The organism is Staphylococcus sp. EG-SA-14 (assembly GCF_017151935.1).
GTDB classification, from domain to species: Bacteria; Bacillota; Bacilli; order Staphylococcales; family Staphylococcaceae; genus Staphylococcus; species Staphylococcus aureus.
Window position 1 is genome coordinate 1 of record NZ_JACVZM010000015.1, and the last position, 57,671, is coordinate 57,671.

General features: G+C 32.8%; 56 protein-coding genes, 1 pseudogene and 1 riboswitch (1 of these 58 running past the window's edge). Of the genes and pseudogenes, 2 read left to right on the plus strand and 55 right to left on the minus strand.

The genetic code is table 11. The features are described from left to right. Window positions 1–341: 341 nt before the first annotated feature. The 24 genes and pseudogenes from asnS to cmk all read right to left on the minus strand — a co-directional run bounded on the left by asnS (window position 342) and on the right by cmk (window position 25,158). On the minus strand, window positions 342–1,634 hold the full coding sequence (gene asnS, locus IDG63_RS09425; protein ID WP_000858791.1) for an asparagine--tRNA ligase: 1,293 nt from the start codon (window positions 1,632–1,634) through the stop codon (window positions 342–344). A 321-nt stretch (window positions 1,635–1,955) separates the two neighbouring features. Then, a complete protein-coding gene (locus IDG63_RS09430; protein WP_000525074.1) occupies window positions 1,956–4,649 on the minus strand; it encodes an ATP-dependent DNA helicase DinG in 2,694 nt (897 codons plus the stop codon). A gap of 23 nt (window positions 4,650–4,672) precedes the next feature. After that, a complete protein-coding gene (locus IDG63_RS09435) occupies window positions 4,673–5,644 on the minus strand; it encodes a biotin--[acetyl-CoA-carboxylase] ligase (protein ID WP_000049921.1) in 972 nt (323 codons plus the stop codon). Further along, window positions 5,631–6,833, minus strand: a complete 1,203-nt coding sequence (locus IDG63_RS09440; protein WP_000361532.1) for a CCA tRNA nucleotidyltransferase — start codon at window positions 6,831–6,833, stop codon at window positions 5,631–5,633. The genes IDG63_RS09435 and IDG63_RS09440 overlap by 14 nt, the downstream gene beginning before the upstream one ends. 4 nt (window positions 6,834–6,837) lie before the next feature. Beyond that, a complete protein-coding gene (gene bshA / locus IDG63_RS09445) occupies window positions 6,838–7,980 on the minus strand; it encodes an N-acetyl-alpha-D-glucosaminyl L-malate synthase BshA (RefSeq protein ID WP_000690027.1) in 1,143 nt (380 codons plus the stop codon). A gap of 240 nt (window positions 7,981–8,220) precedes the next feature. Beyond that, window positions 8,221–8,538 (minus strand): nucleotide pyrophosphohydrolase, encoded by a 318-nt coding sequence (locus IDG63_RS09450; protein WP_000839931.1) that lies wholly within the window; start codon window positions 8,536–8,538, stop codon window positions 8,221–8,223. 336 nt (window positions 8,539–8,874) lie between these two features. After that, complete coding sequence (locus IDG63_RS09455) at window positions 8,875–9,555, minus strand: zinc metallopeptidase (RefSeq protein WP_001827022.1); 681 nt, start codon at window positions 9,553–9,555, stop codon at window positions 8,875–8,877. A 71-nt stretch (window positions 9,556–9,626) separates the two neighbouring features. Beyond that, window positions 9,627–10,214 carry a DUF1405 domain-containing protein gene (locus IDG63_RS09460; RefSeq protein ID WP_000152734.1) on the minus strand — a complete coding sequence of 196 codons (588 nt, stop codon included), beginning with the start codon at window positions 10,212–10,214 and terminating at the stop codon, window positions 9,627–9,629. Further along, window positions 10,204–10,779 carry a YpiB family protein gene (locus tag IDG63_RS09465; RefSeq protein WP_000005213.1) on the minus strand — a complete coding sequence of 192 codons (576 nt, stop codon included), beginning with the start codon at window positions 10,777–10,779 and terminating at the stop codon, window positions 10,204–10,206. Before IDG63_RS09465 ends, IDG63_RS09460 begins: the two co-directional genes overlap by 11 nt. Before the next feature lie 13 nt (window positions 10,780–10,792). Continuing rightward, entirely contained in the window at window positions 10,793–12,037 is a 1,245-nt protein-coding gene (locus IDG63_RS09470) for a tetratricopeptide repeat protein (RefSeq protein WP_000389524.1), read from the minus strand. 6 nt (window positions 12,038–12,043) lie between these two features. Continuing rightward, the gene (aroA, locus tag IDG63_RS09475; protein ID WP_000245900.1) at window positions 12,044–13,342 is read right to left on the minus strand and encodes a 3-phosphoshikimate 1-carboxyvinyltransferase; all 1,299 of its coding nucleotides are present in this window, start codon (window positions 13,340–13,342) and stop codon (window positions 12,044–12,046) included. Window positions 13,343–13,351: 9 nt separating this feature from the next. Beyond that, complete coding sequence (aroB, locus tag IDG63_RS09480) at window positions 13,352–14,416, minus strand: 3-dehydroquinate synthase (protein ID WP_086095933.1); 1,065 nt, start codon at window positions 14,414–14,416, stop codon at window positions 13,352–13,354. Between the two features lie 25 nt (window positions 14,417–14,441). After that, entirely contained in the window at window positions 14,442–15,608 is a 1,167-nt protein-coding gene (aroC, locus tag IDG63_RS09485; protein ID WP_001269929.1) for a chorismate synthase, read from the minus strand. A 385-nt stretch (window positions 15,609–15,993) separates the two neighbouring features. Further along, window positions 15,994–16,194, minus strand: coding sequence for a hypothetical protein (locus tag IDG63_RS09490; RefSeq protein ID WP_000789522.1), 201 nt, complete (start codon window positions 16,192–16,194; stop codon window positions 15,994–15,996). Window positions 16,195–16,402: 208 nt separating this feature from the next. Continuing rightward, window positions 16,403–16,852 (minus strand): nucleoside-diphosphate kinase, encoded by a 450-nt coding sequence (gene ndk / locus IDG63_RS09495; protein WP_000442480.1) that lies wholly within the window; start codon window positions 16,850–16,852, stop codon window positions 16,403–16,405. A gap of 91 nt (window positions 16,853–16,943) precedes the next feature. Then, the gene (locus tag IDG63_RS09500) at window positions 16,944–17,903 is read right to left on the minus strand and encodes a polyprenyl synthetase family protein (protein ID WP_001096479.1); all 960 of its coding nucleotides are present in this window, start codon (window positions 17,901–17,903) and stop codon (window positions 16,944–16,946) included. 1 nt (window position 17,904) lies between these two features. Further along, the gene (locus IDG63_RS09505) at window positions 17,905–18,630 is read right to left on the minus strand and encodes a demethylmenaquinone methyltransferase (RefSeq protein ID WP_000774684.1); all 726 of its coding nucleotides are present in this window, start codon (window positions 18,628–18,630) and stop codon (window positions 17,905–17,907) included. A gap of 2 nt (window positions 18,631–18,632) precedes the next feature. Next, window positions 18,633–19,205 (minus strand): heptaprenyl diphosphate synthase component 1, encoded by a 573-nt coding sequence (locus IDG63_RS09510; protein WP_000450555.1) that lies wholly within the window; start codon window positions 19,203–19,205, stop codon window positions 18,633–18,635. 430 nt (window positions 19,206–19,635) lie between these two features. After that, the gene (locus IDG63_RS09515; protein ID WP_001043863.1) at window positions 19,636–19,908 is read right to left on the minus strand and encodes an HU family DNA-binding protein; all 273 of its coding nucleotides are present in this window, start codon (window positions 19,906–19,908) and stop codon (window positions 19,636–19,638) included. Window positions 19,909–20,078: 170 nt separating this feature from the next. Continuing rightward, on the minus strand, window positions 20,079–21,077 hold the full coding sequence (locus tag IDG63_RS09520; RefSeq protein ID WP_000161746.1) for an NAD(P)H-dependent glycerol-3-phosphate dehydrogenase: 999 nt from the start codon (window positions 21,075–21,077) through the stop codon (window positions 20,079–20,081). A 16-nt stretch (window positions 21,078–21,093) separates the two neighbouring features. After that, on the minus strand, window positions 21,094–22,404 hold the full coding sequence (gene der / locus IDG63_RS09525; RefSeq protein ID WP_000165533.1) for a ribosome biogenesis GTPase Der: 1,311 nt from the start codon (window positions 22,402–22,404) through the stop codon (window positions 21,094–21,096). Window positions 22,405–22,625: 221 nt separating this feature from the next. Further along, complete coding sequence (gene rpsA, locus IDG63_RS09530) at window positions 22,626–23,801, minus strand: 30S ribosomal protein S1 (protein ID WP_000133950.1); 1,176 nt, start codon at window positions 23,799–23,801, stop codon at window positions 22,626–22,628. Window positions 23,802–24,057: 256 nt separating this feature from the next. Next, window positions 24,058–24,141 (minus strand): annotated as a pseudogene (locus tag IDG63_RS15000) (hypothetical protein); the annotation flags it as partial. Between the two features lie 357 nt (window positions 24,142–24,498). Continuing rightward, complete coding sequence (gene cmk, locus IDG63_RS09535; RefSeq protein ID WP_000644391.1) at window positions 24,499–25,158, minus strand: (d)CMP kinase; 660 nt, start codon at window positions 25,156–25,158, stop codon at window positions 24,499–24,501. 76 nt (window positions 25,159–25,234) lie between these two features. Here cmk and IDG63_RS09540 point away from each other — a divergent pair, with 76 nt between their 5' ends. Beyond that, a complete protein-coding gene (locus tag IDG63_RS09540) occupies window positions 25,235–26,203 on the plus strand; it encodes an asparaginase (RefSeq protein ID WP_000681769.1) in 969 nt (322 codons plus the stop codon). Between the two features lie 114 nt (window positions 26,204–26,317). Here IDG63_RS09540 and ypdA read toward each other — a convergent pair whose 3' ends face one another. From ypdA to IDG63_RS09565, 5 genes are all read right to left on the minus strand, one after another. Further along, on the minus strand, window positions 26,318–27,304 hold the full coding sequence (ypdA, locus tag IDG63_RS09545; RefSeq protein WP_001174260.1) for a bacillithiol disulfide reductase YpdA: 987 nt from the start codon (window positions 27,302–27,304) through the stop codon (window positions 26,318–26,320). Between the two features lie 160 nt (window positions 27,305–27,464). Next, on the minus strand, window positions 27,465–27,581 hold the full coding sequence (locus IDG63_RS09550) for a hypothetical protein (RefSeq protein WP_031824588.1): 117 nt from the start codon (window positions 27,579–27,581) through the stop codon (window positions 27,465–27,467). Window positions 27,582–27,705: 124 nt separating this feature from the next. Next, a complete protein-coding gene (gene ebpS, locus IDG63_RS09555) occupies window positions 27,706–29,160 on the minus strand; it encodes an elastin-binding protein EbpS (protein WP_000069314.1) in 1,455 nt (484 codons plus the stop codon). Between the two features lie 152 nt (window positions 29,161–29,312). Next, window positions 29,313–30,692: a RecQ family ATP-dependent DNA helicase gene (locus IDG63_RS09560; protein ID WP_000902122.1), complete on the minus strand. Its 1,380-nt coding sequence runs from the start codon at window positions 30,690–30,692 to the stop codon at window positions 29,313–29,315. Beyond that, window positions 30,682–31,635 carry a YpbB family protein gene (locus tag IDG63_RS09565; RefSeq protein ID WP_001163805.1) on the minus strand — a complete coding sequence of 318 codons (954 nt, stop codon included), beginning with the start codon at window positions 31,633–31,635 and terminating at the stop codon, window positions 30,682–30,684. The genes IDG63_RS09560 and IDG63_RS09565 overlap by 11 nt, the downstream gene beginning before the upstream one ends. A 107-nt stretch (window positions 31,636–31,742) precedes the next feature. On the opposite strand from IDG63_RS09565, the gene IDG63_RS09570 reads away from it, so the two are divergent. After that, the gene (locus IDG63_RS09570) at window positions 31,743–31,991 is read left to right on the plus strand and encodes a ferredoxin (protein ID WP_001151997.1); all 249 of its coding nucleotides are present in this window, start codon (window positions 31,743–31,745) and stop codon (window positions 31,989–31,991) included. Between the two features lie 105 nt (window positions 31,992–32,096). Here the strand turns inward: IDG63_RS09570 and IDG63_RS09575 are convergent, their stop codons facing one another. The 26 genes from IDG63_RS09575 to IDG63_RS09700 form a co-directional block, all read right to left on the minus strand. Further along, complete coding sequence (locus tag IDG63_RS09575; RefSeq protein WP_001186912.1) at window positions 32,097–32,642, minus strand: ECF transporter S component; 546 nt, start codon at window positions 32,640–32,642, stop codon at window positions 32,097–32,099. A 61-nt stretch (window positions 32,643–32,703) separates the two neighbouring features. Then, a riboswitch (FMN riboswitch) is annotated at window positions 32,704–32,838 on the minus strand. 205 nt (window positions 32,839–33,043) lie between these two features. Beyond that, window positions 33,044–33,976, minus strand: coding sequence for a DUF1672 domain-containing protein (locus tag IDG63_RS09580; RefSeq protein ID WP_086095934.1), 933 nt, complete (start codon window positions 33,974–33,976; stop codon window positions 33,044–33,046). Between the two features lie 90 nt (window positions 33,977–34,066). Next, window positions 34,067–34,252 carry a hypothetical protein gene (locus tag IDG63_RS09585; RefSeq protein ID WP_000470336.1) on the minus strand — a complete coding sequence of 62 codons (186 nt, stop codon included), beginning with the start codon at window positions 34,250–34,252 and terminating at the stop codon, window positions 34,067–34,069. A gap of 751 nt (window positions 34,253–35,003) precedes the next feature. Next, complete coding sequence (locus tag IDG63_RS09590; RefSeq protein ID WP_000909213.1) at window positions 35,004–36,458, minus strand: N-acetylmuramoyl-L-alanine amidase; 1,455 nt, start codon at window positions 36,456–36,458, stop codon at window positions 35,004–35,006. Between the two features lie 10 nt (window positions 36,459–36,468). Beyond that, the gene (locus tag IDG63_RS09595; RefSeq protein WP_000339146.1) at window positions 36,469–36,771 is read right to left on the minus strand and encodes a phage holin; all 303 of its coding nucleotides are present in this window, start codon (window positions 36,769–36,771) and stop codon (window positions 36,469–36,471) included. A gap of 135 nt (window positions 36,772–36,906) precedes the next feature. Continuing rightward, a complete protein-coding gene (locus IDG63_RS09600; protein WP_000466784.1) occupies window positions 36,907–37,206 on the minus strand; it encodes a DUF2951 domain-containing protein in 300 nt (99 codons plus the stop codon). Window positions 37,207–37,251: 45 nt separating this feature from the next. Continuing rightward, window positions 37,252–37,416, minus strand: a complete 165-nt coding sequence (locus IDG63_RS09605; RefSeq protein WP_000916020.1) for an XkdX family protein — start codon at window positions 37,414–37,416, stop codon at window positions 37,252–37,254. Further along, on the minus strand, window positions 37,409–37,798 hold the full coding sequence (locus tag IDG63_RS09610) for a DUF2977 domain-containing protein (protein WP_001166599.1): 390 nt from the start codon (window positions 37,796–37,798) through the stop codon (window positions 37,409–37,411). The genes IDG63_RS09605 and IDG63_RS09610 overlap by 8 nt, the downstream gene beginning before the upstream one ends. After that, window positions 37,798–39,264, minus strand: coding sequence for a BppU family phage baseplate upper protein (locus IDG63_RS09615; RefSeq protein WP_000067127.1), 1,467 nt, complete (start codon window positions 39,262–39,264; stop codon window positions 37,798–37,800). The genes IDG63_RS09610 and IDG63_RS09615 overlap by 1 nt, the downstream gene beginning before the upstream one ends. Beyond that, entirely contained in the window at window positions 39,264–41,174 is a 1,911-nt protein-coding gene (locus IDG63_RS09620) for a phage baseplate protein (RefSeq protein ID WP_000429558.1), read from the minus strand. The genes IDG63_RS09615 and IDG63_RS09620 overlap by 1 nt, the downstream gene beginning before the upstream one ends. A gap of 15 nt (window positions 41,175–41,189) precedes the next feature. Further along, window positions 41,190–41,480, minus strand: coding sequence for a hypothetical protein (locus tag IDG63_RS09625; protein WP_000179858.1), 291 nt, complete (start codon window positions 41,478–41,480; stop codon window positions 41,190–41,192). Next, entirely contained in the window at window positions 41,480–43,063 is a 1,584-nt protein-coding gene (locus IDG63_RS09630) for a phage tail protein (protein ID WP_000384474.1), read from the minus strand. Before IDG63_RS09630 ends, IDG63_RS09625 begins: the two co-directional genes overlap by 1 nt. Window positions 43,064–43,071: 8 nt before the next feature. Then, on the minus strand, window positions 43,072–43,896 hold the full coding sequence (locus IDG63_RS09635) for a phage tail family protein (protein WP_001190533.1): 825 nt from the start codon (window positions 43,894–43,896) through the stop codon (window positions 43,072–43,074). Further along, window positions 43,896–50,096, minus strand: a complete 6,201-nt coding sequence (locus IDG63_RS09640) for a phage tail tape measure protein (RefSeq protein ID WP_001003424.1) — start codon at window positions 50,094–50,096, stop codon at window positions 43,896–43,898. Before IDG63_RS09640 ends, IDG63_RS09635 begins: the two co-directional genes overlap by 1 nt. 13 nt (window positions 50,097–50,109) lie before the next feature. Beyond that, window positions 50,110–50,268: a hypothetical protein gene (locus IDG63_RS09645; RefSeq protein WP_000438833.1), complete on the minus strand. Its 159-nt coding sequence runs from the start codon at window positions 50,266–50,268 to the stop codon at window positions 50,110–50,112. Window positions 50,269–50,309: 41 nt separating this feature from the next. Next, complete coding sequence (gene gpG / locus IDG63_RS09650) at window positions 50,310–50,660, minus strand: phage tail assembly chaperone G (RefSeq protein WP_000589167.1); 351 nt, start codon at window positions 50,658–50,660, stop codon at window positions 50,310–50,312. A gap of 57 nt (window positions 50,661–50,717) precedes the next feature. Further along, entirely contained in the window at window positions 50,718–51,173 is a 456-nt protein-coding gene (locus tag IDG63_RS09655; RefSeq protein WP_000169127.1) for an Ig-like domain-containing protein, read from the minus strand. A 91-nt stretch (window positions 51,174–51,264) separates the two neighbouring features. Continuing rightward, entirely contained in the window at window positions 51,265–51,906 is a 642-nt protein-coding gene (locus IDG63_RS09660) for a major tail protein (protein WP_000807541.1), read from the minus strand. Between the two features lie 34 nt (window positions 51,907–51,940). Next, a complete protein-coding gene (locus IDG63_RS09665) occupies window positions 51,941–52,336 on the minus strand; it encodes a DUF3168 domain-containing protein (RefSeq protein ID WP_001023802.1) in 396 nt (131 codons plus the stop codon). Further along, a complete protein-coding gene (locus IDG63_RS09670; RefSeq protein WP_000110020.1) occupies window positions 52,337–52,738 on the minus strand; it encodes a hypothetical protein in 402 nt (133 codons plus the stop codon). It lies immediately after the preceding gene. Continuing rightward, entirely contained in the window at window positions 52,735–53,067 is a 333-nt protein-coding gene (locus IDG63_RS09675) for a hypothetical protein (protein ID WP_000395495.1), read from the minus strand. The genes IDG63_RS09670 and IDG63_RS09675 overlap by 4 nt, the downstream gene beginning before the upstream one ends. An 11-nt stretch (window positions 53,068–53,078) precedes the next feature. Next, entirely contained in the window at window positions 53,079–53,357 is a 279-nt protein-coding gene (locus tag IDG63_RS09680; protein ID WP_000050973.1) for a head-tail connector protein, read from the minus strand. Between the two features lie 68 nt (window positions 53,358–53,425). Then, the gene (locus tag IDG63_RS09685; protein WP_001142738.1) at window positions 53,426–54,589 is read right to left on the minus strand and encodes a phage major capsid protein; all 1,164 of its coding nucleotides are present in this window, start codon (window positions 54,587–54,589) and stop codon (window positions 53,426–53,428) included. 11 nt (window positions 54,590–54,600) lie between these two features. Then, entirely contained in the window at window positions 54,601–55,374 is a 774-nt protein-coding gene (locus tag IDG63_RS09690; RefSeq protein WP_000061862.1) for a head maturation protease, ClpP-related, read from the minus strand. Then, window positions 55,358–56,596, minus strand: coding sequence for a phage portal protein (locus IDG63_RS09695; protein WP_001100671.1), 1,239 nt, complete (start codon window positions 56,594–56,596; stop codon window positions 55,358–55,360). The genes IDG63_RS09690 and IDG63_RS09695 overlap by 17 nt, the downstream gene beginning before the upstream one ends. A 4-nt stretch (window positions 56,597–56,600) precedes the next feature. Continuing rightward, window positions 56,601–57,671: the 3' portion of a terminase large subunit gene (locus IDG63_RS09700; protein WP_000153555.1), read on the minus strand. It continues 621 nt past the right edge of the window; 1,071 of the gene's 1,692 nt are visible here — the last part of the coding sequence; its start codon lies beyond the right edge, outside the window — the gene reads right to left on this strand; the stop codon is at window positions 56,601–56,603.

Below are 57,671 nucleotides of genomic sequence, written 5' to 3' on the forward strand. Positions count from 1 at the left end.
TTCAGTGTAAAATGTACTTGGGTCATGTAAAAGTCCTCCTGGGTATGTTTTTGTCGTTAAAAACATTGTACCGTAAAAGGACTGTTATATGGCCTTTTTACTTTTACACAATTATACGGACTTTATCGTATTTTTTAAAACTAGATTTTAACAATGAACTTTATGGATAATCAGATGAACTATTTATTTTCCAAATATAGTTACTAAACAAAAGTTTGTTCATGATTAATATAAGCCGTTATCAATCTTCATTTTCCAAGCATAAATCGCCCAGCTATTAATATAGGCTGGACGATTCTTTTTATTATCATAATATAAATTTTAAGTAACGATCCTAAAACTTATGGATATAAACGGTTTAATAATCTTGGGAATGGCGCAGTTTCACGAACGTGTTCAACACCAGAAATCCATGCTACTGTACGCTCTAAACCTAAACCAAATCCACAGTGTGGCACACTACCATAACGACGTAAGTCTAAGTAGTAACTATATGCTTCTTCGTCTAATCCATGTTCTTTAACGCGTTGTTCTAACAATTCTAAGTCATCCACACGTTCAGATCCACCAATAATTTCACCGTATCCTTCAGGTGCAATTAAGTCTGCACATAATACAGTTTCTTCATTTTCAGGATTTGGTTGCATATAGAAAGGCTTAATTTTAGTTGGATAATTAGTAATAAACACCGGTAAATCATAATGATTAGCAATGGCTGTTTCATGTGACGCACCAAAATCTTCGCCCCATTCAATATCATCAAAACCTTCTGCTTTTAAGAATTCAATTGCATCATCATATGAAATTCTAGGGAATGGTGTCGCAACTTTTTCAAGTTTTGATGTATCACGCTCTAAAATTTTCAACTCTAGTTTACAATTTTCTAAAACTGATTTTACAACATGTGTTACATATTGTTCTTGAATTTCTAAACTTTCAGCATGATTTGTGAAAGCCATTTCCCCTTCAATCATCCAGAACTCGATCAAGTGTCTACGTGTTTTTGATTTTTCAGCTCTGAAAGTTGGACCAAATGAAAATACTTTTCCGTGTGCCATTGCTGCAGCTTCTAAGTATAACTGACCACTTTGAGATAAAAACGCATCTTGATCAAAGTATTTAGTATGGAATAATTCACTTGTACCTTCTGGCGCACTTGCTGTCAAAATTGGTGGATCAACCTTTGTAAATCCATCTTTGTTGAAGAATTCATACGTTGCACGAATAACTTCATTTCTAATTTTCATTACAGCATGTTGTTTTTTAGAACGTAACCATAAATGACGGTGATCCATTAAGAATTCTGTACCATGATTTTTAGGTGTAATCGGATAGTCATGCGCTTCTGAAATAACTTCAATTGATTTCACTTGCATTTCGTATCCTAAGTCAGAACGATTATCTTCTGTAATTGTGCCTGTAACGTATAGAGATGATTCTTGAGTAATTTCTTTCGCAAGTTTGAATACCTCTTCATCAACTTCTGATTTAACTACTACGCCTTGCATAAAGCCTGTTCCATCACGTAATTGTAAAAAGGCGATTTTACCACTTGAACGTTTATTTGTTAGCCAAGCACCAATTGTAACGTCTTGGTTTAAATGATCTTTCGCTTGTTTAATCGTTGTTTTCATAACCATTCTCCTATTTATTTTTTCGTTATACAATACTCATTCATTTTAACAAAATCCGCTTTCAAGTTCTAGAACTAGACTAAAAGATAACGTGTAAATGGTAATGATTTAAGCACAGATTTGAACATTAATTTATATTAAGACAATATAATCATCAGTTTCAGACAAAATATATAATAAAGCCTCAATATTATTTGTATGAAGGTCGTTTTTTGTGCTAACATTCAAGTTTAATTATAAAACTCAAATTTTGACGACCAAACAAAAATTCTTGTAACAGAACATAGCACATGTCATGTCACAAGAATTTTACTTTGTATTTCACTTTTTCTTTTTTTGAATTTGTCTTAATAATTTTCCAAACTGTTGAATGTCGCCTTTTTTCTGACGATAATTTTCAAGTGTTTGTTCAAAAAAGTTTTTATAATTACTGTTTATGAGTCGATCATCAAATGAAACTATTATGCCGCGATCATTTTCATTTCTAATTAATCTTCCAAGTCCTTGTCTAAAACGTGTAACTGCATCAGGTAATACATATTCCTTGAAAGTTGAAGTGAATTCAGAATCCATAAGCCAATATTTTACATTATGCTTGTTCATAAACGGTAACTTCGCTATCATCACACATTTAATACCATTTGCTTGAAAATCAAAACCTTCAAAAAATGTTGACGTACCAAGCAGTATGGCCTTATCAAAATTATTAAACTGTTGTACTATTTTATAATTTTGGTTCTGCTGTTGTGTTAATACAACATAATCTTCAAATTCTGGCAATTCATTTAGCATATCTTGTACCATATGCATCATTTTATAACTCGTAAATAAGACTAAACATTTTGATGACGTTATAGTCGTATATTCAATAATATAGCTTACGATCGATGCTACATACTCATCTATATTTTTATATTGATAAGATGCTACATCACTCGGTATAAATACACTAGTATTTTTTGCACTTTGTAACGACGTGTTAACTTCAAATGTATTAAAGTGAACATCTTTGTTGAATAACTGTTTAAAAGCATCAAACGAATGATTAAATTTTAAAGTACCAGATATAAAAATGAGTGATTTAAATTTTTCCAATACTTGTTTCGTCAATACATCTTTTACAGCGTAATCTTTCACATATAAACGTATTGTTGATTTTTGAGATAAATTTTTAATTGAAATGAAACTAGTATGTCCAGCTTTTAAACTTTGTTCGATATTTTTAAATTTATCTTTTAAATACAACAACTGTTTCCGTAATGATTTAACTGTTTTATGACTAATGCCATTGAATATTTCTAGCGTTTTATTTAACTTATCGATAATCGCATGTAAATCCTTCAAAATGTCTTTTGTTTCAAAAGTAAATACATTATGGAAGCGATGAATATCATCATCATAAACATCAGAATCATTGATAATCGTAAATATCGTTGAGAACAATTGCTCATTTAACTCATGAATCTCATTCATACTAGCCTTCAAGCCAAAAATATCAATTGGTGCAATATCTAATTTTTCCAAAATTCGCTGCTTTTCCAGTTGATCGATTGCCTTTAACAATTTTTCATTTTCGTTTTTACCAATCAAACCAAGCTGATATTTAATATCAGCATAACTCAACTCATTTGTCACTTGATTTAAGGCATAGTCTGGTAAGCGATGTGCTTCATCCACTATACAATCATCAAACAATTGATATATTGAATTTTCAACATCAGAATGAATTAAATGTGCATGATTTGTAATACCAATTTGAATGTTCTGTGCATTTCGCTTAATAAAATTATAATAATGAACATCGTGACGTGCCGGTACATATGTTTCAATTTTCTGGTCAAAATACATCTTTTGACCACCTTTTAAATTTAATTCCTGTATATCTCCGGACGGCGTCTCTGTAATCCAAATCAACAATTGCATTTTCAAGATATTCACTTCGTAATTACTTGTGTCATCTTTTAAAATTTGACTAATAAGTCCCAATGAAATGTAATCACTTTTACTTTTAATCAATAGTGCATTAATTTTAAAATTCAACGCTTCATTCATTGCTGGAATATCTTTTTCTAACAATTGACTTTGCAGTAATTTAGTATTGGTAGAAATCATGACATGCTTCCCAGTTTCAATATTATACATCAAGGCCGCAAGTAAATATGCTAATGATTTACCACTGCCTAGTGATGCTTCAATCATTGCTTTTTCACTATGCATGAGCTGATCTAATATAGTTTCCGCTAAATATAATTGTTGCGGTCGATATGTTAAGCCAAGTTGATCTACAGCTTTGCTATATAAAGACTTCAAGCTGCCATTATAATTTGTTGTCGGCTTTTTAAAATCAACTTGCTTACGATAGATAATCTGTTCGAACTTTTCGTACGATTTATCCAATGGCTTTGCATCATATTGCCTAACCATCTCAAAGAAAATATCATACAAATCGTATTTCAACTGTTTACTTAAATAATATAATTGCTTTAAAGTATCTAACGGTAACTTTTCAAATTTTTCAAAAGCTAATATCATCAATTTAGCAGTAGTAGCGGCATCTTCGTCAGCTCGATGGGCATTTGCTAAGGTAATACCATGTGCCTCTGCTAATTCACTTAATTGATAGCTTTTATCTGTAGGAAAAGCTATTTTAAAGATTTCTAGTGTATCTATAACTTTTTTGGGACGATATTGAATATTACAATCTTTAAATGCCTTTTTAATAAAATTTAAATCAAAATCTACATTATGAGCGACAAAAATGCAATCTTTTATCTTATCGTAGATTTCTTGTGCAACTTGATTAAAATATGGCGCTTGTTGTAGCATATTTTCTTCAATGGATGTTAACGCTTGAATGAACGGCGGAATCTCTAAATTTGTTCTAATCATAGAATGATATGTATCAATAATTTGGTTATTGCGCACAAACGTTATACCAATTTGAATGATATCGTCAAAATCTAATTGGTTGCCTGTTGTTTCCAAATCCACAACGGCATAGGTTGCCATACCCATAGCTATCTCTCCTTGCTTTAGTGTTAAAAATCTATATCTGCACTAATTAAACGGTGTGATTCACCCGCTTCATCTCTAACAATTAGATAGCCATCGTAATCTAAATCAATTGCTTGTCCTTTAAACTGTTTATCATTTTCTGTAAATAGCAACGTTCTATTCCAAATATTAGAAGCTGCAATATATTCTTCACGAATTTCAGAAAAAGGTAACGTTAAAAATTGATTATATCTTTTTTCAATTTCTTGAAGTAATCTCTCTAAAAATTGATATCTATCTAATTTATTTTTATCATGTAATTGTATACTTGTTGCTCTATGTCTAATACTTTCATCAAAGTTTTCTAGTTGTTGCGTCAAATTAATACCTATACCACATATTATTGCTTCTATACCATCGTTATTAGCAACCATTTCAGTTAAGAAACCACACACTTTACCATTATCAATATATATATCATTCGGCCATTTCACTTTGACTTCATCTTGACTAAAATGTTGAATCGCATCTCTTATCCCTAATGCAATAAATAAATTAAATTTAGATATCATTGAGAATGCAACGTTAGGTCTTAACACGACAGACATCCAAAGTCCTTGCCCTTTTGAAGAACTCCAATGTCTATTAAATCGCCCACGACCTTTCGTTTGTTCATCACTCAAGATAAAAAATGAAGATTGATTTCCAACAAGTGACTTTTTCGCAGCAAGTTGTGTAGAATCTATTGAATCGTATACTTCACTAAAATCAAACAAAGCAGAACTTTTTGTATATTGGTCTATTATACCCTGATACCAAATATCTGGGAGTTGTTGTAATAAATGCCCTTTATGATTTACTGAATCAATTTTACATCCCTCTAACTTTAATTGGTCAATCACCTTTTTTACTGCAGTGCGTGAAATATTAAGTGATTCCGCAATGCTTTGTCCAGATATATAATTCGGTTTATTTTTATAGAGTAATTGAAGTACATCTTGACTATATTTTGACATGATTATCCACCCATTTCAAAATTTCAGTTTCTTCGTTGCTTACTTTACCTGTTACAATCGCTATCTCAATTTGTCTTAGTACATCTTTTAACCACGGACCACTTTTGGCATTTAAATGTGCCATAAGTACACCGCCATTAACCATCATGTCTTTTCTATTATGCATAGTTAAACGATGTAATGTTTCATTAATCGTTTGAAGGTTAACGATTAATGGTTCATGTCCTTGAATATCATTTGCCTTTAACACGTCTGCTGCAACCATTACATTTTTAATGAGATGCGTATCATAATCATAAACAAACATTTTTAATTGTTCTTTTGTAATAATACTTGGTAATGCATTCATAATTTGAATATATTGATTGATATCTTTTACTTGTCGGTTACTTAGCTTTAAAGGCTTCAATGAGTAATTAATATCAAATTTAACTGATACTATAGCAATCAACAATTCTAAATCAATTGCTTCAGTTACATTAATTTGATTCATATCAAGATGTTCGAAATACGGCATATAATTAAATGCTTTCAGCGATTTTAAATGATTAAAACTCTTTTCAACATTAATACCTCGCATTAATTTAGTTAGTTCAATCACTATACGCTCAATTGATAAAAATTTAATATCTGCCATTTGTATACGCATCGCTTCGAATGTTTCCGTTGCAATATCAAATGATAATTGTGACTGGAACCTTAAACATCGAATCATACGTAAAGCATCTTCTTGGAATCGTTCCTCAGCTATACCTACAGTTCTTATTATTCGATTATTAATATCTTGTTGACCATCAAAATAATCATACAATTTGTATGCTGTATCCATTGCTATCGCATTCATCGTGAAATCTCGTCGTTGCAAATCTTCGTATAAATCACGAACAAATGTAACACCACTTGGTCTACGGTGATCGACATAATCTTCTTCAGCCCGGAATGTTGTCACTTCATAATTTTCATCATTAAAAACTACATTTATCGTGCCATGTTCTTTACCTACAGGTATCGTATGACTAAAGATAGATTCTATTTCATCCGGCATTGCACTTGTTGTGATATCTATATCATGAATATTTCTTCCCATGACATAATCTCTTACAGAGCCACCTACATAATATGCTTCAAAACCATTGTCTTGAATTTGTTCTAATATAGGCCTTGCCTGTTCAAATAATGATTTATCCATATTATTACTCGCCTTTACTTTTGTTATGCTCATTTAGCATTTTTTGATAATAATACTCATATTGATCTGTAATAAGTTCTGATCCAAAACGTTCAGCAATATCTGCTAGCATGTTTTTCTGAAGTTTGTTGTATAACACCTTATCTTCAAGTAATCGGATAGCATAGTCACTCGCTGAATCACAATCACCCACATCTACGACAAATCCAGTTTCACCATGTTTAATAACCTCTTTAATTCCACCGGCATTTGAACCAATTGGAACGACGCCTGTTTTCATAGCCTCAAGTAAAGTTAGTCCAAAGCTTTCTTTTTCACTTAATAATAATACTAAGTCAGATAATTGGTAAAATTCACTTACGCAATCTTGTTTCCCTAAAAATAAAACATCCTCTTCTACGTTTAACTCTTTCGTCAATTGACGCATTGGCACTAATTCAGGACCATCTCCAAGTAAAATTAATTTACTAGGTATCTTTTCACGTACTTTTGCAAATGTTTCTATAATAGTATCTATGCGTTTTACTTGTCTAAAATTCGATACATGTATTAACACTTTTTCATCTGGTGCTATACCAAATTGTGATTTTAGTGCTGTGTTATGTTTAGTTGGAAACTCATTTTCACGTACAAAATTATAAATCGGTATAATTTCTTTGTTAGTTTCGATAATTTCATGTGTTTCTTGCGCTAAAGATTTACTCACACTTGTCACAATATCACTTTTTTCAATGCCAAATTTAATTGCACCTTGGAGTGAATGATCATAGCCCAAAACAGTAATATCAGTACCGTGTAGCGTTGTCATAATTTTTATATCTTTACCTGACATCTCACGAGCTAAAATCCCACAAATTGCATGAGGTACAGCATAGTGCATATGCAACAAATCAAGATCATATTCTTTAATAACTTCAGCGATTTTAGTACTTAACGTAATATCATACGGTGGATACTGAAATACTGCATATTGATTCACTTCAACTTGATGAAAAATCATATTCGGTAATGGTTTTCTTATTCTAAACGGGATATTTGAAGTGATAAAATGTACTTCGTGACCTCGCTCTGCTAATTTAATTCCTAATTCTGTGGCAATAATTCCAGAACCACCCATGGACGGGTAACATGTTATACCTATCTTCATTCGCTTGCCCATCCTTTCTTTCTATTTCTCTCTATTATTCTCGATGCGTAGATAATTGTTTAAATTTAAGTTTATAGTAATGTTGAGTTTATAATTTCATATATCTAAAAACAGGTGTTGTATATATAATCATTCATCTAGTTATACTTACTTTAAAAATAATATAATTTCATGCGATGCAATTCATTGGTCTATGTTTTTAATCTTAATCAAATCCAAATAAAGCATATATTTTTATATTCACTTTCTTTCGAATCGATTTTTATCTCTTGTATTAAACTTTTCCATTGTTTCATTAAAGCTCTCTGTCATATCTATTCCCATTGAATTCGCTAAACATAACAACACAAATAAATTATCACCTAATTCTGCTTTAATCGTATTTGCTTCCTCTGAATCTTTCTTCTTTTTTTCACCATAGGTATGATTTATTTCACGTGCAAGTTCGCCCACTTCTTCAGTCAATCTAGCTAAGTTAGCTAATGGTGAAAAATATCCTGTTTTAAATTGTCCAATATATTTATCAACTTCACGTTGCATTTCTACCATTGATTTCATTTCTACGTTCTCCTTATATTGCATTTCTAATATAGTATATATCAATTTGAAGTCTCATGCATGTTTAGTGCAATCTACTGACTCTAGCTAAACTAGATGACAAGTTGTTTATTTTAGAAGTTTAATAATTCAGTTTATATAAATGTAATGCATTCCTAACTAAATTAAATCAATTGAAATTGGGATTATAACTTTATGATACGTACCACTACAATAAAATAATATAGTGAATAATCTACCATTAGAAAAATAAGCACAAAAAAACTAGCAACCACACAAAAATGTGATTAGCTAGTTAATAAGTGTCTAATTTAAGTTAATTGTTAATCTATAAGATTAATCACTTGAACGCGCAATCAAAATAATACGTACAAGCTCTGCTACAGCGACTGCAGTTGCTGCAACATAAGTCATTGCTGCTGCAGATAATACTTTACGCGCATGCTTGTATTCTTTTTCATTTACAATGTTCAATGCCGTAATTTGTTTCATCGCTCTTGAACTCGCATCAAACTCAACTGGTAACGTAACAATTGAGAATAATACCGCTAATGACATTAAACCAGCACCAATCCATAAAGCAGTTGAACCAAATGCACTACCTATCGCTGTTAAGATAATACCTAACATGATGATCATATAACTTAATGAACTCCCTAGGTTTGCAACAGGTACTAATGCTGCTCTGAATCTTAAGAACCAATATCCTTGGTGATCTTGAATGGCATGACCAACTTCGTGGGCTGCAATTGCAGTTCCAGCAACTGATGGTCTGTCATAGTTTGCAGGAGATAGTGAAACAACTTTCTTTTTAGGATCGTAATGATCTGTTAAGAATCCTTCACCTTTAACAACTTCGACATCATAAATACCGTTTGCATGTAAAATTTCTAATGCAACTTCACGACCCGTTTTACCACTAGTTGATCTAACTTGTGAATATTTCTCATAGTTAGATTTAACTTTGTGTTGTGCCCATAAAGGAAGCACCATTAATATTACGAAATAAATTATCATAGTAAAAATTGAAGACAATAAACTCACTCTCCTTTATAAATATTTTACTGTCATTTGCCGTTTTTATCAAATCATTTACACTTTAATAATTTGTTTAATTCAATATAAAGCAAAAGTCCAAAAACACTTAGACAACATGATAATACACCAATTTGCCACACATGTGTAGTTATAAAATCATAATATGGAAATTGAAGGTGAAAATAGTCAATATAATCATTCAAAAACACCCAAATCATCGCTACACTGATTCCAATCATAGAACGTTTAAACCTAGGATAGAAGTAAATTGCCTGAACAGCCATTATACTGTGGGAAAACATTAATACCAAACCATTTACTGTAATATCACCTTGTTCAATAATAAATAATATATTCATTATAACTGCCCAAATCCCATATTTGAATAATGTTACAAATGCCAGTGCATCGATAATACTATTTTGTTTTTGAATTAATATCAATGAGATAGAAATAACTAAGTATAATATTGCAGTTGGGCTATCTGGAACAAAAATCTTAAAATGCCAGGGCGTATGACTTAATTGTTCACCATACCATATATAACCATAAATCATCCCTAATATATTACAAATGAGTAGCATCATTAACCAAGAACGTTGATAAAGTGTATATTGCCAAAATGCTTTAATTGTCATCTGCTAAGTCCTCAAATTGATTATGTTTATTTACTAGCTTGAGTGTATTTAAAATTTGCGTTAGTTGATAAAAACGTTGCTTTTCATTCATCTGTAAACTTAAATCAATATTGTGTAACAAGTAATCTATTAATAACGCATGTTTATGCCGATCTATAGCCATACTATTTAAGTCATGAAGATAAGTTTGATAACTGGGCGATTCCGTTAGTTGAGCAACTATTAAATCATCTAGCCTTTGCTCACGCTTTGACACGTTTGCGAAGTGAATTTGAATATCAAAAGCACAGTTATGATTAGCGATATAATCAAATATTTCATTTGTATTCATTAACTTTATATTACGCTTAGTAAATTGAATTGCAGAAGCGTGACTTCCCACTTCTGCAATTTCTAATGTTTCATGATGATTAATTTTTGTATCTACAAAATGAATGTTTGCCAATTTCGCCTCATTCACTTTTATATAGTTAAGCACCCAAACTGCAATACGCGACTTAAATCGATATTGAAAAAGTAAATATTCAATAAAACTTTCTTTAATTTGATTGAGTGTCTCTGACATCAAATACCCCATTTTAAGATTGCAATCTTGATAATTCGTCATGCCAATTTTCGTTACTTGGCTCTAGTTCCAACAATTGATTTAAAATAGTAATTGCTTGTTCCTTTTGACCAATTTCAATTAAATAGAAATAATAATCACTCATAAAATCAATATTTGTTTTCATCGTTGGATATGCTAATTCAAAGAAATGTTGAGCTTCTTTATCTCGCTCTTCTTGACCATAGGCGAACGCTAAATGCCACATGAATGTAGGGTCCAAATCTTCTTCATCTACATATGTTAATAATTCAATGATTGCTTCATAATCTTCTTCATTACGATATAAATCGCTTAAAATCAATAAAGGTTCTTGGTAAGCATTATCAACCTCTAATGCTTGTTTTAACAATAATACACCTTCATTAGCATCGCCGTGTTCTATTTCCAAACATCCAGTTGTATACATTAACTCTTTATAAAATTGACTTAGTCGTAATCCTTCTTTACCCGTCTCAATGGCATCTGGATAATTTTTTTCATTTTCATATAATGATTGTAAATACAAGTAGCCTTGAATATAATCAGGATCTTTAGAAAGTAATGTAGTCATTATTTTAATTGCTTCTTGAGTGATGTCATTTTTATCGTAAGAAATGGCTTTTTTGAGATAATCTTCTGAAGTCATTTCATCTTCATTAATTTCATCGTATAAGCGAATCGCATCACTATAGTTACCACTTTGTAAACTACAATCTGCCATACGAGAGAATAAGTTTACACCATTAACTTGATATTCACCAGTTTCTAAAACGGTTTCGTATTCAGAGGTAGCACGTAAATATTGACCATCATAATATAACATTTCAGCCAATGCAAAATGGATTATTGGATCATTTGGCTCTAGTTCAAGTGCTTCTTGTAATTTATCAATAGCAACTTCCATCATATTAATTTGTTGATATAAATCTGCTTCTAACATCAACTTTTCAGGTGATGGTTCAACATAACTTAAATATTCTAACGCTTCGTCAGTTTGATTTTCAGACATTAAACCTTCAATAAAATAAATCAGCAATTCACTTTCGTCTGGATATTTGTGATATAACACGCGGAATACTTCCAAACCTTGTGGCATTAATCCAAAATTGTAAAGTGTCTCTCCTAGAATAAATAATGCGTCATCGTTGTCAGTAGTTATTGCTTCATTAACACGAGAGTCTAAATTTTCTAGTTTTTGTAGATTGATATCGTCTATTAATTTATAGATATCTTCCATTTTATATTATCCCTCATTTTCTAAAAGCTTTAGTTTTGGTAAAAATCCTGGAAATGATACATTTACAGCATCAAATTGTTTGATTTTGACAGGCTCGCTTGAAAGTAGAGAAGCAACTGCAAGCATCATTCCTATTCGATGATCAGTTAAACTATCAACTGTTGCATTTGTTTTAAATTCTGACGGATGAATAATCAATCCATCATTAGTTGGTTGTAATTCAAACCCTAACAAGTTTAACATATCAGCCGTTGTATCAATTCTATTTGTTTCTTTTACTTTTAATTCCTCGGCATCTTTAATTGTACTCGTGCCAACTGCTTGTGTACAAAGTAATGCTATTACAGGCAGTTCATCAATTGCTTTTGGCACTAATTCTCCTTCGATTGTTATTGGTTGAAGCATTGGTGTGTATTGAATACGAATAGAAGCAGTAGGTTCAGCACCAGTTGTTTGATTGAAAAGTTGGATATTACCGCCCATTTTTTCAACAATATCAATAATACCTGAACGTGTTGGATTGATTCCAACATTATGAATTGTTACATCACTTCCTGGTGTGATAAGTGCTGCAACAATAAAGAACGCTGCAGATGAAATATCGCCAGGAACATGAAAATCTGCAGGTTTAATATGTTGAATGGCATCAGGGGTTGTAGTTATTGATAACCCTTCTGCTTCAATTGGAATATTAAAATGTTTGAACATCGTCTCAGTATGATTTCGACTTACATCTAATTCTTTAATGATGGTCGGTTCCTTAGAAAACAAACTTGCAAATAAAATGGCACTTTTCACTTGTGCACTTGCAACTTCCATTTGATAATTTATACCTTTTATGACAGATGGCTTAATAATTAATGGTGTATAATTATCTTCAATACCTTCAATATTCGCATCCATAAGTTTCAATGGTCTCAAGACACGATCCATTGGCCTTTTACCAATTGAAACATCGCCAGACAAAACACTTTCAATACCTAAACCACTTAACAAACCAGCTAATAATCGTGTTGTCGTACCAGAATTACCTGTATACAATACTTGATGTGGCGTGTTAAAAGATTGATATCCTGGGGAAGTCACAACTAATTTTTCATCATCTTCTTTGATTTCTACACCTAACAGTCGGAAAATGTCCATCGTACGACGACAATCTTCGCCAAGTAGTGGCTTATATATAGTAGATACACCTTCAGCTAGCGACGCCAACATGATTGCACGGTGTGTCATTGACTTATCGCCCGGCACTTCTATTTCGCCCTTTAACGGACCTGAAATATCAATGATTTGTTCATTTACCATTTCATTCACCTACTTAAAATATGTTTTTAGTTGTTCACACGCATGTTGCAGTGTTGTTTGATCAATGTGTTGCACTACAATATCGCCAAAATGTTTAATCAATACCATTTGAACTCCTTGTTTGTCGTTCTTTTTATCACTTAGCATGTATTGATATATCGTTTCGAAATCTATGTCGGTTATTGTTTCTAAAGGATAACCTAATTTCGTTAAATAATTAATATAATGTTGGATATCGTGATTAGAATTGAACAATATATTCGCAACAATAAATTGATATATTATGCCTATCATTACGGCATGACCATGAGGTATTTTATGATAGTATTCAACAGCATGCCCAAATGTATGACCTAAATTTAAAAATTTACGTACACCTTGTTCTTTTTCATCTGCAACAACAATATCCAGCTTCGTTTCAATACCTTTAGCAATATATTTATCCATACCATTTAATGACTGTAATATCTCTCTATCTTTAAAGTGCTGTTCGATATCTTGCGTCGTTGATTCACCATTCAATAACGCATGCTTATAAACTTCTGCATAGCCACTTAATATTTGCTCAAATGGTAACGTCTTTAAAAAATCTAAATCATAAATCACAGCAGTTGGACGATAAAATGCACCGATAAGGTTTTTACCTTGTTTTGAGTTAATACCCACTTTACCGCCAACACTAGAATCATGCGCCAAAATCGTTGTAGGAACTTGTATAAAATGGACACCTCTTAATAGTGTTGCTGCTACAAATCCTGCAAAATCTCCTGTCGCACCACCACCAACAGCTATAATCGCTGTATTACGCGTTACATGATGTGACAAAATATATTCTAATGTTTCTTGATATTGCTCAAATGTTTTCGTCTTTTCACCAGCTGGAATAATGACTTTATGCAAATTTTCATATGATAAAATATCATCAAATTTATCAGCAAAATATTGATTTACATGCTCGTCAATTAATATAAAACTTTGATCAAACTGATCAATATACGTGCTAATATGGTCAATTGCACCGTGTTCAACATATATTGGATAATTATTTGAAGGGTATGTTGTTTGTAATTTCATGATTACACCTCAATTGTTCTTGTTGTTAAAACTCAATATTTAATTGTCTGCGCTCAATAATTTGTTGTTTAAGTTGCTCAATATGATTTGATTGGAATTCTTCCAATAATGCTTTTGCTATTTCAAATGCTACGACATGTTCGCAGACGATACTTGCTGCAGGAACAGCACAACTATCAGAACGTTCAATTGTTGCTTTAAAGTCTTCTTTAGTATTAATGTCTACTGAATTTAATGGTTTATATAACGTTGGAATTGGTTTCATTACACCATTAACGATAATTGGCATTCCATTTGACATACCGCCTTCTAAACCACCTAAGTGATTAGATCCACGATAATAACCAATTTCACTATTATATAGAATTTCATCTTGAATCTCACTACCTGGCTTTTCAGCTGCTTTAAATCCTTCACCAAAGCTTACACCTTTAAAAGCATTTATGCTGACAACACCTTGTGCAATCTTACCATCTAACTTACGATCATAATGCACATAACTACCTACACCAACAGGCATATTTTCAACTACAACTTGAACGACACCGCCAATTGAATCTCCTTCATTTTTAGCTTCGTCAATTTTATCTCGCATTGCTTGTGCGATACTGTCATCAATTACACGAACATCATTACGATCAAGATTTGCTTTAAATGTTTCTGAATCATAAAAATCTTTATCTTTAATTCCACCTATTTCAACAACACGACTGTATATATCGATATCTAACTGTTGTAATAACACTTTACATAAGGCACCGACTGCAACTCGAGCTGCTGTTTCTCTAGCAGATGATCGCTCTAGCACATTTCGTAAATCACGATGATTATATTTCATACCTCCAACCAAATCTGCATGACCAGGTCTTGGTTTTGTAATAGTACGTTTCATATTTTCACGTTCTTCTTCACTTATTGGAGCTGCTCCCATAATTTTTCTCCAATGCGTAAAGTCATCATTGGTTACAACCATAGTAATTGGACTACCTAATGTATAACCATTTCTAACGCCTGATACTATTTCTACTGTATCTTTCTCAATTTGCATACGACGTCCACGTCCGTAACCGCCTTGACGCTTAAACATTTCTTTATTAATATCCTCAACCTTAATTTCTATATTTGCAGGTACACCTTCAACAATAACTGTTAATTGAGGTCCATGTGATTCTCCTGATGTTAGGTATCTCATACACACTCGCTCCTTTCATACTTCCACGATAACATTATAATATGTTGTTAATCTTATCATATTCATTGTGCATTCATAAATGTTTGTTTTCAAGATCAATTAAGAAAATGGATGACATCTCATTTTAAATGTCAGAATTATCTTAATATTAAACGAACTAAAATTAATTATAATATATTCGTCTGTAGAAAAGTATCATGAATTTCTAAACAGTTGCATCATATAATCATTAATTAAAAATGATTAGCCGTTTTAATATAATCGTATCGCAACTTTAGCAAATAATATACTGACTACATTTCTTAATACAAAAGAACGAACTGTTAATTATTAATAAAGTTAATCAGTCCGTTTAAAAAAATTATGATATTAAAATATACATATGTTAAGCGCTTTTGTTATACTTTGACTTCAAAAATATAATCAATTCTTTTACTAATACATAAAAAATATAAATGAGAGTCAGTATAAAAATAATTTTTGTTATAGGATTAAGTGGTTTATCTAAAAATATAGCACCATATAGTAATTCCATTAATTTTAAGAACATTAAAATCCCCAAAATAATCGAAATAATATTCTTCATTTTAACAACCCCTTCTCTCTGTTTAGTTTCATTTGATAAAGAATATTCCTCTCTTTTTAATACGTGTTACCAAAAAACTATAAAATTTTTCAAGTAATTTACTACAACATAAAAAACGGGCCTTGTTATGTATAATCATAATGACTAACCACATAACAAAACCCTTTCTACCTTTATAAATAAATCGTAAAGGTTTACAGTTTATATTTTATTCATATAACCATGCATCACGTGGTGAAGCATAGCTAGTAATTTCATTTTCATTAAACCATAGATTAATTTCACGTTCAGCAGACTCTAATGAATCTGAACCGTGAATGATATTTCTACCAACAGTTAAACCTAAATCACCTCTAATTGATCCTGGTGAAGCTTCTGAAGGATTGGTGCTGCCAATAATATGTCTAGATACATTAACTGCATCTTCACCTTCAACTACCATTGCGAACACTGGTGCTGATGTAATAAATGAAATTAAATCATTATAAAATGGTTTACCTTGGTGTTCACCATAATGTGTTTCAGCAAGTTCCATTGGTACTTGCATTAATTTACCACCGACAAGTTTTAGTCCTTTTCTTTCAATTCTTGAAATTACTTCACCAATTAGATTTCTTTGTACTGCATCTGGTTTAATCATTAAAAATGTACGTTCCACTTTATGTATCCCCCTGTGTTTAATAGGTTTATGTATATTACTATTATATATTAACAGGTTGGTAAAGCGCTTTCAATACTTTTCATAAATACTACGTGTTTCTTGAACCCATTTTTTTCGTCAAACTTAAAAGTAGTGATTTCGGATGTCCATCTGGTAACTCAGAAATCAAATCCAAAGCTTTACTTAAATACTTCGAACTTACTGCCTTAGCCTCATCGATGCTGTCAGATTTTCTAATAATTTGGATACATTCTTCAAATTCTTTACGTTCACTATCACGACGTAATTGTTCAATTTTCAATTTGAAGTCTGGGTTTTTACGCATTTCTAATAAAATCGGTAACGTAATATGACCATTAAGCAAATCACTTCCGACCGGCTTACCTAATTTCTTTTCGGTACTTGTGAAGTCTAATACATCATCAATGATTTGGAAACTCATACCTATATAATGACCAATCATTTTCAATTTTCGTACAGTCTCTTTATCAGATTGAGATGTAATTGCACCAACTTCAGTTGATAATTGAATTAACAGTGCTGTTTTGCGATTGATACGTCGTAAATAATTGATAATTGTCTGTTGACTGTTAAATTGGTCTTGAAATTGGAAAAGTTCCCCTCTACAAACATCAACGATAGATTCAGATATTAATTGATGTACACGATTATCTTTAACGGCCATTAAGTGTTCAAGTCCTAATGCCAATAAAAAATTCCCAGTTAAAATAGCCGTTGTCTGATCCCATTTCTTTGATATGGTTAACTTTCCTCGACGCTTGTCGCTTTTATCAATAACGTCATCATGAACAAGTGTTGCCATATGAATTAACTCTAATGCGACTGCAACTTGATACGTTTGTTCAGACGTTTGTTCATCTTTGCCAAATTGGCTACTCAGAATTACAAATGCTGGGCGTACTCTTTTACCACCAGAAGACAATAAGTGTAATGATGCCTGTTCTAATACAGAATCTTTACTTTTTATTGCCTTTTCAAGTCGTTGTTCCACTTTCTTAATTTCATTGTTCATGTTTAACTTTGCCACGTTAATCACCTTTGGTATTATCTTTTTCTTTATAGCCAAGGTGCATTGCAGCAACGCCCCCTGTAAAACTACGTACTCTTACATTTATGAAACCCGCTTCTTCAAACATGCGCTTCAACTCTTCTTTTCCAGGAAAATTAAACGTAGATTGCTGTAACCATTCATATTCTTCTTTTGATTTTGCAAATAATTTCCCAAAAATAGGCATAACAAATTTAAAGTATAATGCATACATTTGTTTAAAGACTGGCAAAGTTGGTTGGCTCGTTTCAAGACATACCACCATACCACCTGGTTTAAGTACTCTATTCATTTCTTTTAACGCGACTAAATAGTCTGGCACATTCCTCAATCCAAACCCAATTGTTACATAATCAAAAGAATTGTCTTCAAACGGCAATTCCATTGCATCACCATGAACAAGTTTAACATTTTCCATTGAAGCAGTTTTTTCTTTTCCTACTTCTAACATATTCTCACTAAAGTCAATACCAGTAACTTCACCTGTTGGTCCTACAGCTTTGCTTAATGCGATTGTCCAATCACCAGTACCACAACAAACATCTAATGCTTTCGTCCCTTTTCTAACGCCCATGTCTTTCATGACGCGTTTTCTCCATACTTTATGCTGCTCAAAACTAATAATATTATTTAATCTATCATATTTTTTTGAAATATTTTGAAAAACGCGATGTACTTGCTCTTTATTTGCTTTATTGTCAGCCATGCTTAATTACCTCTACTTTTTAAATAACTTTTTTGGATATCGTGTAAGTAATGCTTTACTTCACTTTGATTATATTTCTTGAAGTATGATGGATAGTAATCAGACATATCTTCAAATAAATAATTATATATTTCCGACTCATCAATATTGATACCGAAATGAGATAACGTAATATATGGGAAAAGTGTTTCAATTTTTACTATTGCTTGAGAAATTTCATAATCATTTAAAGCTTGATGATGTAATGAAGATTTCAATTCATTAATTTCAACAATTGCTTTACTAATTTCATTTTGAAATGATAAATCATTGATTTCTGCTAGTAGCGTATAAAAATGTGCACTAATTAAATCTCCAATCAAAATGGAATGTTTAGACAAATGATTATATGTAATGTCATCAAGGTGTCTCATTGATGTGTCAATTGTGAGGCATGCTACTTTGGCAACATCTGGAATATCATATGAATCAAGTAACTTACCTAACCGATGATTAATATTAATGGATTCATATTCTGATACACCCTTTAATCTTTCTTCTATTTGTCTTTCCAATTTGCTAACAGTTGTTTCCATGTCTACACCTCACGATATTATCACTATTCATATTAACATTATATGTAAGAAATTAAAATCTTTTGAAGCATTAAGATTACTTATCATTTTTAAATTTCAATTTAAACTAACAGTAATTTATGTAGCTTTTGTAATTCTCATAATAACCTTTACTTCATTTACATTATTCATCTTTTTAAATAACGTAAAATACTATAGTAGACATGGTTACCTTTTAAGTAAATTCAACGCTAACAATTAATCTCATTATTCATATGTATATTTTGTAGTTGCTATTTTTATCAAAACTATTATGTCATGTAATATTTTGAACGCTTAAACAATGAATGTTCCAAAGATTAAAAACTTAGAAGAACATTACAATTTATGTACAGGTTGTAAGTATTAAAAGCAAAATAAAAAGCCCTTATTCAGGGCTTTTTAAGTAAAATTATTTTACAGCATCTTTTAATGCTTTACCAGCTTTGAATGCTGGAACTTTACTTGCTGGGATATCAATTTCTTTACCAGTTTGAGGGTTACGACCTTTACGTGCAGCACGTTCACGTACCTCAAAGTTACCGAAACCAATTAATTGTACTTTTTCACCTTTAGCAAGTGAGTTTTGGATTGATTCGAATACAGCATCTACTGCTGAACCAGCTTCTTTTTTAGTTAAATCAGCTTGCTCTGCAACTGCATTGATTAAATCTGTTTTGTTCATTAGACATTCACCTCCTGAGGTTTGATAATGATATGTTTATATCATTATGGTAAAACTTTAACACAAGCATTACATAAATCGCAATCATTTATGTGGCAAAAACGTTGAATTTAAGCCATTTCTATTCATTTTACGTAATTATTAGCTGTATATGTGTAATAATACACATTTTATTCAGATTTTTTATCGCGCTCCATTAAATCTTTTACGCATTCTTTTACTGAGATATTTTCAAATAATACTCTATATAATGCATTTGTAATTGGCATATCCACATTTTTTTCTTTAGCTAAATGATAAACTGATTTAGTTGTATAAATACCTTCAACAACCATATTCATTTCAGATAATGCTTGATCCATTGATTCACCTTGTCCAAGTTTATATCCTAATGTGAAATTTCGAGAATGTGTTGATGTGCATGTAACGATTAAGTCACCGATACCACCTAAACCTAGAAATGTCATAGGATCGGCACCTAACTTTTCACCTAATCTACTAATTTCCGCTAAACCACGAGTCATTAATGCAGCTTTTGCATTATCACCGTAGCCAATTCCAGCTACGATACCACTTGCTACTGCGATGATATTTTTCAATGCACCACCAAGTTCAACACCAATCAAGTCATCATTCGTGTACACACGCAAATAATCATTCATAAATAAATCTTGCGTTAATTTACTTACACTTTTATCTTTTGATGAAGCAGCAACTGTAGTTGGTTGCTTGACTACAACTTCTTCCGCATGACTTGGCCCTGACAACACGCCAATACCTGCATTATATTCAGGTGAAATAGAATCTTCAATCATTTCTGACACACGTTTAAACGTCCCATTTTCAATACCTTTAGCAACATGTATAAAAGTCTTTTTAGAGGTCAGCTTATCATTAATTTGAGTAGCAACTTCTCGCATTGCTTTAGTAGGTAAAGCCATTAAGTAAATATCTGCAAATTGAATTGCTTTGGTCATATCTGAAGTAGCGATGATGTTAACATCTAATTTCGCGTATTTTAAATACTTTTTATTTGTATGACATGTATTTAATTCATCAACAGCATCTTGATTTTTACCCCACATCAAAACATCATGTCCATTTTCTGCAAGAACATTGGCAAGGGCTGTCCCAAAACTTCCCATACCAAAAACGGTAATTTTAGTCATTGTTATCCCCCAATCGTTAATTTCTCTTTCGAGCTATAATATGAATTGGTGTACCTTCAAAACCAAAAGCGGCACGGATTTGATTCTCTAAATAGCGTTTATAAGAAAAATGCATTAATTCTACATCATTAACAAATACAACAAATGTCGGTGGTTCTATAGCAACTTGTGTTGCATAAAAGACATTCAAACGTCTACCTTTGTCTGTTGGTGTAGGGTTCATGGAAATTGCATCAGTAACGACTTCATTTAAAGTTGAACTTTGAACACGTTTTTTATGGTTTTCACTTGCTTCATTAATGTAAGGGAATAATGTACGTAATCTTGTGCGTTCTTTAGCAGACACAAAAGCAATTTGTGCATAATCTAAAAATTGGAATTCTTTACGTACTTCATCTTCAAATTTCTTCATCGTTTTACTATCTTTTTCCACAGTATCCCATTTATTTACGACAATCACGACTGCTTTACCTTGTTCATGTGCATATCCTGCAACGCGTTTATCTTGTTCAATGATGCCTTGTTCTGCATCAATGACCACTAAAACAACATTTGAACGTTCAATCGCTTTTAAAGCTCTTAATACTGAATATTTCTCAGTTGATTCATATACTTTTCCTTTTTTACGCATACCAGCAGTATCGATTAAAACATAATCTTGTCCATCATAACTATACTCTGTATCAATAGCGTCTCTCGTAGTCCCTGCAACATTAGAAACGATAACGCGATCTTCACCTAAAATAGCATTTACTAAACTTGATTTACCTACGTTTGGTCGTCCAATAATGGATAGTCGAATTGTATCTTCATCATAAGGTTCTTCTTCCTCTTCACCAAAATGAGAAACAACTGCATCTAACAAGTCACCAAGACCTAAACCATGTGACCCTGATATCGGATACGGTTCACCAAATCCTAATGAATAGAAATCATACACGTCTGTACGCATTTCCATATTATCTACTTTGTTAACCGCTAATACGACCGGTTTTTTAGATTTGTATAAAATTTGAGCGACCATTTCATCGCTTTGTGTCAATCCTTCACGCACGTTAACCATAAAAATAATAACATCCGCTTCATCTATGGCGATTTCTGCCTGCGCTCTAATTTGTGTTTGGAATGGTGCATCACCAATTTCAATACCACCTGTATCAATAATATTGAAATCATGTGTTAACCATTCACCTGAAGAATAAATACGATCTCGTGTTACACCTGGCGTGTCTTCCACAATCGAAACACGTTCTCCAACTATTCTATTAAAAATTGTAGATTTACCTACATTAGGCCTACCTACAATAGCTACTATAGGTTTAGTCATAAGCTAACTTCCTCTCTTTCTTATATCTTTTTAATAATATCACATGAGACTGTGTATTCAAAATGAGTTTATTACTGTAATGATAAAAATCAGCACTTAAAACTTTATCTTTTTAAACACTTAGTTAAATTTGTCCACGTTATCATTACGAGTATATTTTGTTACATAAAAATACTCCACATGCAATCATAAACATGTGGAGTTGACTATTAAATATTAAATTATAGTTTAAGATTTTTAAGTTTATCACCAATCATATCGCCAATTGTTGGATTATCTTCTTCTTCGCTTTCTAAGTACGCCTTAGTCGTAGAAGGATCACTTTCAACAACATCTTCGTTTGGTAATGTTGCTTTAATAGATAGTGATACTCTTTCATTCTCTTCATCAATACCTAATATTTTAACATTTACTTGTTGACCAGGTTCTAACACTTCACCTGGCGTACCAATGTGTTTGTGTGCAATTTCAGAAATATGTACAAGTCCTTGTACACCTGGTGCAATTTCAACAAATGCACCAAAGTTGGCCAATCTTACTACGACACCTTCAATGACATCATTTTCGTGGAATTGACCTTTAATATTTTCGAAAGGTGTTGGTAACGTATCTTTGATTGATAATGAAATACGTTCTGTATCTCTATCAATAGATTTAATTTTAACTTTAACATCTTGACCAATTGAAACTACTTCTTCTGGTGTTTGAACATGTTCGTGAGAAAGTTCAGATACATGCACTAAACCATCAACACCACCAATGTCTATAAATGCACCAAATTGAGTTAAACGCGCTACTTTACCATCAATAACATCGCCTTCATTTAAAGATTGTAATAATTGATCTTTTTTAGCATCGTTTTCTTCTTGTTCAACTGCTTTACGGCTTAAAATGACTCTATTATTTTCAGGATCCAATTCTTCAACTTTAATACGAATTGTTTGTCCATCAAACACAGAGAAATCCTCAATGAAGTCTGTTGAAATTAGTGAAGCCGGAACAAAACCTCTTTGTCCTACATCAACAACCAAACCACCTTTAACTACTTCTGTTACTTTCGCTTCGATGATTTCATTACTATCTAATTTTTCTTGTAAATAACTATAAGACTTCTCAGTTTCAAGTTGTCTTCTAGATAAGATGTAAGCTCCAGTTTCATTTTCTTCATCAAACTCAACTTTAGTGACATATGCTTCAACTTCGTCGCCCTCTTTTACAACTTCACTTGGGCTATCAATATGATGCGTAGATAGTTGACTAATAGGAATAATCCCATTAAATTTACCACCGTTGATATGAACAACAACTTGCTTGTCTTCAACTTGTTGTACCTCGCCAGTGATTTTGTCACCTTCTTTAATATCGTTAATCATTGATTCATTGAATTCTTCAGTCATCTTGTTTGCCTCCTTATACACTACATATTTATAACATCTTATAAACTGACAGAATTGTCAAGAAATTCTACCTCGATTACATTTTGCGAAATAGTCATATACATAAATATGTCACTTTATCATATTCAAGTCGTCATATCGATAAATATTTATTACAACCATTTTTGTATCAAAGTAATACAGTTTGCTATGTTTATACATATTTTTTGTATAAAAATTAGCATAGCTTACTATTTTGTTTTATAAGTCTGTCATTTCATTGTTCTCTACAAGATATATTATAGTAAAATTTTATACTTTTATAAAACAAAAAGCCACGTAATTGAGAAACTTTTACATTTTGTTAGTAAGAAGTGTGTATATTAGGCATCATTCTTTAATCATTATATTTGTTAATCGTAATAATAAGTCATTGCTAAATAGCACTTTAATATTGATGTATTTTAAAGCATCTCTTTAATTTTAAAAAAGTAAATTTAAATAACATGCTATTTTAGCTTTTTTGTTAATACAATTCATAGGTTGTTTATAAATCAGTTGAATTACTAATATGCTTGGTTTAATTACGCACTTTTATTTCTAGTATTATCGTTATTCGTTTATAAATTAACAAAAGACCATTTCTATTCGATTAGAATAAAAACAGCCTTTTCCGTTCATCAAGTAATTATAAATTTTATTAATGTTAGCTTCTTAATTATTTAATTTGACTCACCATCGCTAAAATTTCGTCAGTAACTTCTTCAATCGACTTGCCTGTCGTATCTAATGTCACTGCATCATCTGCTTTTCTTAATGGTGATATTTCACGGTTCATGTCATATTGATCACGAGCTTCAATATCACGTTTTAAATCTTCAAAATTTGATTCGATACCTCTTAATTGATTATCTTTATATCTTCTTTCTGCTCGCTCTTCAACTGATGCAATCATATATACTTTTAAATCTGCATCTGGTAGCACTACAGTTCCGATATCGCGACCATCCATTACGATACCTTTTTCTGCAGCTAACTCTTTTTGTTTTTTAACGGCGAATGAACGTACTGGCTCTTTAGATGCAACGTATGAAACATGTTGCGTCACATCATTATTTCTTAAAAAGTCTGTTACATCTTCGTTATCTAAAATGACACATTGACCTTTATCTGCTTTATAAGTTAAATCTAATGTTGTTTGGTCAACTAGTTTTGCAAAGTCCTCAGTTTTGTTTAATTTTAAATATTTGTATGTTAATGCACGATACATTGCTCCTGTATCGACATAAATCATTGATAGTTCGCTGGCTACACGTTTCGCAATTGTACTTTTTCCGGCAGCAGCTGGACCATCTAATGCAATATTAATGGCTTTCATGCGTCATTTCCCTTCCTTGTCGTTTTATGAATAATATTTTATCATAATTAGGTAAATTAAATATAGGAGGAAATATATGAAACATCTACTTGTTATTCATACTGGTGGCACCATTAGTATGTCACAAGACCAATCTAATAAAGTAGTAACAAATGATACCAACCCTATTTCAATGCATCAAGATGTCATAAATCAATATGCACAAATAGATGAATTAAATCCTTTTAATGTACCATCACCTCATATGACAATCCAACATGTTAAACAATTAAAGGATATTATTTTAGAAGCAGTAACAAATAAATATTATGATGGTTTCGTTATCACGCATGGTACCGATACGTTAGAAGAAACTGCCTTTTTACTTGATTTAATATTAGGTATCGAGCAACCTGTTGTTATTACTGGCGCAATGCGCTCGTCTAATGAAATTGGTTCTGACGGATTATATAATTATATTTCCGCTATTCGCGTTGCCTCTGATGAAAAGGCCCGTCATAAAGGCGTGATGGTTGTATTTAATGATGAAATTCATACGGCGCGTAATGTTACCAAAACACATACGTCTAATACAAACACATTTCAAAGTCCAAATCATGGTCCGCTAGGTGTATTGACAAAGGATCGTGTGCAATTCCATCATATGCCATATCGCCAACAAGCATTGGAAAATGTCAATGACAAACTAAATGTACCATTAGTAAAAGCATATATGGGTATGCCAGGTGACATTTTTAGTTTTTATAGTCGAGAAGGTATCGATGGTATGGTTATTGAAGCGTTAGGACAAGGCAACATACCTCCAAGCGCATTAGAAGGCATTCAACAATTAGTATCTTTAAATATACCTATTGTGCTAGTTTCACGTTCCTTTAATGGTATTGTGAGTCCAACTTACGCATACGATGGTGGTGGTTACCAACTCGCACAACAAGGTTTTATTTTTTCTAACGGCTTGAATGGTCCAAAAGCAAGATTAAAATTATTAGTCGCGTTAAGCAACAATTTAGATAAAGCTGAAATCAAATCATATTTTGAATTATAATGATTACGTAACATAAAAAGGTCTATGTACAATAATTAGTCATCTACCTCATTTGACATATCATGAATGTCAGTCGTTGTAAAACTAAGATATTTAGTACATAGACCTTTATTTTTATGATTCTAAGGGCGTTTGTTTCTTAGCTAGCATGCTTTGAGCAATAATGCCCCCGTGGAATTTACCATTTTCAATAAAAATGGTATTCGCATCGTTCCCTGCAGCAATTACACCTGCAATATAGCAATTTTCGATATTTGTTTCGTATGTTTCTTTATTATACATAGGCGCTGTTCCAAATTCATTTGTATTAATTTGAATGCCTACAGATTTTAAAAATTCATAATCGGGATGATAACCAATCATCGCAAATACATAATCATTGTGTATCGTTTTACTTTCACCATTTACTTCATAAGTCACAGTATCTTCAGTTATTTGGGTAACATTAGCATTAAATTCCATGTCAATTTTTTCATGATTTACTAATGCTGTGAAATTTGGAAGTATCCACGGTTTAATTGAAGGCGAATAATCTCCACCACGATATAGAACCGTCACGTTAGCACCAGCTTTTTCCAACTCCAAAGCAGCATCGATAGCCGAATTCTTACCACCAATAATAACAACATCTTGATCAAAATACGGATGTGCCTCTTTAAAATAATGGAACACTTTAGGTAAATCCGCACCTTCAACTTCTAATGTATTATGCTGACCATAATAGCCTGTCGCGATTGTTAAAAATCGACATTCATAAACATCTTTCGTCGTAGTAATAGTAAATTTATTATTCATTTTTTTAACAGTTAATACTTCTTCAAATGCATTTACTTTTAATTGATGATGTTTTACAACTTCTCGGTAATAAACTAGCGCTTGATTACGTCTTGGTTTACTTTCTTCAACGATAAACGGTACATCCCCAATACTTAATTTATCACTTGATGAGAAAAATGTTTGGTGAGTAGGATAATTATATATTGATTCAACGACATTACCCTTTTCAATGATTAAGGTATCAATACCTTTTCTTTTTTGTTCAATAGCCGCACTTAATCCGCATGGCCCTCCACCAATTATGATACTTTCAACTTTTTGCATTGTTTCGGCCTCCTTTAATCCCAAACTATTATAACAGTTCAGTGATTGATGCGCTAAGTCTGTGCTTGAAGATTTATGATATATTTTCGACAATTTGTTTAATGTGCATAGAGAATTGTTAGCTACGGAGTTGAATAACACTACAATTTAATATGTTGATTTATTTTTTATTCTTCCTCGTTAAAATTGTTGATTGTGGTGTTTTATCTTTTTGATGACTATGTAAAAAATTTAATTGATATGCCAATATTCGAGACAAGACCTTGTTAAATAACAAACTTTGAAAAATGAAAAAACCGCTACATACTTATAAGCGCAATTTAAGTTCTCCAAAATATTTAGAGATACTTATAATATGCACGTTTGTATATAGCAGTTCAGTTACAATTTATATAGTTATATTATGGAATAACGATTTGTTGACCGTTTCTAATATTGTTACCACTTAAACCATTGGCACGTCTAATTTTTTCAACATTTTCCGGTGAACCTGAACCGTAGTATTGAATTGCGATACGGTATAAGTTTTCTTGACCATTCACTGTATGTCTTTGGCCACCACCTTGACGTTGTTGTTGCTGTTGTTGATTTTGATTAGCTTGTTGTTGATTTTGATTATTTTGTGCTTGGTTGTTCGCTTGATTAGCGTTGTTTTGATCATTATCAGATTCATCTTTAGTCGCTTTGTCTTGATCATCTTTTGATTTATCACTGTCTGTAGATTTTGATTTATCTTTAGAAGCGTCTTTAGATGTGTCTTTGTCTTTACTTTCATCAGCATTATTTTTATTTGTATTCGCGATTTTATTTTCTTTTGTACCATTATTATGATTGTTTAATGCCATGCCTCCAAATATCGCTAATGCACCGATAATTAGTACAGCTGCAATTAATGGTAACAATACTTTGGCCATGCCACCTTTTTTACGTTCTTTATCTCTGTCATGATTGTCATGTTCATCATGGTTTTGGCTTGCATTATTAGAGGCATGTGGTTTTGAAGCGGCAGAAGCACTTTTACTTGCTGCGCCTCCAGCCAAACCTGCTGTTCCAGCACCGATCGCTGCACCTTTTTTGCCATTATGATGATCTTTAGACTTATCTTGAGACGCTTTATCCTCAGTCGAGTTATTCGCCTTGCCAGAATTACTTTTGTTTTGAGCGTCATTTGAATGTTTCTTAGCTTTAGAAGCAGCCATTGCACCAGCTGCACCTGCAACACCTGCTGTTCCAGCACCAATAGCTGCTGCTTTTTTACCATTATGATGTTCTTTAGGTTCATCTTGATCTTGTTTTACAGAATCATTATCATGTTCATTTTTTGATGTTTCTGATTGGTTAGCACCTGTTGTAAAATATGGTTTAGGTTGCTGAGATTGTTCAGCTTCACTCTTATCAGAAACTGTTGAATGCTCAGTGTTATTTTCTGCATCTTTAATAGTCTCGTGTTTATCATTGTCTTCGATTGGTTCTGGATGTGATTTATCCATTGCAAAAGCATTCTTATTATAATATTCCTCTTCATGTTGAGGTGTACTGTCTTGATGGCTAGGTTCTTGACTTTCAGTACTGTGTGATGATTCGACTTGACGATCATCTATTGTGCCAGCCTCATTTTGAACATTGTCTTCAGATGTTTGTGATTCATTGTGAACTTGTTTATTATGATTCGTTGCTAAATCACGGCGTCTTTTTCTTCTTTGGGCATTTCTTGGCGGAAACTGTTGCTCCGTATTCTCTATTGTATCCTGATGTTCTAATTCTGATTGGTCTTTTTCAACCGTATGGTCTTGATGTGAATTTGTGTCTATCGATTGACGATTTTTTTCAAAGTCATCTTTAAAATTATTAGACATAGCCATCTTCCTTTCTATTCTATTACAATGATTTTACATAAAATATACCCACATGACATATGTTTATGTATATTTTTCAAAATTATTTCAATCATTTTTCAATTGTGTATACACTAATTATAGCTTGTCAATTTTCTTTTAGTAAAGTAATACTATCTGAGAAATAAATTTTGCAACTTTTCATCAAATCCAATACTTCTAATTACCTTCTTCTTATTTAAAATTGCGATATCAGTTATATTAGAATCATTGTCACAACATCGATCTTGTGCCGGTGGATATTCACCGAAAAATTCTAATAAATACTTCCGTCTACATTGATCCAATTTGCAATAGCCAATCATGCGAAAGAATCCTAATTGCTTTCGTTTAAATGATTGCTTAAATATCTGTTTCAAGGCGCCGATACTATAGAATGAATGAAACGTTGTCAAAACGTCTTGTTTATCGGGAGCTAAAAATTCTCCTATTTCGAAATTTTGTACATCTTCTTCTGTTATCATATCTGCAAATAATAACGTTTCTAAAATATATTTATCGTCCGGTTGGAATAAACTAATTGCCTGACTTAGTTCACCATCGCGACCCGCACGGCCAATTTCTTGAATGTAGTTAGAAGGACTTGTTGAAAGATGAAAGTGAATGATTGTGCGAATATCTTTTTTATTAATTCCCATACCAAAAGCACTCGTTGCGACTATAATCGGAATATCATTATTTAAAAATTGTTGTTGAACTGTGTGTCGCTCTTGATAATTCATATCACCATGATATATGCCTGTAAGAAAACCTGAATCATAAATAAGTTGCGCTAAATTCAGACACATCTTTTTCGATGAGACATAAACAATCGTTGGTCCCGACTGTTGTAGAAACGGCAGCAACCATTCAATTTTATCTTCATCATCATGAAAATTAAGATGCTTAAAGCTTATGTTTGGGCGATTCATTGTAGTTTTAATAACATTGAATTGAATCGCTAACATTTCCGTCAAATCATCTTGTAAATGCGGTGGTGCAGTTGCTGTCAATGCTAAGACAACCGCTTCTTTAAAATGCTTTGTTACTTTTCCTATTAGAGCATAATGTGGTCTGAAATCATATCCCCATTCAGATAGGCAATGTGCTTCATCAAGAACAATCATGCCAAAGTCTATCATAGATATTAATTTAAAATTTGACGGTTGCAAGAGAAATTCTGGACTTAGAAAGATGAAACGGCTATGTCGTAAACATTTAATATTATGCTTTTTCTCAATTTCATCCATACCAGAGTGAATACATGTTACACGTTTTTCTCCATTTATTTTCAACTGCATAACTTGGTCATCCATTAAAGATATTAACGGTGAGATAATTAATGTCGGCTTACCTGATAAATACGTAGGTATTTGATAACACAAACTCTTTCCACTTCCAGTCGGAAGAATACCTAGAGTGTGCTGTTGAGACATTATACTTTCTATAATTTCCTGTTGTCCCGGTTTAAAACTCTCGAAGCCAAATTTGTTTCGTAAAATATCATGCAACATTCAGATCACCTCTTTCAAATCCAACGATTAATACTTTTAATTGAAAATATGATAACGTGTCAAATTGTTCTTTGTAAAATTTTAATCGCTCACCACGATGTTGTTGATAAAAATTTAAAAATTGTAGTTGATCTTCTTGTTCAACATAATCATCGTAATTAGACATATAACCTTTGATTAAGATTTCAAGTACATGATCTTCGATAGTATTGATTTTAACTTGTTGTTGAGCCGCTATATCTTCCATCGTGAATTGTTCAAGCAACCTTGTATAAGTAATATAGGTTTGATTTAATAATGTAGGTTTCATTATTATCTTTGATAAAATAGTATATTCTCCACTTTCTAATTCAAACATCATTGTCACTAAATTATTCATTTCGTATTCAAACAATTGCTGTTGAGATAGTTTTTCTATTAAACTAACTTGCTGTCTCGTATACATTGGTTCATCATAGCCTTGCAAATAATAATGTAAGTAACATGGCCCTTTTAAAGTTATTGCTTTAAACAAGTTATGTAGTTCATTTTCAAAATCAATTTGTAATTGGTTTTCTTTAATGTAGTTATAGACAATCTTTACAGTTTCTTGTATCTTATTATTTTGAGAGATTGGTACGAAACGAAAATCTTGCTGCATAGTATTAGACATGGTTTGCACTAATAGTTGAATTGCTTGAAATGTTTGCCCCATGCTTTCAAATGTATATCTAGGATGCAACATGATTTCCATTTCAGCATTAAATTCATTGATTTTTTCTAAAAATAGCTCAAAAGACGGATATTTTAATAGTGGTAAACTGTGATATAATGACAACTGTTGTTGACTACAAGCGTCAAAAAAGGTTTGGTGAGATTTCTTACCAACTAAGATATTGTAAATACTTTTATTTGTTTTATAGTTAAATGTTTGTTGTAATGCTGTTTTTATAATGTGTTGCAAATTTAACCCTCACTCTGTAAAACGGATAATTTGAAAATAAAAATGATGCTGTCTAAAATTTTAGTCACATTACTATTTTAGCATTTTTATCAAAGGAGGCGAAGACATTGGCAAAATATACAATCGTTGATATGGATACTTGTATTGCATGTGGTGCATGCGGTGCAGCAGCGCCAGATATATATGATTACGACGACGAAGGTATTGCTTTCGTAATCCTTGACGATAACCAAGGTACTGCAGAAGTACCTGAGGAATTATATGAAGATATGGAAGATGCAATTGATGGATGCCCTACAGATTCTATTAAAATTGCAGACGAATCATTTGATGGGGACGCTTTAAAATTTGAATAATTGATTTTTTAGACAAATGTTCCATAGAAAAAGCAGGCAAGCTATCGTTTATTGATAGTCACCTGCTTTTTATTATTATGTGTATATTATTTTGCTTTAATTTGATTAAATTCTTTTCAAGAAATTTGCAAGCCTTCTATATAGTAAAATAAATACAATAGAAATGACGATACCTTTAATAATATTGAATGGTATAATTCCTGAAACAATGATTACTTTAAGATTATTTGCGATATCAGCTAAGTTAAATATCATACCGTACAAAGGTAATAGAACGAAATAGTTCAAGATACTCAACACGATAGTCATAACGATTGTTGCAATGATTAATCCAGTAATCAAAGATTTTGTTGAACGTTTATTTTTATAGATGGCGTAAGCAGTTAATAAGAAACTTGCGCCCGCTAAAAAGTTAGCAAATGGTCCAACTGGATCGCCCATACTAAATAAGTAGTTCAATAAATTTTTAACCAGTGCAACTACGATACCGGCAACTGGTCCAAACGTAAATGTAGCTAGTAGTGACGGTACATCACTAAAATCTAAAGTTAAGTATGGTGGCAAAAATGGTATAGGAAACTTGATAAAAGTTAATACAAACGCAATCGCGCTCAACATACTTATTGTGATAAGACGTTTATTTTGTTGCATATTCAATTTTCTCCTTCCATTCATCTCGTAAGAATAGGAGGATTATTGCACAACAAAAAACCTCCATCTTCTCCCATCCAGACTATACTGTCGGCTCTAGAATCTCACTAGATCAGCCACTAATATGATACATACTAGCAGGTCGCAGGCTTTATTTACTGCCGGTTGGGAATTACACCCGACCCCGAAGATGAATTTTACATTATTAAATTTAATTCTCATTAATTTTATACTATATATCACAAAACCTCAATAACTATGCTTAAAATAGATCATGGTTACGTAATTGGAAAGTGTTTCATTGGTGATTTGCGAGCATTGTTTGGATAGGTTTGATTGGTTTGTGGTTTTATCTGTTGTTGGGATGGCTTTTTTGAACCTATCTTTTTGTTGTTATTAGTTTAATCATTCGTGTTAGCTTTTTCATGATTAAATACACCTACTTCTATTACATCCTTCTTACTATAATTAGGTCTTGTTGTATTTATATATTTATTAGAAATTTGAAGAGAAACATTCAAATCATGAGGAATATTCTTTTTCTTTTTTAGTACTTCAGAAAAATCAATCATCTCGTCTATTGTATTATCTTTAGTAAAATTATCTTTAGTACTAAATAAAGTTGTAACAACATATGGACGTGATTTATCTTTAAGTTGTTTTTTTGAGTTTCTCATACCGTCCCTAAAAGACTTATCATCCTCTTTGATTAAGGGTTGAAAATACCTTTTATATTCATCTAAAGTATATGGAATTGCAGTCAAATAATAATACTCATTTCTAAAACCACTATTCTGCGTTTTCATAATTGCATTTTCAGTATAACCAGTATATTTATATTTACTTTTATATTCTTTTAAAACTTCTGTTAAATTATCCAACTCTTCCTTATGTGCTCGATATTCAAAACCACTCAACACTGTACCAACTAAAGTACTCATATCATCGCCTTTATCCTCACTTCTTAATGAGCTATCACTGTCAATAATTGATTTGTCAAATGGAATACTCGCATTAAATACGATATCGTGGTCATCACAATGCACGTATACTTCTACGCCGTCGCCACTACCTACAACATTCGTAGCTTTAACTTTTAGACCGAAGTTATCCATAAAAAATTGTTCGCCACGTTTAGCAATTTTATCTTTATGCTTCTTCGCAAATTCAACCGCATCTTTTTCTGCAGGTGGTTGGAAGCCTTGACCTACATATTTTGAAGCTTCCATTTCTTCTGGTACTGATTTTGTTTCTTTATTAGATTCGTTATTGGTAGTTGAACATCCTGATAGTATTATCGTTGCTATTAAGATTAGTTTAGTTCTTTTAAACATAGCTCATCACCCATTTATGTGTTTGTAAAACTTTTATGTTTGAAAAAACTACTTATTCTCAATGAAAACAAGTAGCATTTAATAAATTAATTAGTATACAGCTAGTTTTTCTAATTGTTCTTTAACTTGAATTAAGTTTGACCGTATTAGAGAGGCAGATTGATCCATCGTTTGAATTGCTTGTCCTTCATTTTCGTTCAAGCCATTACAAACAACTTCAAACTGTTGTGCCATTTGATCAAGACGCGCATGAGCTTGTGTGTTTAAAATAAACATATCGTCATAATGTGATGGTAAAGCGGTCATTCTCTAACGTACACGAGCGTCCAAAAACACTGTTGTATCAATGTTTTTGTCATTTTTAACCTTTTAGATTTTCCACAAGCGTTTGCCCTTTTTCAAATAATCTGCCCTTTTTTCGCCCCGAAAAAACGCAAAAAATAACCACAATCCTAAATTAATAGGATCTGTGGTTTTGTTGGTTGTAGGGGAATAAATATAACCGTATCGATTAAGATACGGTTGTAGCGAATGTAACATTTCTATGTTGTTAAGATATATGTATCGAGTGATGACAAGGAAGATGTCTCCTGTGGGACCAACAGTCAGATACATGGCCTCTGCCCGGCTATATAGTTCACTCCTACTATATAAAAGTAAGTATAACATAAAAAGCACCCCGTAAACTGTTATACGGGAATGCTAAAGTCATATATACTACGGGGAGTAGTATGAAAACTATGCTCTCTATCGCAAGGAAAAAACACCCAGTGACATGCTTGGGTGAACAAGGATAGATGTAAATAGTTGATGCATGTGTAACACATCATAACAAAAAACTAGCCCGAAGGCTAGCTATAACATAAAAAAATAGGCAAGTACCGAAGTACCTGCCAGTTACGCACATTTAAATCTTGAGAGTAATGTTAAAAAGTGTATAGGAATATTAACATCCATCCAAATAGTTATTTAATAACTGTAAGATTCCCTATAATTAATGTAGCAAAATTTTTATTCTAAGTAAATACTAAATCGTGCTAAACTTACCAAAACTACTTATTCTATTACCTGCCTTGTCTACCTCTCCGGTCGCAATATAGCGACGTTGTCCACTATTAGCAATATAAGTAATCCATCTATAACCATTAATACAATATGCACCGTCATACGTAATTGTTGTGTTGTTGGGTAATACCCCTGTAATTCTTGAATTAGTTGAATAACCGTCTCTTACATTATTACCTTTAACATTAGCTACTGTGTAATAACCAGTTTCTTTTTTATACGGTACATTATTTTTATCGGGTGTATAACCTGCTGGCACTGGTGGATTTTTTTGGTTTTTAGCTGATGTTTTAACATTACCAGCTACCAAACCACCTATAGGCTTACCATGAATCGCACCAGCTATTAATTTAGAATACAAGTCATAGTTTTTCTTAATCCAATCCATATCTTTTTTATTAGTAATAAAACCTAATTCAGATAAACGATAATTCATATTTATTTCTGCTGATACATTAACGTTTAGTAAATCATTACGAGGTGTTACACCTCTTATTTGTCCTAAGTTATTTTTAATAACATCTTGTATACTTTTATCAATAGTATCTGCATTAAATTGACTTGAGATAATAACATGTCCACCACTTGCACTTTCTCCCGCTGCGTCTAAATGAATCTCTAGAACAATGTCATACCCCTGTGATTTAACCCAATATAAGCCATAATCTTTTTTATTGCCTACATTAACACCGTATGCAGTATCTTGATACATGTCTTGTGATTGACTTGAGCCACCATATAATGCAACTTCATGACCGGCATGTCTTAAATACTTAGCGATATTTGGCGTTATATATTTACGGATAAAATCGCGTTCGTTTGTTCCGTTTCCTACTGCTCCAGGATCGTTATAACCATGACCGGCTACAAGCATAATTTTTTTAGGTTTAATTACTGCTTGCTTTTTGGCAGTTGCTTGCTTAATAACGCTTTTAGCTTTATCTCCAACACTTACTTTATCTGGGAAATTTAATCTAATAAAATACATTGGGTCATCGTAATAATGAACATGTCTTGTAACAGTTTCAGGACCCCAACCAGGTTGCGCAACGCCATTTGTCCAACCTTTACCATTCCAATTTTGCCCATATGATGTGAAAGTGTTTAAATTTGCGCTCTCAACAATTTCAACATGTCCAGCTCCGCCACCATACTTTGACGGGAAAACGACAATATCCAACTTTTGCGGTAAAAAGCTATCATAGTTTTTAATTATTTGCCCGTATTTTTCAATCCTTGCTTTATTATCAAATGGAATATTATAAGCGTATAAACCTTGTAACCTTTCGCCTGTTGCTATCATAAAAAACATATTTGCGTAATCGTAACACTGAAATCCATAAAACAAATCAGGATTGAACTGCTTCCCTAATGAATTATCAAACCATTTTTCTGCTTGGTTTTTTGTTATCAACATTGGTCATCACCTACCCTAAATCATTTGTGTCGTTCATATTCGTAGGTGTCATTACTTCTTTAATTGGCGCTTGCCCTGTTGCTTTTCTATATTTACTTTCAGCTTTATATTTCTTTAATTTTTGATTCGCCCATTTCCCTTCTTGAGATGTTGGATTATCTTTATATGTAGTATATAAAGCAACAACTGTTAAGATAATCGATGAAACACTTTCTTCATCTACTGGTATCGGACTTATACCTTTATTCGCTAAGAATTGATTTACTAATGCTAAGATCAATACGATGTATCTTGTTATTACTTTTGCATCCATTTGTTTGCTCCTTTTATCCAAAATAAAAAGCCAGTGCCGAAGCACTGACTCTTAAATATTACTTACACTTACCAAACCAGAAACACGACCAAAAGCTATATCCTAAAATTCCCTTAAGCATGGTGATCACCTCCTTTAAATGCCAAAAATAGTTTTTAACAAGGCTATAACAAATGTACTTAGAATCGTCCCTATTAATCCTAGAATCCACATCTTGATGTCTCTAATATTTTTAGCATTTTTCTCTTTATTTTTTTCATCTTCTTCTTTGTCACGCCTTAGTTCTTCGAAATTTCTATCTAACTTGTCATAAATTTTTTCTTGCGTTCTCAGACTGTCTTCTATTCTGTCGAATTTTTCAAACATAGTCTTATCATTTTCTTCTAATCGCGTTAAACGCCAATCTTGTTCGTGTCGTTTGGTAAATCCAAACATTACACCACCCACTTTATTCAAATTAAAAAGCCATAAGATTATAACCTATGACTCTAGATTTTCTGGATACTTTTCTCCTGTAATAATTGCATATTCCTCTTTATCTATAACTTCCATATCTACATACCACGCTATATCTTCTTTACTATATTCTTTCAATTGATACCATGTTTTAATATCTTCGAATGTTGGTGAAATTAATTTAAGCATTTTCAGTCTCTCCTTTAACCTCTTCTAATTTTTTATTAAGTGTCACAAGTTGTTTTGCCATTAGTGCATTTTGCTTATTAACTTGCATCGATAACTTTGTACTTTGAACAACTTGTTTCTGCATACTAGCAACCATTTTTCGTAAGATGTCATCAGAAGCGACTGTGTTTTGTTCTTCACTGTCAATCTGTTGATGCAAGTCATCTTTTTCTTCTGAATAATCTTCGTTAAAAACTATTTCCCCATTTGAATATTTAAAGGCTTTAGGTCTAAAAACTTGAGAGAAATTTTCTGGTAAATTTTCAATATCAATACCTTCTTCAAAGCCGCCAATGATAGCGTATGAAATTATCTCATTACGCTTGTTAACTAATATTTGCATTATTTTCTCACTCCTATAATTTTGTTAATTGTCCCTCTATTTGCGTTCGCACCAGAGCCTCTTTGACTTCCTAAGTCGAAATAGACATCGTTTGATATAGTTAAAGATGTACGACTAGATTTAGTTAATCCAAACTCATAAACACCTCCACCATTTCCATCACCATCTGGAAGATTTGAGGGATTCAATGAAATCTTTCCTCCTCCAAAAGGACTGCCAAACTCTGTAAAGTCACCACCTGGAAAAGTCCCATAAAAAATTAATAAAATAAATTGGTCTAAACTCTCATTTAAGTACAATGTAGAGCCCACACCATTTGCTGTTCCATCAAAAATAACCGAATACCTTTTATTAAACTTGTCATCTGCGTATAATTTAGCGTTACTTTCGGCCATATTAGCTTTTGATTGGGCACTTTGAACAGTTTCAAAAGGTGTATTGTAATCATTAATAGCTAATTCTGACCACTCAGACCATGAACCCGCTTCTTTTCTTTTAACAAACACTTTATTTGTACCGTTCGGTCGATAAGTCATACGCTTGTAATCTGAAGTTACTACTAAATATTCGACAGTACCGTTAGTACTAACATCTCTTGGATAATTTATAGCTTGCGAAACATAAATAAATTGGGTTGAATCACCTATTCTTTGTTCTGGATTATTAAAATCAAATCCAGTAATCTGCATTATCTTACCATCATCTTTAGTAATCTTAGCTTTTTGCCAATTTGAAGTAGAACCACTTGTGACTAAACCACCACTATTCACTGACTGCTTGAAGGCTTCATGTTTCTCATCCATATATCGCTTTTGCTCATCGAATGTTCTTGAATATGCTTGCGCTTTATTTTCCAAATCAGATATACGGCTATTAGCAAGTTGCTTTAATTCATCAATACTTGAAGATTTTGCTATTTGAATATCTGATAGACCTTTTTCTTTAGCTTTTTCAATCAGACTCGCATAATCCTCACCATTTTTTATAGCCTCGTCCATTGCTTTCGCGCGATCCATAATAGTTTTTTCTAATTCTTGAAACTCAACAATATAGTGTAGTTTTGTTTCAGAGGGAATCTTGCTAAACAAACTTTTTTCAACGTTAAATGTGATAGTTCTCTCTACAACTACCACGTCTGAATTACCTAATTCTGCAACCGAAACTTGAGCTTGATAACTTCCATCTCTTTTAATTACATCATTAGGTAATTGAAATTTTAAAATACCTTTAAATGGATCTAATATTTCTAGTGGAGCAACTACCATTACTCCTTTACCTCGAATCGCTATTCGTGCTTTGATATTTTCTTCACTCAGTAATAACGGTTGATTATTTTTAATGATATTAAAAAGAAGAACAGAAGAATCACTCTCTCCTGTTCTAAAAGTTATATCTAGATTTGAAATATTTTCATAATGCGCTGTGTTTTCTAAATTTATAGCTACAGATTTCTCTAAATTACTCATTAACTTATAATTCTCCCTTCGTGTAAAGTCCATGGCCCTGAACTTGTTTTACTATCATAATTTTTCAATAGTATCTCAGCAGATGCTGTAACACTATTACGAACTAGCCTATGAACAAAGCCACCTGTGTTTGAAGCTTCTACATATAAGTTCCAACCAGCTACCCCTTTACGTTCAGTTGGAAAATCTGTAAAACGTTTTGTATCATCCGTAGTTAAATAAAACGACATGCCTACTATGTTAATATCTGACATTTTTGTGATGAATGAAGGTACTCTCTCCCATTTACCACTATTTTTAGGCACATAATTCCAGTCCGAAATGTCTCCAGTTCTTCCAGAAAGCACCCTTTCAAAAGTCATCATATTCCTTGCATAACTATTACGCGTCAATATCTGAATTACATCACCGCCAGTTTGTGGTGGCTTAACTTCCAAGAACCAACCTGCATCACGCCATTCTCTTGGTAATGGGAAATCATCGATTTGAACTGTATGATCAGTGTATAAATAGTAAAGACCTGGCTCTGTTAACATCCCAAGATTCTTAAGTTTATCAGGCCTCATTGGTAAAGGTTTAACTCTACCACCTGTGTCACTCATGATAAAAGGAACGCCTCTTGAGTGAAGTATTTCTAAAATACCTCTTTGCCCAATCATGAAAATACGATGTGTTCTATTTCCATCACCACCGACAGTAACACCTAGCATCAAAGCTTTTTTACCACTATCTTTGTCATAGTATATTTGCAAACCTTCTGCTTCCGCAAATTCGCCAGGAAATGAATCTAGTGTTCCACCATAGTCAGCATTAACCTGATACGCTTCTTCTCCTGTTTCTAAATCGAAAGCCGTTAAATAGTTTCTATTATTTGGATTACTGTCTCCTGTATACCAATACAAGTATTTTTCATCAAAAGTCACACCCTGCATTGGTTGGGTTTCGTTTGTTAGTCTCATAGGGATACTGATTTTATGCAAAACTTTATCAATATTTTTATCAACATCGTCTAAACTTCTTATCTCTATATAATTCATTGAGTTTTCAAGTTCCCACTGACTTCTAGGTCTCTCAATTCTGTATAGAATTTTATTTTCTTTTTCATTTATGACAGGGGTGATGTAGGGTTTTTCTGGGTGTCCTGTAAATACATCTTGCATACCATACTTGCCATAGCTAATTTCCACATTAGGCGTATACTTGAAACGAACTAATGTATTCTCATTATTACCATTTAAGATAAAACTATAAATCCATAACTCATCATCAATATATCTATAACCGTTATGTGTACCATGACCCCCACCTACAATCAATGAGCTGTCTATAAATTGACCATTAGGTCTTAAACGACTTAGCATATAGCCATTATTTCTAGCTTGTGTCATGTATACTATGCCTGTTCTATTATCAAACCAGAAGGATTGCATTACTGCATTTGTAAGAGGTGCAAGTTCTGTCACAAATAAAAACTCTTGCTTATCAGGTTCAAAACGATACTCGATATCAAGAATTTCTTGTTTGGTCTTATTTAATTCTCTTATAGTTTCCTCTTTATTAATTTGAGTTTTGGTTTCCCAATCGTCTAAATGTTCTTTTAATGTGTCAAAGGTTTCGCCGTTTACATTAACTCGAGCTTGAACAATCTCATTAGCACTGTTATTACGTGGTGCCACAACAAGTGCGTTAATTTGACTTTGTAAAGATTTGTTTACTGCTGCTTGCGATCTACCATTATAATAAATTTGCTCAGCGAAGTGTTGCATTGTTTTAGCTTTCTGATGCAACTTAAACTCTGTTGTCAAGCCAAGCGCAAATTGCTCTATTCTTTGCAGGTTTTGAATTTCTTTAGCTCTATAATCTCGACCTGCTAAAGCTCCCAAATCCTTTATTAAATACAAATTTTCCATAATGCACCTTCCTTTCTAATAAAATAGCACTGTACCAAGTTTCCCACTATCGTCAACTGTTATTTTCCACAATTTACCGTTTGGGGATTTCTGTACAATGCTATTTTGAATAATTCCTGCTTCGCCTATTTTTAATTTATCTAATTTATTTTTATCATCTACCGAAATGATACCGTCTTGAGGCAATCCATCAATATCACTACTGCCTGCATAAGGTATCCCATTTATAGCTTTCCAGTGTGTAGCTGGAAAGTACTGTTTATCGTTTTCAAGTAGCGCTTTGATTTTAACTTCTTCTGTTGCCATTATATTAATACACTCCCTATATCCATTGTCTCGAAAGGAGAATTCAAAGTACTAGTGTATAAATGATTTATACGATTTGCTTGATAGTTATATCTATTATCTTGTGCAATAACTCGTCTGTTAAGTGCTTGTTGAATTTGTACCATATCTTTTATTTCATTGCTGAAAGACACTTCATCTATTGCGTTTACAAATGGATGTGACCTATCAAGTTTAACAACCTTTAATTCAGTGTTATATCCCATTAATTCATGAACAAAAAATACGCTATCTCTTGGCTCTATTTTTTCATAACCTATATAATTAACATCTAATTCAGTCTTAGGAGTATCATTTATTTGCTTTTTTGCAAATTCTAACAGCTTATCCTGTGTTTCGATATCTTCATTTGTTTGCGTATTAGCATATCGAATCCCAAACTGCTTTGCACTATCTGCGACGTAGTCGACAATTGCTTTGTATTGATTGCGACCTGAATTATCAGCAATTAAATTTAAGACTGTTGATTTTTCAGTTCCAACATACATACAAGGCTTAGCTTTTTTATTTGAAGATATATCAATTCTATTTTTGGGGTCTTCTCCTAAAAATATCATTTCTAAAACGTGCTTGCCTTTATCAATATTTTTTATTAAATCTATTGTTTCAGACTGAACCGACTTAGCAAAACAAGAAATTTGCTTAATTTGCTTGCCGTCTAAAATCAACTTATATATTCCACCTTGAGAGCCCTTTTTTATTGTAAATCTAACTGTTTCATTACCATACTTGCAATCAAAGTTAATAGTAGCTTTAGACCCAATTGTTTCGGTACGATAAGTACCTTCTTTTATAAAACCATTTGAATATTTAATGTCAGTTGTTCTAATAGGATTATAATTTTTCTTTTCCTCAGCTGTATACTTTTTTCCAAAAACTTTTATAGCTGTTCTTAATTCCAATGTACTGACAGTTGCAGATACAGTATCAGTATTATATTGATATCGAATCACTTTCTCGCTTCTTTGATAAAATGTTTCAGGAGAATAAAAACCAATCTCTGTATCATTTGGGTAAATTATACAGCCAAACAGGTCTACCGCTTCTTTACAGTATTCTAAGCCGTTTTTGTTACCTAATTCGTCAATCGGTACTTTTCGCTTAAAATCTCCAATTATTTTATAGGTCATTTTGACCGAAGTTTTTTGATTTGCAAATCCATATCTTAAGTACTCATCTAAAGAGTATTCTGGCGTTTTACCAGTTTCGCTACTGTCGTCATCAAGCTTATTTGATTCCACTGAGTGATTTTGAAATTCATACATTATGTGATATGCCGTAACTTCAATAAAAACTTTATCACCTTCAACCTTTGGCGCTGTCTGCTTAATTGTATATTTTTCACCATGATAAATTATGAAGTTTTCACAAATCAATAAATCAAAAACAAAACTATTATGAGTAGTTCTATAAACTGTAAAGGTGATGTACCTAGCTTCATTCAGTTCATAATATTCTTTAAAAGAACCATAATCTACATCTAGTAAATTTTCACAAATCAATTCATTAAAATCCATTACTGATAAATGATCATGATAATCCATTAAATCACCTACCTATAAATAAAAGGAAACTTAAATGTAGTTTTAATATCACTGACGTCTCCTTTAATCTTAAATTCATTTTTACCTGGCGCTAATGTTATAATGCCTCTATTTGTATCAATTCCCACTCTATTTATATCTCGATATGCATACACACCATCTAAAACAAAATCAGTGTTTTTATCTATACTTTTGTTGTACTTAAAAATATCACCTGTTGTATAGTTAACCAGTTCAAATCCTCCACTCGCATTTAAATTAATTAATATTTTCAAATCGTGCTTGAATCGTGGATTTATCGTATCAGTAGAACCGTTCCAAATAGTAAATTGATTTGATGTATGAGTATATTTAGGTGTGAAATCAAGAGGAATTCCATTTTCAAACATCCAATTAGAGTCGAATAAGAACTCGCTATCGGTCCAATTAACTGATTCAGAATACCCTTTATAAACATTTAAACTTACTTCAATTTCAGTTGAAGAACCATCTTTTAAATTAGATGTAACATTAGCTGTATTCACTGCATATTTAACACCAGGCATTTGAGAAGTAATAACATAATAAGGATGTCTGCGATTAAACACAGATCTAAACCAATGCTCAAATAAATTTAAATCTATAACATCTATACCATCATAGCCAAACCTTAATACTAATGAAAAAGGCGCAAAACTAATTGCGCCCGGTAAAATACCATCTACTCCGTTAATAGTTACACTGTTATCATTGGTGTTTGGACTTTCAGCCCTTGCATCTAAAAATATAAGCTGATTAAAATCTGTTATTACTTCTTCCTTGTAACCATCTATGATTTTTACAAAAGATTGCATTAATTAGTCAAACCTCCCATATAATTATTTGCATTTGCTCTATGCCCACTTTGTTTTGACAATATTTTTTCTAAACCTCTAATTGCATCATTAGAACCTAAGTTATTATCCTGAGAAGAAACAGTTTGAATCAATGCATCTGTTAATTTATTTCCTTTATCACTTAACATAACAATTTGTTTCAACAATTTTTCAACTGTTGAAGTATCATTATTTACAGTGATGTTATTTGGCTTGCCATCCATACCGATGATGCGCATAACCTGTTCAGTTAATTGAATTGCTCGTTTACGTCTAGTTAAAGGGATAACCATTTCCTGTTTATCTCCTTCACCCACTTCAGCAAGTTGATGCTTTGTAATCAAACCACCATTCGCATATCTTCTTGGACCACTTGGAGACCAACCACCTCTTGGGTTAAACTGTGAGCGCCAATATCTGTTGTTAAAGAACGCTAATAACTGATCGTAACCACTATATATATTGTTGTGACCTCTAACAGCATAATGTCTAAATGTTTGTGGGATATATTGAAGCAATCCTTTTGCTGGATTGCCCTGTAAAACGTTGATGTCTCTAAGCGCACTAGATTGAGTTATACCTGCATTTCCTCCTGATTCGTGTTGAATCAAGCTAATAATATTTCCTACATCACCCGAAGTAACATTAACACCCATTCGTTTTGCTGCACGACGTATATCGCCTGCCCAAGCAGATGCAGCCTTATTAACACCTGAACCACTTCGAACGCCACTACCTTTAAGTGACTTCAACCATTTTTCTGGATCTTTAGCTGTATCATTCCCTGGATGTGACCCTTGCATCAATTGGAAATGTAAGTGTGCTCCTCTAACGAAATTACCTGTAGCACCTGATTTCCCTATCAGTTGACCAGCTTTAATACGTTGGCCTTGTCTTGCTAATTGCTTAGATAAATGCATATACCAGTTCCATTCATTAGCACCAGTCTTAATTTGTATAGAATTACCGCCACCGTAATCAGTCCATACCTTATCTGCTATACCACCTTTAACGGCATAAACGTTTGTTCCAGAAGGCATACCAAAGTCTATACCATAGTGACGACCGCCATTAAAGTTAAGTCCACCTGTGTAGCGTCCAAATCTTTGCCAGATTGGATATTCAAATAGATAGCTTCCATCGCCTCCACCACCGAAATCTTCAAACCACGATTTTACTTTGTCTACTAATTTCTTTTTGAGCAATGAGTATGCGCCTTTAGCTATTTTTACTGTAGCGTTAGCTCCGCCTCCAAAATTAATATTTAAACCTGACATTACTTTATTTACTAGTTTCCCTGGATGTTGTACGTAATCCCACACATCGCCGATTTTATCGCCTAACCAAGATGCACCATCTTTGATTTTATCGCCTGCTGCTTCAACCATTTCTTCTGCACCTTTTTTGATATTATGCGCTGTGTTTTTAGCTGTAGCTCCAAATTCTCCTGCTTTTTTACCTATATTACCTTTAAGTTGGTCTAGCCAATCTTTCTTTTTCGTACCTCCATGAAACTTTGGTAAAACACCCATACGCTGTAACTTCAGAGTGTCATTAGCATTTATTACGCTATCCCCAACTCCTAGTGGAACAACCACATCTCGTCCTTGGGGTGCATGGAATGTTCCGTCAGCCCTGTGAATTACTTCTTGAACTCCACCACCTGGGGCGTTTCCAGAACCTCTATCATTTAATACAGCAAATGTCGGTTGCGTTAATGCTCCCGAATTATCGGTAGCTACACCCTTTCCTGCTAAAGTACCAGTAGACAATGTAGGTATTGGCTTGATGAGATTTTTATCAGTAATGGCTTTAGATATTTTATTAATACCGCCAATCATGCTATTCAAACCGCCAATAGCTTTATTAGCAACATTTTTACCTAAATCAGCCGCAGCTCTTCCCATGTCTTTACCAATATCTCTAATCCAATCATATGTTTTGGATAGCCATTTTCTAAAACCATTAAATACTGATTTAGCGTTAGACCATGCCGAACTTGAAATTGCATCAAAACGATCGTGGGCTCTTGAATACATATCCCCAGTCCAATCTTTTAAAGATTTGTATGAGTTACTAAACCATTTCGATGTTCCTTTCCAAACGGATTTTGCATTCGACCAAGCTGTACTAGAAATATTATCCCATTTCGCGCGAGATTTATTAGCCATATCCGTTAGCCAGCCCTTTGCACTTTTATATGCATTGCTAAACCATTTTGATGTGCCTCTCCAAATAGATTTTGAATGCGCCCAAGCTTTATCTGAAGCATCTGAATACTTTTGCTTAGTTTGATTGTAAATACTTCCTGTTGTCGATTTAACAGATTGCCAAGCTTTTCCAAACCATTTACCAGTACTATTAGCTATAGCCTTAGTGTGGTATCCTACAGAACTTTTGGCTGAGCTCCAACCTGAACTTAATTTGCTTGGAATCCCTTTGATTCCGCTCCACATTTTTTTCATTTCGCCGCCAAAATGATTAGCATTTCTGCCCATTTTACTAAAGGCTTCGCCAGTTTTACTTTTTACGCCGTCCCAAGCATTTCCAAACCATTTCTTTATATTTTCTCTGTTTCTACGAGCTGTTTCTTCTTGTTCTTTAGCGTATTTATCGCTTTTTTTCTTTTGGTCTTCTCTAAAGTTAGACCACCAACTTTTAAGGCCATTCCACCACTTTTCAGTATTTTTATATACACGTCCACTGGATAAATCCATTTCTTTATCAATATCTTTATTCTGCTTTTTAACAACATCTACTACAGCATCTTTTTTAGATTTTGCTTTTCTTACTTCATCTTTATGTCTTTGATCAGCAATAGCTAACAATTTATCTTTTTCAGACTTAGAAAGGTTGACGTTATTTTTTATAGCAATGACATCATCTTCATATTGCTTGTCCACTTCTTTTTTTCTTGCTTTTCTTGCTTTTTCTGCTTCTTTAATTGCTTTGCTCGCTTCGTCTATTGAATAAGCATTTCTGTTTCTTTGCATTCTTACTAAAATACGCTCTTGCTCTTTTTCAGTCTTACTCAATTCTTTAACAGTGATATCACGTCTTTGATTTTCAAGCTTTTCAATTTCTTTTCTTTCATTTTCTGAAATCTGACCATCACTCAAAGCTTTTTCTTTCAATTCTTTGATTTTCTGATTGAGTTCTTGCTCTTTTTTAATTCGCAAGTCATTTTTTTCTTTAGTTCGAGTTAAAATGTTTTGCTTTTCTTGTTCATCGAATGCACTATACTTATCAATAAGTTCTTGAGTTTTTTCGAGTTCCTTTTTATTTCTTTTTTCTATTTCAGCTATAAGGTTATTAGATAAATCCGTTTCAATTTTCAAAAGTTTTTTTGCTTTGTCTTCTGATATCTGACCCGAGTTTAAACGTACTTTTTCCATGATTCTGCTATTTTCTTCAGAATAATGCACATATTTTTCTAAAGCTTTTTCTGTTTCTTTTGAAACACCTTTCCCTAACACTTTTACAGTATCAGACGCTTTTTTAGAAGCTGTGCCCATGGTTTGCATAAATCCTTTAAACTTGTTGACTCCTACTTTGAGAAGGTCATCGTCGCTTAATGATTTATAACCATCTTTCATATCTTTTGAAAACTTTTCTTTGAAGCTTTTGCCGATACTTCCAAGATAGTTTTTAAACTCTCCTAGCTTTCTAACAGCGCCGCCAATAATTTTACCACCAAAAAACTTTATAGTTTCTCCTAAACCGTTAATACCGTTTCTGAACCATTCCACACGATCATATGCGGTTTTAAAAACTTTATACGCAATTGTAATAGCAGTTATTGTAGCACCTATAGGTCCTGTTAAAAACCTTAAGGCTACACCCGCAAATCTTGCGCCTCCACTTACTGCAAATAAAGATTTTGCAGCTAATCCTAAACCGTTTTTCAAAAGTTTGAACGGTAAAATTGCTAGCTTTGCAGAATTTTTCAAAACATTTATAGGTTTTAAATTAAACATCATAGCTCCGGCTAACCCTTTAAAGCCTTTTGACGTTTTTCCTGTTGTAGAACCAAGAAATAATGTTTGAAGACCTAAAGATTTCATTGCTTTTGAATTAGTATTTGAAAGGATTGTATTTTCAGCAATACGTCTATTTAATGACGCATATCCTTTAGCAGCACTTCCAACTGTACGTATTAATAACCCTCCAGCAAGAACTGCAGGTCCAATTGCTGCACCAAAAAGTGCTAATCCTACTGAAGCTTTTCTAACCCAACCAGGGAGATGTGTAAATCCATCAACTAATTTTGTTAAACCTTCCGCTCCTGCTCTAATCATAGGCGTTAAATCTTTACCGACTTCGATTGCTAATGATTCAAAAGCGCCACCTAATTGTTCCAGAGCGCCTTTGAGATTATCTTTCATCAAATCTGCTGCTTTTTTACTTTCGCCATTGGAATTCTTTAAGGATTTACTATAGCTATTAATTTTATCTGGTCCCGCTTCAATCAAGGCTAAAAATCCACTTGCTGCTTCAGTACCAACTATTGTAGCCACTGTAGCTAGTTTTTGTTCTCTCGTCATGCCTTTCATATTATCTTGGAACTGTCTAATCAATTCACCCATGCCAACAAATTGACCTTTAGCATCAGACAAATGAATACCTAATTTTTTCATTTCCTTAGCTGTATTTTTACTTGGATTAGCTAGCCTGATAAATGAAGCTCTTAGGGCAGTACCTGCTTGAGAACCCTCTAAACCTGAGTTAGATAAAACTTCAATTGCTGCGGAAGTGTCCTCTATTGAAACTCCTAATGCTTTTGCAGGAGTACCAGCATACTTCAATGCATCTCCCATGTACTGAATATCTGCAGCACTATCATTTGCTGATCTCGCAAGTAAATCAGCAACATGATTTGCATCAGATGCTTTTAAACCGAAAGAGTTAATCGCTGAAGCCATTACAGTTGCAGTTGTAGCCATTTCTGCACCACTTGCTTCTGCTGCACTGATAACACCTGGCATAGCCTCCATTGTTTGTTTGGCATTAAAGCCTAAAGCTGCCAATTCTTCCATACCTTTAGCAACTTCGTTAGCACTTTTACTGGTTTTAGCTCCTAAGTCAACTGCTTGATTAGACATGCTTTTCAAGTCTTTACTGCTTGCTTGCGCAATCGCTCCAACTCGAGACATTTGGCCTTCAAAGTCTGCACTTGTTTTTAATGCTGCACCTAACCCTAAAGTAATTGGTGTAGATACGCCCATCGTCATTGTACGTCCCAGGGAAGTCATTTTGTCTCCAATAGAACTAAATTTCTTTGACATGACATCCGCTTGACTTGCAAGTTTACCGAAATGACTTTGAGCTATCATTTGTTCTTTATTAAAAGTCTTCATTTCGGATGAAGCTTTATCTATTGAACGCTCCAAATTATTTAAAGCAGCTTTTTCTTTATTAACAGCTGTTTCAGCTTTTGCGACATTAGCGCTATGATTCTTAATAGTATTGTTTAAATCATTAAATTCTTTTTCTGTTTGCTTTAATTTAGTATTAGTTTTAGCGTAAGAACTTTCAATTTTATCATTTGATTTTGAAAGATTGTCATTTTGCACTTTTAGTTTTTGAACTTGATTGCCTTCTTGTTTATATTGTTCAACAAGTGCTTTATGCTTAGCGGACTGCTTCTGTACTGCGTCACTTGCTCTTTTTAGTTGTGCAGTAGTAGCTTGGTTACTATTCTTAAGCTTTTGTTCTGCATCTCTCAACTGTTTAAGTTTTTGATACGCATCTTGTTTACGTTGATTTGTACGTTTATATTGATTTTCAGCTTTTTTAAGTTCTGTATTCGATGATTTTAAGGCTTCTTTAGATTTATCAAGAGCTAATTTTTCTTTTTTATTGGCTTCTACTAACTTTAAATATGCTTTCTCAACATCTTTTACACTGGATTTAGCTTTTTGGTAATTAGCGTTAACTTGTTTAAGCTCATCTTCTACTTGAGAATACATCTTTTTTTGAACTTTAAGCCTATCATTTAACCCCTTAATTCTCGCCTGATATTTTTCCATTGATTTTTCAGACTTATCAAATGCTGACAGATTAGCTTTCATTTCACTATTAACAACACCTAATTGTCGCTTTAAACCTTTCATGCCTTCTTGGACACCTAAATGGTCTAATTTCAGCTCCAAGGTCATGCCTTCTACTTTTTCATTCATATTAACCTCCTTTCTAGCTTCCAAAAAGTTTTCTTAAATCCGTACCTGTAATGACTTTTTGTTCACTTTGTTTTTCTTCAGTCTCTTCTTTATTCTCTTCATTAAGTATTTCTAAAAGTTTTACATACGGCTGTTTTCTGACTTCAGTTAATGTCCACCCATACTGCTCCATACAGAAACGTTGTATTTTCTTAATGTTCGATAAAATGTCTTTTATTGAGATTGTTCTTCTGTCTTTCCCATCTCTTCTGGTTCAGTTTCTGAATCTTCTTCATCTTCACCATTGATTTCTCGAAATATATCTTGTAAGGCTTTTGTATAAGTTTTAGTACTCATCTTGTTCAGAACATCTTCTTCAGTCAATCCTTCATCTTTAAATAAATCTACTAATAACTGTCGCTCTTTTTGTCTCATTTTTGTTGCGTTAGGTGCTTCTTTTTTATTCTCTTGATTTACTAATTCTAAATACTCATAGCATTTTTCTGCTTCGCCCATTGTTACATCTTCTTTTGTATAGCTCTCTGTTTTTCCTGTTTTACGATCTTTAATTTCAAATTTAATCATTGTATTAGCTCCTTTTATTCAAATAAAAAAGACGCAGATATACTGCGCCTTAAATCCCTATCCGTTTGTTACTGTCACTGAAATTTGTCCTGACTTATCGCTTCCATCAGTAGACATAGCAGTGATTACTGAAGTACCTTCAGCTACACCGTGAATTGCTCCTGTATTTTCATCTACAGTAACAAATTCTGGATGTTCACTTGTATATTTCAATATTTTATTCGTTGCTGTGCTTGGTGCAATGTTTGGCTCAACATTGTCATCGGTATTTACCATAATTGATTTAGTTTCTGGTGTAAATGATACGCCTGAGACTAGAATTGGATTGGTTTTGAATTGAGGTACATCAACTTTACTAGATTCTTTACCATTTTCTTCCCATGCCACTTGGTAAGTACCTTTTGGATAAGTTGTATCCGCTTCTAAATTAGATAAAGTTACTGACACTTTGCCTTCACCTTGTTCAGAAGCTACGACGTCGTCTCCTTTATAAACCTTTAAAGTTTTAGTCATAAATTATTCTCCTTTGATTTATTTTGAAAGCCCCTATTCTGCTGAAACTGTTGCAGATTTTGAATTAACTGCTACTTCAACATTTTGGGGATTAGCTGGGTAACGAACCTGCAGAATCCTCTGAATGATCTTCACTGTCCGTGTATCCAACGAATACTTTTTTGAAGAATTCTGCTTCTCCTTCTTTACCTTCATGATAACCGTATACAATACCTTGTGACGTTCCATCAACATCAACTTTTCTATTCATCCAGTCACCTGTTAATTTTGTAGGTTCTGGGGCTTCTGCTTTTTCTCCTCGTGTTTTAAATTCAATTGAATCCAAGCTAAAAGTACCTTTAAGTAGCGCAACGTACACTGGTTGACCTGTTAAACCATCTTCAGATTCTCCAATAACTGTTACGTATGGTGCTCTTGTATTCTCTCCTACCCAAGATGTACCATTTTTATCTTTAGAACGACCAATAACTGTATTTAGATCTTCACTTGGAATATTAAAAATACTCATGTCAGACTTAACTTCATTAGTACCTTGTTTTTTCATCCAAACACGTTTGTTAGATGCAAACATATCTACTAAATCTGGTGCTAAACCTGTGATATTTAGATCAACTGTACCACCTTTTTCATCTTCCCATGTCATGCGTTTAACTACTTTTGTTGCTTCTGGGTTAAAAACTCCAACGTATAATCTTTTAAAACCTACTTTATAAGAACCTTGTCCTTCTGCCATTGCTTATTTCCTCCTTAAAAATTAAAAAGCACACCTATTCGATGCGCTGATTTTTATAATATATATTTTTTGGTATGCCTTGATAACGTCTCGACATCACATAACGTTTAGTTTCTTCAAAATAAGCATCTAACTGACTAGATGCTTGAATTAAATTTTGTTGATATAACAGATATCTTATTCGTTTTGTTATATCAATTGTTTTCTGATTATTTGAAGATTCTACATCTATTTGAATTAAGTATTCTTCACTAAGATATTTATCAGACATAAAGTCTGAAGGTAAATCATAAATAGGTGTAATAACAACAAAAGGTTTGGAAGTTTCAGCATTTTCAGTGACTTTATAATAGTATATTCTAGAATTTATATATGTTTGGAGCTCTGCATCAGATAATAAAATTTCTTTTATGGTGTTTAATATATTCATTTATCTGGCCAACTCCTTTTTTATAATTTCTCTATACTTCCGTTCATTAGCAGCTAATGTTTTTGCAATAACTCCAAAACCTCTTGGTGTATATTTTTTTCCATCTCTTGTATAACCATGTTCATTCAAGTGAATAATGTTTTTGCGATTCATAGGGCCTACCCATTCAATTAAAACAGCTCTTTCTTGACTTCCTACTTTTGTATAAGGCTTAGATTTAGTCATTTCTTCTATGCTAGCACCCGTATCTTTAAAACTCTCGAATTCTTTCTTTAAAGCCTTTATAAAAAATTCAGATGCTTCATTTAAAGCTCTATCACTCTTAGCTTGCATTGATTGTTTACCGTATACCGATTCTAATTTCTTCAACACTTCAGGTATCCCTTTAATTTCTACACTCATTTTTCTGATAAAACCACTGTATTATAGCCAATATCTGGTGTATCAATTCTTATTTCTTTAATGTTGAATAATTTATCGGAATATAAGCCTCTGTCAATTTTAACTAAGTGATTTGTTTGTGGTAGATATTCAATTTTAGAAGACCTCATAATTATGGTTAGTCCTGACTTTGATTCAGTCGCTTTTAAAATTTCTCTATCTTTCATAGAAGGATTATAAATTTTACAAAAGCAACTATACAATTTCATTTTTTCCTCTTCATCTGGATATGGTCCTTTGTTTATATATTGAAAAAAATACGCGCGATCTTTAAATTCATTAAATTCCATTTAAAAATCACCTACCACTTTTTTAATTTCAAAATCATTTTTTGCAATCCTTTTTCATTAAACACCTTGCTTCTAGATTGGTCATTTGAGTATCCACGACTTTCATAATCTCTTGCAATGATATATTTAATCGCTGTACAAAAAAGCGGGTATTCCAAGTCATCTTTGTCATAATCTGGAACCCCACTTAATAATAATTCAGACTTAGCCGATTGAATGAGACCTTCAATTAAATCATTTTCGAAATTATAGTCAATTCTCAACCACAATTTAATTTCTTCCAAACTCATTTCATCACCCCTATTCGGCTGATATTACAGCTGATTTAGCCTTAGCTGTTACATTAACCTTTTGGGGTTTAGCTGGGTAATGAACCTGTATTTTCTTTTGCTTTTGCAATTCTGAATGCACTGTCTAATGTACGTTGCTGATCATACCATGCTGTTAATACAAACAAATATTCGCCTTTTTTAACATCTTTATCAGTGTCATAAGTTGTTCCATCATAGTTAATTCCAAAATAATTGAAATCTCCCACAATAGGTTTAACTGCTGCATCTGTAAATACTACTGGTTTGCCAAATACTTTTTCTGCTGGTGTGTCAAAGAAATTTGTTGTTCCATTTGAAAGAACACTAATAATTTTGACATAATCTGCATATCGCATATAAATTGTTGCGTTATCACGGTAATCTTCATGTAAATCTGCTAAAGCGTTAATAATAGCATCATACATGTCTGCTCCCTCAACTTCTTTAACAGATCCATTATAAAATGACATGTGTTCTAATCCAGATTTAGGACTTACTGCTAAGGCATCTTTACGCTCTTTAGCTGCTAATCCTGATTGTAGTGCGTTTTCAACCCAGTTTACTAAATCTACATCTGATCCATGAATTACAGTATCTGAAATTGCAGCAAATACTTTGAATTTATTAGTAGTGAACTTGACTGTATCACCTTTTAATTTTAATTCTTTTGCTGTTTCTACGTCTGTAATGAAATCATCATCGTCTAAAGTGTATGAAACTCTTGGAATCTCTAAACCTTTAATGTTAGTTAGACGAGCTTTTTCACGTAATTGGTTTTTAGCAAATGGTTCTGAAACAATTTCTTTAGAAAGTGTTTTTGGTAAGAGCTTATCTCCACCTGAATCATTACCTGTTGGTAAAGCGTGTAATAAACGTTGTGCCTCCATTGAAGGTTTTTCAAATTCATTTGGTAAAATCGCGTGACGATAAAACTCTGCCTTAGCTTTAACCATCTTCTCATGATCATTTAAAGATTGATAAGCTTCTCCTGTGTCTTTAACTTTCGCTTTTTCTTTTTCTTCAATGTCTTGTACTTGTCTTTCAACAATGTTAAATCTTTGTTGTAAGCCTGCTTTTTCTGTTTCTAGTTGTTTGATGTCTTCCATATCAATATTTGGATCTGTTGCTTTCTGACTCAACTCATCATTTTTATTTTTTAATTGTTGTCCAATCATACCTAATGATTGTTTTAATTCATATAATGTCGGCATTTCATTTCCTCCTAATAACTCATTGTCATTTTTAAAATTTCGCATTCGCGTTTAATTTTTTCTCTTTTTTCTTTTTCTTCTAGTGACATACTTTCTTTAGGTGTTTCAACCAATTCAGATGTATCTACATCATCAATTTTTGTGATTTTGTCTACATCTTTCTTTAAATCTTCCGGGACGTTCTCGAAACGCTTATACTGCTCTTTAGAGATACTAGCAGCTATTTCATTAGCTCCTAAAACTTCATCTATTAAGCCAAAAGATAAGGCTTCTTCAGCAGTAAGCCATGTTTCTGCATCTAACATCTGCTTTAATTGTTCTTGATCTAAGTTTTTTGCTTTATCCAAATACGCTGAATTACTAACAGCATCTGTTTTATCAAGTAAATCCGCTGTCTTTCTTAATTCTTCTGCATTACCTACAGTCATAACCCATGAATTATGAATCATTAAAAAACTATTTTTGTGCATAAAAATAGTGTCACCACTCATAGCGATAACACTAGCAATTGATGCCGCTAAGGCATCGACATAGATATTAATTTTTGCAGGATGCATTTTTAGCATATTGTATATTGCATGCCCTTCAAATACACTGCCTCCAGATGAATTTATATGAACATCTATTTCACTGATGTCTCCTAGTTCATCTAGTTTATTTTTGAAATCTGTAGCAGTTACATCACTTTCAAACCATTTATCACTTACAATATCACCATAAATAAATATTTCACCTTTACTTTTTGATTTTCTTTTCATTTGAAAATACTTAGCTTTCATTGACATTTTTATCACCACCTTTCAAAGATTTTCTTAATTCAAGTGGCGTGTCAATTGGGTATAAATCACCGCTTATTAGCGGCTTATCTCCACCTTCAACTGGTGGTAAATCTTCCCACTCTCTAATGTCATTTATAGTGTAGTAACCACTACGAACTGCTTTAAAGTACACTTCTGCTTGTGTTGCACTATCAGCCCTTAAATAAGATTTAACGTTAAATTTAAAATACCTATTTTTTTCTCTGTCTGTTTTAGTAAGTAGTTTCCGATTAAATTCTTCTTCATACTGTTTGACGATTGGCAATAAGGTATGCTGCAAGTAAAATCTGTTTAACTCTTCATTTTTCGCGAAATTTGTATTTGATCTTGCATTTAAGAATACTGAGGGCAATTGAAAAACGTTAGCTACTCTTTCTCTTGTTAAATTCTCGCTTGCCACTATATCTTCAGAGACATATTTTTTAGGTAACGGTTCGATTTCAACACCAGGCTCTTGGAATAATATTCCACCGTTTTCTTCATAGTACTGTTTGAAATCTTCTAACACTTGCTGCCTTTTTTCTTTACCTACATTGGAACCATATTTAAGCATGAAAGAATCAGGTTTTTGCATTTCTGTAAGATTAAAGGTTCTTACTGCATTATCAAAATCAGTTGTATTCTTCAACACATCAATCGGACTAATGCCTTGCACCATATTAGATGCCACGATGTGTTTAAAATGCAACATGTCCATATTATGAACAATCAATTTATTTCCAGTTGCAGCATGAATGGAATAATAAAGTTCACGTGATTGGTTTTCAATTAACATTTCAACAACATTTGGATTTAATAAGAAAAGCTTTGATGGTTGATGATAGATGTCTCGTTCAATTAGCACATATGCATTACCTTTTTCATTTCTGATTGTTTCAATTTGATTAATAAAATCAAAACTGCTCAGAGAATTATTCGGTGACACTGTAAGTAAATCAGATACTTCTGTATTAACTACTTTATAATCTTCATACATTTTCAAGGGCAAACTAGCCATCGAATTAGATAACTTTGTAATAGCTGAAAATATCGTTTCATTAGTTTCAAGCGTATTATTAATTACACCCCAAAAAGATCTATTTTTCCATGGGCTAAAGTCATAAAGCTTAGAAGTTGACTGATCAATCCAATTGTCTATCAATTTTTTCTTTATGCGTGTGACAATATTCTCTTTTGCGATAACATTCACCTCCTTAACGCATTATGTCTTTAATACTAATAAACTCTATGTTTCCTTCACCACTATCAGAAACAACTTTATTCATAATATCTGTATATGTGTTTAAAAATGCTGCAAAACCATCTATTTTACGATATCTGCTTTGCTTAGACGGCAACCAGTTTCCGTTTCTGTCTAGTTTCAACTGAACATTATTGATATACCATTTCATTAAAGGATTATTATTAAATATTATTTTCCCATCTAAAAACATTTCTTTTAAATCCTTCAATGCAGGGCTCAAGGTCAAAGCTCCTTGTCTTGTTTCTTCCGTTTCAAACCCGTAATTTTTTAACTCTTGATTTAGTTTGAATGCGTTCGCTCTATCATAAGTAATTTTTTCTACTACATAATGCTCATTCATCTTAATTATCCAATTTAAAACATCTTGGTAGTCAATATAAGGCTTATCTTGCACTGTTAATAAGCCATCTTCTTCCCATTCTCTATAGGGTATTTTTTCGTTAGAATATTCAACTTTGTGCTTAGGAATCCATGAATGCGATAAAACTGCAACTTTACCATTATCTAACGCAAAAGTAGCACACGCGGCTGTAAAGTCCTCTGTTTCTGATAAATCATAACCAATCGTGCACGGTCTGCCTTCCAGCTCTTCTAAAGAAACAATTTCATTATTTTTTTGGAGTGTTGGGTAATCAATAAAACTCATCTCGTCATTATTAGCAAAGATATTAAACCTTTTGGTTATAAAATCTCCACGTTCAGCTGGTGTTCTCTTAGCTTTTTCCCACTCTTCTTTCATCTCATCTAAATTTATAGAGACACCTAAGTTGGGATTTGCTTTTATCCAGTTCGACGAATCATTAATATCATCGTCATCATCCAAAGATGCTAAATAATAAAAAGTTCTTTCGTCTTCTATGATTTGATCTAAGGTGTCTCTTCCCGCTTCTACCATATCAACAAGTGGACCATCTAATTGATACCCTGCTGTCGTAATGTAGATGAGAAGAGGTTGTAACCTTGCAGCTCTTGAGTTTTTTATAACTGAAATCAATTTATAGTCTTTAAATTCATGAATTTC

Coding starts and splice junctions, on each gene's coding strand:
- asnS (WP_000858791.1), bottom strand. CDS start 1,634: ATGAAAACAACGATTAAACAAGCGAAAGATCATTTAAACCAAGACGTT.
- IDG63_RS09430 (WP_000525074.1), bottom strand. CDS start 4,649: ATGGGTATGGCAACCTATGCCGTTGTGGATTTGGAAACAACAGGCAAC.
- IDG63_RS09435 (WP_000049921.1), bottom strand. CDS start 5,644: ATGTCAAAATATAGTCAAGATGTACTTCAATTACTCTATAAAAATAAA.
- IDG63_RS09440 (WP_000361532.1), bottom strand. CDS start 6,833: ATGGATAAATCATTATTTGAACAGGCAAGGCCTATATTAGAACAAATT.
- bshA (WP_000690027.1), bottom strand. CDS start 7,980: ATGAAGATAGGTATAACATGTTACCCGTCCATGGGTGGTTCTGGAATT.
- IDG63_RS09450 (WP_000839931.1), bottom strand. CDS start 8,538: ATGAAATCAATGGTAGAAATGCAACGTGAAGTTGATAAATATATTGGA.
- IDG63_RS09455 (WP_001827022.1), bottom strand. CDS start 9,555: ATGATAATTTATTTCGTAATATTAATGGTGCTTCCTTTATGGGCACAA.
- IDG63_RS09460 (WP_000152734.1), bottom strand. CDS start 10,214: ATGACAATTAAAGCATTTTGGCAATATACACTTTATCAACGTTCTTGG.
- IDG63_RS09465 (WP_000005213.1), bottom strand. CDS start 10,779: ATGTCAGAGACACTCAATCAAATTAAAGAAAGTTTTATTGAATATTTA.
- IDG63_RS09470 (WP_000389524.1), bottom strand. CDS start 12,037: ATGGAAGATATCTATAAATTAATAGACGATATCAATCTACAAAAACTA.
- aroA (WP_000245900.1), bottom strand. CDS start 13,342: ATGGTAAATGAACAAATCATTGATATTTCAGGTCCGTTAAAGGGCGAA.
- aroB (WP_086095933.1), bottom strand. CDS start 14,416: ATGAAATTACAAACAACATACCCTTCAAATAATTATCCAATATATGTT.
- aroC (WP_001269929.1), bottom strand. CDS start 15,608: ATGAGATACCTAACATCAGGAGAATCACATGGACCTCAATTAACAGTT.
- IDG63_RS09490 (WP_000789522.1), bottom strand. CDS start 16,194: ATGAAGAATATTATTTCGATTATTTTGGGGATTTTAATGTTCTTAAAA.
- IDG63_RS09505 (WP_000774684.1), bottom strand. CDS start 18,630: ATGGCTGACAATAAAGCAAATAAAGAGCAAGTACATCGCGTTTTTCAA.
- IDG63_RS09510 (WP_000450555.1), bottom strand. CDS start 19,205: ATGGAAACAACTGTTAGCAAATTGGAAAGACAAATAGAAGAAAGATTA.
- IDG63_RS09515 (WP_001043863.1), bottom strand. CDS start 19,908: ATGAACAAAACAGATTTAATCAATGCAGTTGCAGAGCAAGCTGATTTA.
- IDG63_RS09520 (WP_000161746.1), bottom strand. CDS start 21,077: ATGACTAAAATTACCGTTTTTGGTATGGGAAGTTTTGGGACAGCCCTT.
- der (WP_000165533.1), bottom strand. CDS start 22,404: ATGACTAAACCTATAGTAGCTATTGTAGGTAGGCCTAATGTAGGTAAA.
- rpsA (WP_000133950.1), bottom strand. CDS start 23,801: ATGACTGAAGAATTCAATGAATCAATGATTAACGATATTAAAGAAGGT.
- cmk (WP_000644391.1), bottom strand. CDS start 25,158: ATGAAAGCCATTAATATTGCATTAGATGGTCCAGCTGCTGCCGGAAAA.
- IDG63_RS09540 (WP_000681769.1), top strand. CDS start 25,235: ATGAAACATCTACTTGTTATTCATACTGGTGGCACCATTAGTATGTCA.
- ypdA (WP_001174260.1), bottom strand. CDS start 27,304: ATGCAAAAAGTTGAAAGTATCATAATTGGTGGAGGGCCATGCGGATTA.
- ebpS (WP_000069314.1), bottom strand. CDS start 29,160: ATGTCTAATAATTTTAAAGATGACTTTGAAAAAAATCGTCAATCGATA.
- IDG63_RS09560 (WP_000902122.1), bottom strand. CDS start 30,692: ATGTTGCATGATATTTTACGAAACAAATTTGGCTTCGAGAGTTTTAAA.
- IDG63_RS09575 (WP_001186912.1), bottom strand. CDS start 32,642: ATGCAACAAAATAAACGTCTTATCACAATAAGTATGTTGAGCGCGATT.
- IDG63_RS09580 (WP_086095934.1), bottom strand. CDS start 33,976: ATGTTTAAAAGAACTAAACTAATCTTAATAGCAACGATAATACTATCA.
- IDG63_RS09585 (WP_000470336.1), bottom strand. CDS start 34,252: ATGTTTATTTTAAACACACAAGCTCATGCGCGTCTTGATCAAATGGCA.
- IDG63_RS09590 (WP_000909213.1), bottom strand. CDS start 36,458: ATGTTGATAACAAAAAACCAAGCAGAAAAATGGTTTGATAATTCATTA.
- IDG63_RS09595 (WP_000339146.1), bottom strand. CDS start 36,771: ATGGATGCAAAAGTAATAACAAGATACATCGTATTGATCTTAGCATTA.
- IDG63_RS09600 (WP_000466784.1), bottom strand. CDS start 37,206: ATGTTTGGATTTACCAAACGACACGAACAAGATTGGCGTTTAACGCGA.
- IDG63_RS09605 (WP_000916020.1), bottom strand. CDS start 37,416: ATGCTTAAATTAATTTCACCAACATTCGAAGATATTAAAACATGGTAT.
- IDG63_RS09610 (WP_001166599.1), bottom strand. CDS start 37,798: ATGCAAATATTAGTTAACAAGCGTAATGAGATAATTTCATACGCTATC.
- IDG63_RS09615 (WP_000067127.1), bottom strand. CDS start 39,264: ATGAGTAATTTAGAGAAATCTGTAGCTATAAATTTAGAAAACACAGCG.
- IDG63_RS09620 (WP_000429558.1), bottom strand. CDS start 41,174: ATGGAAAATTTGTATTTAATAAAGGATTTGGGAGCTTTAGCAGGTCGA.
- IDG63_RS09625 (WP_000179858.1), bottom strand. CDS start 41,480: ATGGCAACAGAAGAAGTTAAAATCAAAGCGCTACTTGAAAACGATAAA.
- IDG63_RS09630 (WP_000384474.1), bottom strand. CDS start 43,063: ATGGATTATCATGATCATTTATCAGTAATGGATTTTAATGAATTGATT.
- IDG63_RS09635 (WP_001190533.1), bottom strand. CDS start 43,896: ATGCAATCTTTTGTAAAAATCATAGATGGTTACAAGGAAGAAGTAATA.
- IDG63_RS09640 (WP_001003424.1), bottom strand. CDS start 50,096: ATGAATGAAAAAGTAGAAGGCATGACCTTGGAGCTGAAATTAGACCAT.
- IDG63_RS09645 (WP_000438833.1), bottom strand. CDS start 50,268: ATGGAGCAGTATGGGTGGACATTAACTGAAGTCAGAAAACAGCCGTAT.
- gpG (WP_000589167.1), bottom strand. CDS start 50,660: ATGATTAAATTTGAAATTAAAGATCGTAAAACAGGAAAAACAGAGAGC.
- IDG63_RS09655 (WP_000169127.1), bottom strand. CDS start 51,173: ATGACTAAAACTTTAAAGGTTTATAAAGGAGACGACGTCGTAGCTTCT.
- IDG63_RS09660 (WP_000807541.1), bottom strand. CDS start 51,906: ATGGCAGAAGGACAAGGTTCTTATAAAGTAGGTTTTAAAAGATTATAC.
- IDG63_RS09665 (WP_001023802.1), bottom strand. CDS start 52,336: ATGAATATATTAAACACCATAAAAGAAATTTTATTATCTGATGCAGAG.
- IDG63_RS09670 (WP_000110020.1), bottom strand. CDS start 52,738: ATGAGTGTAGAAATTAAAGGGATACCTGAAGTGTTGAAGAAATTAGAA.
- IDG63_RS09675 (WP_000395495.1), bottom strand. CDS start 53,067: ATGGAATTTAATGAATTTAAAGATCGCGCGTATTTTTTTCAATATATA.
- IDG63_RS09680 (WP_000050973.1), bottom strand. CDS start 53,357: ATGAGTTTGGAAGAAATTAAATTGTGGTTGAGAATTGACTATAATTTC.
- IDG63_RS09685 (WP_001142738.1), bottom strand. CDS start 54,589: ATGCCGACATTATATGAATTAAAACAATCATTAGGTATGATTGGACAA.
- IDG63_RS09690 (WP_000061862.1), bottom strand. CDS start 55,374: ATGTCAATGAAAGCTAAGTATTTTCAAATGAAAAGAAAATCAAAAAGT.